This window comes from Paraburkholderia sp. Cpub6 (assembly GCF_014201065.1).
GTDB lineage: Bacteria > Pseudomonadota > Gammaproteobacteria > Burkholderiales > Burkholderiaceae > Paraburkholderia > Paraburkholderia tuberum.
Window position 1 is genome coordinate 230,045 of the sequence record NZ_JACHDM010000003.1, and the last position, 55,449, is coordinate 285,493.

At 61.7% G+C, this 55,449-nt stretch carries 55 protein-coding genes and 4 pseudogenes (2 of these 59 only partly in view); 29 read left to right on the forward strand and 30 right to left on the reverse strand.

Going from position 1 to position 55,449, the window contains the following annotated elements; translation table 11 throughout:
• The 3 genes in view from tssE to HDG33_RS07895 are tightly spaced (each overlapping or abutting the next) and all read right to left on the reverse strand, a layout consistent with a single transcriptional unit that may run on beyond the window.
• A protein-coding gene (gene tssE, locus HDG33_RS07885; RefSeq protein WP_184023703.1) for a type VI secretion system baseplate subunit TssE crosses the window boundary here: on the reverse strand, positions 1–403 show its 5' portion. 116 nt of this gene lie to the left of the window's left edge; 403 of the gene's 519 nt are visible here — the first part of the coding sequence; its start codon is at positions 401–403; its stop codon lies beyond the left edge, outside the window.
• Entirely contained in the window at positions 400–1,236 is an 837-nt protein-coding gene (locus tag HDG33_RS07890) for a type VI secretion system accessory protein TagJ (protein WP_184023705.1), read from the reverse strand. The genes tssE and HDG33_RS07890 overlap by 4 nt, the downstream gene beginning before the upstream one ends.
• Entirely contained in the window at positions 1,220–2,158 is a 939-nt protein-coding gene (locus HDG33_RS07895) for a TagK domain-containing protein (protein WP_260330358.1), read from the reverse strand. Before HDG33_RS07895 ends, HDG33_RS07890 begins: the two co-directional genes overlap by 17 nt.
• A gap of 293 nt (positions 2,159–2,451) precedes the next feature.
• Between HDG33_RS07895 and tssH the strand changes: the two genes are divergently transcribed.
• Entirely contained in the window at positions 2,452–5,145 is a 2,694-nt protein-coding gene (gene tssH / locus HDG33_RS07900) for a type VI secretion system ATPase TssH (RefSeq protein WP_184023707.1), read from the forward strand.
• 82 nt (positions 5,146–5,227) lie between these two features.
• Here the strand turns inward: tssH and HDG33_RS07905 are convergent, their stop codons facing one another.
• On the reverse strand, positions 5,228–5,443 hold the full coding sequence (locus HDG33_RS07905) for a hypothetical protein (protein ID WP_184023709.1): 216 nt from the start codon (positions 5,441–5,443) through the stop codon (positions 5,228–5,230).
• Positions 5,444–5,689: 246 nt separating this feature from the next.
• On the opposite strand from HDG33_RS07905, the gene HDG33_RS07910 reads away from it, so the two are divergent.
• Together HDG33_RS07910 and HDG33_RS07915 are read left to right on the forward strand one after the other, a co-directional pair.
• Positions 5,690–6,073: an SHOCT domain-containing protein gene (locus HDG33_RS07910; RefSeq protein ID WP_184023711.1), complete on the forward strand. Its 384-nt coding sequence runs from the start codon at positions 5,690–5,692 to the stop codon at positions 6,071–6,073.
• A 107-nt stretch (positions 6,074–6,180) separates the two neighbouring features.
• The gene (locus tag HDG33_RS07915) at positions 6,181–6,735 is read left to right on the forward strand and encodes a hypothetical protein (RefSeq protein WP_409258981.1); all 555 of its coding nucleotides are present in this window, start codon (positions 6,181–6,183) and stop codon (positions 6,733–6,735) included.
• Between the two features lie 8 nt (positions 6,736–6,743).
• Here the strand turns inward: HDG33_RS07915 and HDG33_RS07920 are convergent, their stop codons facing one another.
• Positions 6,744–8,330, reverse strand: a complete 1,587-nt coding sequence (locus HDG33_RS07920) for a phospholipase D family protein (protein ID WP_184023713.1) — start codon at positions 8,328–8,330, stop codon at positions 6,744–6,746.
• A gap of 380 nt (positions 8,331–8,710) precedes the next feature.
• On the opposite strand from HDG33_RS07920, the gene HDG33_RS07925 reads away from it, so the two are divergent.
• Complete coding sequence (locus tag HDG33_RS07925; RefSeq protein ID WP_184023715.1) at positions 8,711–9,499, forward strand: hypothetical protein; 789 nt, start codon at positions 8,711–8,713, stop codon at positions 9,497–9,499.
• 39 nt (positions 9,500–9,538) lie between these two features.
• Here the strand turns inward: HDG33_RS07925 and HDG33_RS07930 are convergent, their stop codons facing one another.
• The gene (locus HDG33_RS07930; RefSeq protein WP_184023717.1) at positions 9,539–10,825 is read right to left on the reverse strand and encodes a hypothetical protein; all 1,287 of its coding nucleotides are present in this window, start codon (positions 10,823–10,825) and stop codon (positions 9,539–9,541) included.
• 467 nt (positions 10,826–11,292) lie between these two features.
• Here HDG33_RS07930 and HDG33_RS07935 point away from each other — a divergent pair, with 467 nt between their 5' ends.
• Positions 11,293–12,366 (forward strand): AI-2E family transporter, encoded by a 1,074-nt coding sequence (locus HDG33_RS07935; RefSeq protein ID WP_184023719.1) that lies wholly within the window; start codon positions 11,293–11,295, stop codon positions 12,364–12,366.
• Between the two features lie 59 nt (positions 12,367–12,425).
• Here HDG33_RS07935 and HDG33_RS07940 read toward each other — a convergent pair whose 3' ends face one another.
• Positions 12,426–12,644 carry a hypothetical protein gene (locus tag HDG33_RS07940; RefSeq protein WP_184024349.1) on the reverse strand — a complete coding sequence of 73 codons (219 nt, stop codon included), beginning with the start codon at positions 12,642–12,644 and terminating at the stop codon, positions 12,426–12,428.
• A gap of 246 nt (positions 12,645–12,890) precedes the next feature.
• On the opposite strand from HDG33_RS07940, the gene HDG33_RS07945 reads away from it, so the two are divergent.
• Both HDG33_RS07945 and HDG33_RS07950 read left to right on the forward strand, forming a co-directional pair.
• On the forward strand, positions 12,891–13,424 hold the full coding sequence (locus HDG33_RS07945; RefSeq protein WP_184023721.1) for a helix-turn-helix transcriptional regulator: 534 nt from the start codon (positions 12,891–12,893) through the stop codon (positions 13,422–13,424).
• A gap of 329 nt (positions 13,425–13,753) precedes the next feature.
• Positions 13,754–14,167 carry a VOC family protein gene (locus tag HDG33_RS07950; protein ID WP_184005430.1) on the forward strand — a complete coding sequence of 138 codons (414 nt, stop codon included), beginning with the start codon at positions 13,754–13,756 and terminating at the stop codon, positions 14,165–14,167.
• A gap of 115 nt (positions 14,168–14,282) precedes the next feature.
• Here the strand turns inward: HDG33_RS07950 and HDG33_RS07955 are convergent, their stop codons facing one another.
• Together HDG33_RS07955 and HDG33_RS07960 are read right to left on the reverse strand one after the other, a co-directional pair.
• Positions 14,283–14,681, reverse strand: coding sequence for a 2-oxoglutarate dehydrogenase (locus HDG33_RS07955; protein WP_184023723.1), 399 nt, complete (start codon positions 14,679–14,681; stop codon positions 14,283–14,285).
• A 51-nt stretch (positions 14,682–14,732) separates the two neighbouring features.
• Positions 14,733–16,568 carry a S10 family serine carboxypeptidase-like protein gene (locus HDG33_RS07960; protein WP_184023725.1) on the reverse strand — a complete coding sequence of 612 codons (1,836 nt, stop codon included), beginning with the start codon at positions 16,566–16,568 and terminating at the stop codon, positions 14,733–14,735.
• Positions 16,569–16,851: 283 nt separating this feature from the next.
• On the opposite strand from HDG33_RS07960, the gene HDG33_RS07965 reads away from it, so the two are divergent.
• Entirely contained in the window at positions 16,852–16,998 is a 147-nt protein-coding gene (locus HDG33_RS07965) for a hypothetical protein (RefSeq protein WP_184023727.1), read from the forward strand.
• A 115-nt stretch (positions 16,999–17,113) separates the two neighbouring features.
• Here HDG33_RS07965 and HDG33_RS07970 read toward each other — a convergent pair whose 3' ends face one another.
• From HDG33_RS07970 to HDG33_RS07985, 4 genes are all read right to left on the reverse strand, one after another.
• The gene (locus tag HDG33_RS07970; protein WP_184023729.1) at positions 17,114–17,482 is read right to left on the reverse strand and encodes a DUF2784 domain-containing protein; all 369 of its coding nucleotides are present in this window, start codon (positions 17,480–17,482) and stop codon (positions 17,114–17,116) included.
• Positions 17,483–17,536: 54 nt separating this feature from the next.
• Positions 17,537–19,210 carry an alpha,alpha-trehalase TreA gene (treA, locus tag HDG33_RS07975; protein WP_184023731.1) on the reverse strand — a complete coding sequence of 558 codons (1,674 nt, stop codon included), beginning with the start codon at positions 19,208–19,210 and terminating at the stop codon, positions 17,537–17,539.
• 361 nt (positions 19,211–19,571) lie between these two features.
• On the reverse strand, positions 19,572–20,372 hold the full coding sequence (locus HDG33_RS07980) for a transporter substrate-binding domain-containing protein (protein ID WP_184023733.1): 801 nt from the start codon (positions 20,370–20,372) through the stop codon (positions 19,572–19,574).
• Between the two features lie 434 nt (positions 20,373–20,806).
• Positions 20,807–21,562, reverse strand: a complete 756-nt coding sequence (locus HDG33_RS07985) for a DeoR/GlpR family DNA-binding transcription regulator (RefSeq protein ID WP_184023735.1) — start codon at positions 21,560–21,562, stop codon at positions 20,807–20,809.
• 79 nt (positions 21,563–21,641) lie between these two features.
• Between HDG33_RS07985 and HDG33_RS07990 the strand changes: the two genes are divergently transcribed.
• Entirely contained in the window at positions 21,642–22,241 is a 600-nt protein-coding gene (locus HDG33_RS07990) for an NUDIX domain-containing protein (RefSeq protein ID WP_184023738.1), read from the forward strand.
• On the opposite strand, the gene HDG33_RS07995 is transcribed toward HDG33_RS07990, so the two are convergent.
• Positions 22,224–22,958, reverse strand: coding sequence for a haloacid dehalogenase type II (locus HDG33_RS07995; protein ID WP_184023740.1), 735 nt, complete (start codon positions 22,956–22,958; stop codon positions 22,224–22,226). The two genes, HDG33_RS07990 and HDG33_RS07995, sit on opposite strands and share 18 nt — an antisense overlap.
• 83 nt (positions 22,959–23,041) lie before the next feature.
• Between HDG33_RS07995 and HDG33_RS08000 the strand changes: the two are divergent.
• A pseudogene (locus HDG33_RS08000) lies at positions 23,042–23,161 on the forward strand (IS5/IS1182 family transposase); the annotation flags it as partial.
• A gap of 36 nt (positions 23,162–23,197) precedes the next feature.
• Here HDG33_RS08000 and HDG33_RS08005 read toward each other — a convergent pair.
• Both HDG33_RS08005 and HDG33_RS08010 read right to left on the reverse strand, forming a co-directional pair.
• Positions 23,198–24,352 carry an acyltransferase gene (locus tag HDG33_RS08005; RefSeq protein WP_184023742.1) on the reverse strand — a complete coding sequence of 385 codons (1,155 nt, stop codon included), beginning with the start codon at positions 24,350–24,352 and terminating at the stop codon, positions 23,198–23,200.
• Positions 24,352–25,338 (reverse strand): sterol desaturase family protein, encoded by a 987-nt coding sequence (locus HDG33_RS08010; protein WP_260330359.1) that lies wholly within the window; start codon positions 25,336–25,338, stop codon positions 24,352–24,354. The genes HDG33_RS08005 and HDG33_RS08010 overlap by 1 nt, the downstream gene beginning before the upstream one ends.
• 162 nt (positions 25,339–25,500) lie before the next feature.
• Between HDG33_RS08010 and HDG33_RS08015 the strand changes: the two are divergent.
• The 4 genes and pseudogenes from HDG33_RS08015 to HDG33_RS08030 form a co-directional block, all read left to right on the forward strand.
• Positions 25,501–25,866: pseudogene (locus tag HDG33_RS08015) on the forward strand (transposase); the annotation flags it as partial.
• Positions 25,867–26,159: 293 nt separating this feature from the next.
• Positions 26,160–26,606, forward strand: coding sequence for an SRPBCC family protein (locus HDG33_RS08020; RefSeq protein WP_184023744.1), 447 nt, complete (start codon positions 26,160–26,162; stop codon positions 26,604–26,606).
• Positions 26,607–26,923: 317 nt separating this feature from the next.
• Positions 26,924–27,100, forward strand: coding sequence for a hypothetical protein (locus HDG33_RS08025; RefSeq protein ID WP_184005448.1), 177 nt, complete (start codon positions 26,924–26,926; stop codon positions 27,098–27,100).
• A gap of 10 nt (positions 27,101–27,110) precedes the next feature.
• The gene (locus tag HDG33_RS08030; RefSeq protein WP_184023746.1) at positions 27,111–27,290 is read left to right on the forward strand and encodes a hypothetical protein; all 180 of its coding nucleotides are present in this window, start codon (positions 27,111–27,113) and stop codon (positions 27,288–27,290) included.
• Between the two features lie 251 nt (positions 27,291–27,541).
• Here the strand turns inward: HDG33_RS08030 and HDG33_RS08035 are convergent, their stop codons facing one another.
• Positions 27,542–29,176, reverse strand: coding sequence for an NADP-dependent glyceraldehyde-3-phosphate dehydrogenase (locus HDG33_RS08035; RefSeq protein ID WP_311548228.1), 1,635 nt, complete (start codon positions 29,174–29,176; stop codon positions 27,542–27,544).
• Between the two features lie 1,015 nt (positions 29,177–30,191).
• Here HDG33_RS08035 and HDG33_RS08040 point away from each other — a divergent pair.
• The 3 genes from HDG33_RS08040 to HDG33_RS08050 all read left to right on the forward strand — a co-directional run bounded on the left by HDG33_RS08040 (position 30,192) and on the right by HDG33_RS08050 (position 32,158).
• On the forward strand, positions 30,192–30,632 hold the full coding sequence (locus tag HDG33_RS08040) for a hypothetical protein (protein ID WP_184023748.1): 441 nt from the start codon (positions 30,192–30,194) through the stop codon (positions 30,630–30,632).
• Positions 30,633–30,654: 22 nt separating this feature from the next.
• Complete coding sequence (locus HDG33_RS08045; protein ID WP_184023750.1) at positions 30,655–31,743, forward strand: hypothetical protein; 1,089 nt, start codon at positions 30,655–30,657, stop codon at positions 31,741–31,743.
• A gap of 109 nt (positions 31,744–31,852) precedes the next feature.
• The gene (locus HDG33_RS08050) at positions 31,853–32,158 is read left to right on the forward strand and encodes an acylphosphatase (RefSeq protein WP_184023753.1); all 306 of its coding nucleotides are present in this window, start codon (positions 31,853–31,855) and stop codon (positions 32,156–32,158) included.
• 24 nt (positions 32,159–32,182) lie between these two features.
• Here HDG33_RS08050 and HDG33_RS08055 read toward each other — a convergent pair whose 3' ends face one another.
• The gene (locus HDG33_RS08055; RefSeq protein WP_184023756.1) at positions 32,183–32,998 is read right to left on the reverse strand and encodes a class I SAM-dependent methyltransferase; all 816 of its coding nucleotides are present in this window, start codon (positions 32,996–32,998) and stop codon (positions 32,183–32,185) included.
• A gap of 302 nt (positions 32,999–33,300) precedes the next feature.
• On the opposite strand from HDG33_RS08055, the gene HDG33_RS08060 reads away from it, so the two are divergent.
• Positions 33,301–33,573, forward strand: a complete 273-nt coding sequence (locus HDG33_RS08060; RefSeq protein WP_184023759.1) for a hypothetical protein — start codon at positions 33,301–33,303, stop codon at positions 33,571–33,573.
• A 9-nt stretch (positions 33,574–33,582) separates the two neighbouring features.
• Here HDG33_RS08060 and HDG33_RS08065 read toward each other — a convergent pair whose 3' ends face one another.
• Together HDG33_RS08065 and HDG33_RS08070 are read right to left on the reverse strand one after the other, a co-directional pair.
• Entirely contained in the window at positions 33,583–34,488 is a 906-nt protein-coding gene (locus tag HDG33_RS08065) for a cation diffusion facilitator family transporter (protein ID WP_184023762.1), read from the reverse strand.
• Positions 34,489–34,713: 225 nt separating this feature from the next.
• The gene (locus HDG33_RS08070; protein WP_311548229.1) at positions 34,714–35,088 is read right to left on the reverse strand and encodes a LysR substrate-binding domain-containing protein; all 375 of its coding nucleotides are present in this window, start codon (positions 35,086–35,088) and stop codon (positions 34,714–34,716) included.
• Positions 35,089–35,145: 57 nt separating this feature from the next.
• Between HDG33_RS08070 and HDG33_RS38020 the strand changes: the two are divergent.
• A pseudogene (locus tag HDG33_RS38020) lies at positions 35,146–35,760 on the forward strand (MFS transporter); the annotation flags it as partial.
• Here the strand turns inward: HDG33_RS38020 and HDG33_RS38025 are convergent.
• A pseudogene (locus HDG33_RS38025) lies at positions 35,756–36,139 on the reverse strand (glucosidase); the annotation flags it as partial. The pseudogenes HDG33_RS38020 and HDG33_RS38025 overlap by 5 nt on opposite strands.
• A 405-nt stretch (positions 36,140–36,544) precedes the next feature.
• On the opposite strand from HDG33_RS38025, the gene benC reads away from it, so the two are divergent.
• Positions 36,545–39,334: a benzoate 1,2-dioxygenase electron transfer component BenC gene (gene benC / locus HDG33_RS08080; protein WP_184023776.1), complete on the forward strand. Its 2,790-nt coding sequence runs from the start codon at positions 36,545–36,547 to the stop codon at positions 39,332–39,334.
• A 24-nt stretch (positions 39,335–39,358) separates the two neighbouring features.
• Here benC and HDG33_RS08085 read toward each other — a convergent pair whose 3' ends face one another.
• Positions 39,359–40,291, reverse strand: a complete 933-nt coding sequence (locus HDG33_RS08085; protein ID WP_184024278.1) for a helix-turn-helix domain-containing protein — start codon at positions 40,289–40,291, stop codon at positions 39,359–39,361.
• A gap of 123 nt (positions 40,292–40,414) precedes the next feature.
• Between HDG33_RS08085 and HDG33_RS08090 the strand changes: the two genes are divergently transcribed.
• The 3 genes from HDG33_RS08090 to HDG33_RS08100 are packed head-to-tail and all read left to right on the forward strand — an operon-like array spanning position 40,415 to position 43,360.
• Positions 40,415–41,260, forward strand: a complete 846-nt coding sequence (locus HDG33_RS08090; protein ID WP_184023780.1) for an SDR family NAD(P)-dependent oxidoreductase — start codon at positions 40,415–40,417, stop codon at positions 41,258–41,260.
• Between the two features lie 34 nt (positions 41,261–41,294).
• Positions 41,295–43,010, forward strand: a complete 1,716-nt coding sequence (locus HDG33_RS08095) for an FAD-dependent oxidoreductase (protein WP_184023783.1) — start codon at positions 41,295–41,297, stop codon at positions 43,008–43,010.
• A gap of 2 nt (positions 43,011–43,012) precedes the next feature.
• The gene (locus HDG33_RS08100) at positions 43,013–43,360 is read left to right on the forward strand and encodes an NIPSNAP family protein (protein ID WP_184023786.1); all 348 of its coding nucleotides are present in this window, start codon (positions 43,013–43,015) and stop codon (positions 43,358–43,360) included.
• A gap of 68 nt (positions 43,361–43,428) precedes the next feature.
• On the opposite strand, the gene HDG33_RS08105 is transcribed toward HDG33_RS08100, so the two are convergent.
• Together HDG33_RS08105 and HDG33_RS08110 are read right to left on the reverse strand one after the other, a co-directional pair.
• Positions 43,429–43,875, reverse strand: a complete 447-nt coding sequence (locus HDG33_RS08105) for a type II 3-dehydroquinate dehydratase (protein WP_184023789.1) — start codon at positions 43,873–43,875, stop codon at positions 43,429–43,431.
• Between the two features lie 4 nt (positions 43,876–43,879).
• A complete protein-coding gene (locus tag HDG33_RS08110) occupies positions 43,880–45,223 on the reverse strand; it encodes an MFS transporter (RefSeq protein WP_409258982.1) in 1,344 nt (447 codons plus the stop codon).
• 127 nt (positions 45,224–45,350) lie between these two features.
• On the opposite strand from HDG33_RS08110, the gene HDG33_RS08115 reads away from it, so the two are divergent.
• Positions 45,351–46,136, forward strand: coding sequence for an IclR family transcriptional regulator (locus tag HDG33_RS08115; protein WP_018422624.1), 786 nt, complete (start codon positions 45,351–45,353; stop codon positions 46,134–46,136).
• A 683-nt stretch (positions 46,137–46,819) separates the two neighbouring features.
• On the opposite strand, the gene HDG33_RS08120 is transcribed toward HDG33_RS08115, so the two are convergent.
• Positions 46,820–47,131 (reverse strand): high-potential iron-sulfur protein, encoded by a 312-nt coding sequence (locus HDG33_RS08120; RefSeq protein ID WP_184024284.1) that lies wholly within the window; start codon positions 47,129–47,131, stop codon positions 46,820–46,822.
• Positions 47,132–47,212: 81 nt separating this feature from the next.
• On the opposite strand from HDG33_RS08120, the gene HDG33_RS08125 reads away from it, so the two are divergent.
• The 3 genes from HDG33_RS08125 to HDG33_RS08135 are packed head-to-tail and all read left to right on the forward strand — an operon-like array spanning position 47,213 to position 48,864.
• Positions 47,213–47,620 carry an iron-containing alcohol dehydrogenase gene (locus HDG33_RS08125; RefSeq protein ID WP_260330361.1) on the forward strand — a complete coding sequence of 136 codons (408 nt, stop codon included), beginning with the start codon at positions 47,213–47,215 and terminating at the stop codon, positions 47,618–47,620.
• Positions 47,621–47,665: 45 nt separating this feature from the next.
• Positions 47,666–48,538, forward strand: a complete 873-nt coding sequence (locus tag HDG33_RS08130) for an intradiol ring-cleavage dioxygenase (protein WP_184023792.1) — start codon at positions 47,666–47,668, stop codon at positions 48,536–48,538.
• A 5-nt stretch (positions 48,539–48,543) separates the two neighbouring features.
• A complete protein-coding gene (locus HDG33_RS08135) occupies positions 48,544–48,864 on the forward strand; it encodes a YciI family protein (RefSeq protein WP_184023795.1) in 321 nt (106 codons plus the stop codon).
• A 219-nt stretch (positions 48,865–49,083) separates the two neighbouring features.
• Here the strand turns inward: HDG33_RS08135 and HDG33_RS08140 are convergent, their stop codons facing one another.
• The 5 genes from HDG33_RS08140 to HDG33_RS08160 all read right to left on the reverse strand — a co-directional run bounded on the left by HDG33_RS08140 (position 49,084) and on the right by HDG33_RS08160 (position 53,346).
• Positions 49,084–49,851: an ABC transporter ATP-binding protein gene (locus HDG33_RS08140; RefSeq protein WP_184023798.1), complete on the reverse strand. Its 768-nt coding sequence runs from the start codon at positions 49,849–49,851 to the stop codon at positions 49,084–49,086.
• Between the two features lie 37 nt (positions 49,852–49,888).
• Complete coding sequence (locus HDG33_RS08145; RefSeq protein WP_184023801.1) at positions 49,889–50,602, reverse strand: ABC transporter permease; 714 nt, start codon at positions 50,600–50,602, stop codon at positions 49,889–49,891.
• Positions 50,599–51,288, reverse strand: a complete 690-nt coding sequence (locus HDG33_RS08150) for an ABC transporter permease (RefSeq protein ID WP_184023804.1) — start codon at positions 51,286–51,288, stop codon at positions 50,599–50,601. The genes HDG33_RS08145 and HDG33_RS08150 overlap by 4 nt, the downstream gene beginning before the upstream one ends.
• Before the next feature lie 80 nt (positions 51,289–51,368).
• A complete protein-coding gene (locus HDG33_RS08155) occupies positions 51,369–52,142 on the reverse strand; it encodes an ABC transporter substrate-binding protein (protein WP_184023807.1) in 774 nt (257 codons plus the stop codon).
• Between the two features lie 286 nt (positions 52,143–52,428).
• Positions 52,429–53,346: a LysR family transcriptional regulator gene (locus tag HDG33_RS08160; RefSeq protein WP_184023810.1), complete on the reverse strand. Its 918-nt coding sequence runs from the start codon at positions 53,344–53,346 to the stop codon at positions 52,429–52,431.
• A 458-nt stretch (positions 53,347–53,804) separates the two neighbouring features.
• Between HDG33_RS08160 and benA the strand changes: the two genes are divergently transcribed.
• Together benA and benB are read left to right on the forward strand one after the other, a co-directional pair.
• The gene (gene benA, locus HDG33_RS08165) at positions 53,805–55,172 is read left to right on the forward strand and encodes a benzoate 1,2-dioxygenase large subunit (RefSeq protein ID WP_184023813.1); all 1,368 of its coding nucleotides are present in this window, start codon (positions 53,805–53,807) and stop codon (positions 55,170–55,172) included.
• Positions 55,169–55,449: the 5' portion of a benzoate 1,2-dioxygenase small subunit gene (gene benB, locus HDG33_RS08170; protein WP_184023816.1), read on the forward strand. Its footprint extends 211 nt past the window's final position; 281 of the gene's 492 nt are visible here — the first part of the coding sequence; the start codon lies at positions 55,169–55,171; its stop codon lies beyond the right edge, outside the window. Before benA ends, benB begins: the two co-directional genes overlap by 4 nt.

Sequence of the window (55,449 nt, forward strand, 5' to 3'; positions counted from 1 at the left end):
CGAACTCGAGCTGGTTGTAGCGTACCGGGTTCTTGCTATTGAGCGGCCGGATGCGCAGCGACTCCGGAATCAGCCGCGGCTCGAAGCGAACGATCGCGTTGCGGACCATCTTCTCGACGGTTTCCCAGTTGCGACTGGTGAGGTAGCTACCGGACAACGCGGGAATGCCGTAATTGACGACCGACGCGGCTAGCATGGGGTAGCGCGCGATGTCCATTTCGTCGTCCAGGTTCGTCGTGTTGAGCAGCAGGCCGAGATCACGCTGGATGATGCGGCGCATGCCTTCGCTGTTGGGCGCATAGGCCTCCGGCCGCTCGCTGTGCCGCGCGGGCGCATCGTCGAGCAGGCGGTCGATCAGCGACGGCATGTAGGCTTGCCGGTGTCGCGCGTCGGACGTGGTCATACGTGCTCGTCGTGATTGAACCGGCATTCGCCGATGTCGAGCAGGCCGACGTCGCCCTTGTCGGTGCTCCAGGTTTTCTGGCCGAGCGCGATCACGCCGGTTTCCCCTACGTCTTTCCAGGTTGTTTCGCGCGAGAGCCGGGTGGCGGCGGGACCACTTTCGGAGCCGGGATAGCGCACCGGCAGGTAGCCGCGCAGGATAGTCGCGTCGCGTAGGCCCACGACGGCCGAGCGCCAGACGAGGTCGGTGAGCGCGGTGACCGGACCGAGTGTCAGCGATTTCATCGAGTCGAACGGCACCCAGCGATACCCGCCCGCTACGGTCAGCTCACACACGGGGCCCAGCCGGCTATCGCTATCGGTCAGCCACTCGAATGCGCCGATCTGCGTGCTGTCGCCGCGCGTGGCCGGCGCGGCGTTCAACGCGGCGCCGCGCAGTTCGTCGGCGGCGGCGAGGTTGCCCTCGCCCAGCTTGACGTTGGCTTGCAGCAGCGATTTCACCCACTCGGGCAGCGGATTGATCTCGCCCGGCGCGCGCTGACCCGCGAATACCTCGGCGCGGAACATCTCGCTGCGAATCAGCCCGCGATACATCTGGGCGCGCGATGTGCCTTCCGGCTCTAGCGTGGCCCAGGTGTGCAGCTGTTGTAACGCGCGTTTCCATTCACCGTCGAGGCACAACAGCTCGAACAACAGCCAGCGTTCGCGCACGTTCGACGGATGCTTGCGCACGTTGTCGATGGTTTGCTCCTTGAGTTCGCAGTAAGTCTGCGCGTCGAGCAGGCTGCGAAGTGTTGGCGAGTCCGACTTGGGCAGGTCAGCGGTTATTTTCATCTGAAAATTCAGGCTCTTCGTATTCGATCGATTCAGGCATGGCGATGTGGCTGTCCATACTGATCATGTGATGTTCTTCGCGCGCAAGCTGCGCGGTTCTGCTCGCACGGTGCGCGGGAATTCCGCGCGGCGCGAGCAGCGCGAGGATCTCGTGCGTTTCGTCCGCCTCGAAAATCTGCTCGGCACTGAACGGGTCAAGGCTATCGAGCAGGGTGTCGATGTTCTTCCCCTTCGTCAGCAGGTCGAACACCGACGCTTCAGCACGCGACGGATCGACAAGCTCGGCGAACGGATCGTGAGGTGAGCCGATGATCGACTCGCCGTGATCTTCGGCCGACGCCTTGGGCTCGTGCGCGTTGCCGCTCTCCTGGCTCAACAGCGCGTGACGATATTCCAGCGTGAGCGCGGCGAGCGGGTCCGCTGCGTCGATGTCGGCTGTCAGAAGCTTTGCCATGCCGTCGTGTGCGCCGGGTTCCGCTGGTTGCGGTTCGCGCCGCAACTGCAGCGGATCGTTATCGTCCTCGTCGGCGAGTGCGATCAGGTCGCTGAAGTCGTCTGGCTGCATGAGCACGGGCTCAATCCGGTCCGCGGCAGAATTCACGCTCGACGGTGGTGCCTGGACAAAGTCTCCAGACGCATTCGCTATTTCGAGAGGCGGGTTCCGTAATAAATCGGGCATAGGCTGAAGGTCGGTATGCGCGCTCGGCCCAGCGCGAGGCGAACCATCCACGCCGGCGTGACTGTTCTCGCGTGCGACGGCCCGCTGGCTTGCCTCACTCATTTCCGACAGATCGATTCGCGAAACGGTTGGAGCGAGCCGGAAAGACCGGATCGTTCGTGCGAAGGTCCTGAGCGCGCTTGCCTCGAAGGGCGAATGGTCCCAGCGTGCGTGATATCCAGTCATGGCCTGACCGGTATGCAACGGCGAATGAGATTTGCCTGGAAAGCGCGCATTTGTAAAAACTCTCTCGCCGCAGAAATAAAAGGATCACCAACTGAAAATGTGGGTTGGCGCGTGGAAGATATGAATGCTACTTCGCGCTCCTTGAGCGGAATATGGGCGACGGCCCAAATACACGCAGCGATCGACCGGCTATCCTTTGTCGCTCGATCAGTCTGGCCGGCGCGCTTTTTCGGATACCTGACCGCGGAGCGCGGGATGCCGACGCGAGGCCACGCCTTTCCGCTACAAACATCTTTACCTGCAACGTCATCATGTCCATTTCACGCCACGCGTTGTTCGGCAAGCTCGGCGCAACGCTCTTCAGGAGCATCGAATCCGCAACGGCGTTTTCCAAGCTGCGCGGCAACCCGTATATCGAGCTCGCGCACTGGCTGCACCAGTTGCTCGCGCAGTCCGATAGCGACCTGCACCGCATCGTCAGACACTGCGGCATCAGCCGCGAACTGCTCGAGCGGGACCTGCAGACCGCGCTTGCCGCGCTGCCGTCAGGCGCGAGCGCGCTCACGGATTTTTCGCATCACGTCGAGACGGCAATCGAGCGCGCGTGGGTGGTCGCGACGCTGGCATTCGGCGACGGTCGGATCCGCGGCGCATGGCTGATGGCGGCGCTTGTCGAGACGCCTGAGTTGCGGCGCTTGCTGCTGGCCATTTCGCCGGAGTTCGGCAAGATTGCCGTCGACAGCCTTCACGATGCGTTGCCGGCGTGGATTGCCGGCTCCCCCGAAGCGGAGGACGCCCCGTACGACCAGAGTGACTTCTCGTCGGCGGTGCCGGGCGAGGCGTCCGGTGCGCTCGCTGCATCGGTGAAGGGCGCGGCACTCGCGCAGTTTTGCGCGGATCTGACCGCACGCGCGCGCGCCGGTGAAATCGATCCGGTGGTTGGGCGCGAAGTCGAGATTCGCACGATGATCGACGTGCTGTTGCGCCGGCGTCAGAACAATCCGTTGCTGACCGGCGACGCCGGGGTTGGCAAGACGGCGGTGGTCGAAGGCCTCGCGCGCGCGATCGCGGCCGGCGAAGTCCCGCCGAAACTTGCCGACGTGCGGCTGTTGAGCCTCGACGTCGGTGCGCTGCTTGCCGGCGCGAGCATGAAGGGCGAGTTCGAGGCCAGGCTGAAGTCGGTACTCGAGGAGGCGGCAAAGTCGTCGGCGCCGGTCGTGCTGTTCGTCGATGAGATTCACACGCTGGTCGGCGCCGGCGGCCAGGCCGGCACCGGCGACGCGGCAAACCTGCTGAAACCGGCGCTCGCCCGCGGCACGTTGCGCACGATCGGCGCGACGACGTGGGCCGAGTACAAGCGGCACATCGAGAAGGACCCCGCGCTCACGCGGCGCTTTCAGGTGCTGCAGATCGCCGAGCCCGAGGAGCCGTCCGCGATCGATATGGTCCGCGGACTCGCGCGCACGCTCGCGAGCCATCATGGCGTCGTGGTTCTCGACGAAGCGATTCGCGCAGCCGTGACACTGTCGCATCGCTACATCCCGTCGCGTCAGTTGCCGGACAAGGCGATCAGCCTGCTCGACACCGCCTGCGCGCGCGTCGCGCTATCGCAGCATGCGCCGCCGCGCGAATTGCAGCGGATACGCGAGCGCTTGCAAGCCGCGCGCGTCGAAGCCGAGCTGCTCGGTAACGAGGTGCGCATCGGGCTCGGCAGCGAGGCCGCGCTGGCCGACGTCAAGGCGACCATCGCGACGCTCGAGCTCGAGGAACGTGTTGTCGAAAACGCCTGGCAGGCCCAGTCCGATGTGGCGAAGGCGCTGGCGCACGCGCGCGAGGTCGAAAGCGAGCGCGCCGCCGCGGCCGGACCTGAGGCCGAAGTGCGCGATCGCGCGGCGATCGCGCTGGAGACGTTGCGCGAGCTGGAGCGGACGTTATCGAACCTGCAGGCGGATACGCCATTCGTGTTCCCGGAAGTCGGCGAAACGATCGTCGCCGACATCGTCTCTGACTGGACCGGTATTCCAGTCGGACGCATGATCACCGATGAGGTCAGCGCCGTTCAGGTGCTGCCCGCCACGCTGGCGGCGCGCGTGATCGGCCAGCCCGACGCGTTGCAGCAGATCGGCGAGCGCGTGCAGACGGCGCGCGCCGGGCTCGCGGACCCGCGCAAGCCACTCGGCGTCTTCCTGCTCGCGGGGCCGTCCGGCGTCGGCAAGACGGAAACCGCGCTCGCATTGGCGGAGGCGCTCTATGGCGGCGAGCAGAACCTCATCACGATCAACATGAGCGAGTACCAGGAGGCGCATACGGTCTCGGGACTCAAGGGCGCGCCGCCTGGCTACGTCGGGTACGGCGATGGCGGCGTGCTGACCGAAGCGGTGCGACGACGTCCGTACTCGGTCGTGTTGCTCGACGAGATTGAAAAGGCGCACGGCGACGTGCACGAAATGTTCTACCAGGTGCTGGACAAGGGCTACATGGAAGACGGCGATGGTCGCTATATCGATTTCCGCAATACGACCATCCTGATGACCAGCAATGTCGGCTCCGATCTGACCGCGAGCCTATGCGCGGACGAAATGCTTGCGCCGGACTTTGACGGTCTGCGTTCCGCGCTTTCGACGGAATTGCTGAAGGCGTTTCCGGCCGCCTTCCTCGGACGCGTGACGCTGGTGCCATATCGTCCGCTGGGCTCGGATTCGCTCGCGCGGATCGTGCGTTTGCATCTCGATCGAGTCGTTCGGCGGATGGCGGACAACAACCGTATCACGCTGAGTTATGCGGCGGAGGTGGTCGACTACATCGTCGCGCGCTGCCTCGTGCAGGAGACCGGTGCGCGTCTTTTGATCGGCTTTATCGAACAGCACGTGCTGCCGCGCCTCGCCCGGCAGTGGCTCGATGCGTTTGCAGCGAAAAGCGCGCTCACGCATATGACGATCGAGGTGACCGATCCGGCCGCGGCACCTGTTGAAGCGCTCGTGGTTCGGTCGTCCTGCCATGAGTAGTCGGCTTCGCACTCGGTGACCTGCATCGCGAATGACGAGTCGTTGATCGTGCAGCGGCGTGACGAGGCGGATAGTCGGACGGTCAGGGGCTGCATGGATGCATCGCAAACGCCTCTTTTGGCATTTTTTTGCGGGCCAAAGCGCTGGTTTTTGACATCATTTTCACATATGCATGTTCAATGCCACGCTGCATGATCGCCACACCACCAGAAATCGTCAATCGAACGGAATCCTTAAAAATTGCTCGCGTTACACGATCGGGATAAGCTATAAAGACAAAAAGATCCGCATCATGCATTTGCGGTGCCCGAAGTGAGGAGCACAAATGAAAGACGTGACGAACAGCGGGTTTGTGCCTTTAAACGAGCCATTGAAACTCATGCATGTCTTTCATACAGTATGAATGCGCGTGCGCAATCGACATGCGGTCATGGTAGGTTTTCGGCGCTGCCGTGCTGATCGTATGCGTCATCCATAGCGGGGCAACCATAGGTCGAAATCCGTTAAGCCTTTCAATTGCAACCGGAATGACTGGAGAACAACAATGCTTTTCTTTAATGATGGTTTCACATTCCCGAATTTTCTGGCCGACGTTTTCTCCATCTTCATCTTTATCCTGTGGTTCTGGCTGTTGATCACGGTGTCGAGCGACCTGTTCCGCCGCCATGACGTGTCCGGATGGGGCAAGGTTCTGTGGGTGATTTTTCTCATCATCCTGCCGTATATCGGGATCTTCGCGTATCTGCTCACGCAGCATCGCGGCATGGCGGAGCGCGATCAGGCGCGGGTCAAGCAGGTGCGCGAAGATCTGCGCAATGTGGTGGGCTTCAGTGTCGCCGACGAAATCGAGAAGCTCGACAAGCTGAAAGCGTCCGGTTCGATTTCCGGGGAAGAGCACTCGCGTCTGCGCGCGAAGCTCGTGCAGTAAGCGTCGGTTACCTGACTGCAGCCATGGGGCGAGCGGGCGCGCAGCCCGTGTCGCCTCGGCTTTTGCGCGGTGAGGGATCGTGCGATCGAACGTAACGGGAGGAACCCTTGCTTACCCGCCTCGCCCACGTTCGGAACGCTGCCGCGCGAACCGCGCGCGCGCCGCTGGCATTGCGCCGCGCCGCGCTCACGTGCGCGACAGCGTTGATGCTCGCGGCTTGCGCGCAACCGTGGCAGCAATTCCAGGCGGGTCAGGATCAAGCGGCGATCGTCGCCCGCATGGGTCCGCCGCGCGAAGTCTATGACCTGCCGGGGGGCGGCCGCCGACTGATGTGGCCGACCCAGCCGATGGGCTCGACCACCGTCGCCGCCGATATCGACGCTTCAGGCAAGATCGTGAACGTGCGTCAGGTCTTGCAGTTGAGCGAATTCAATCGCGCGGAAATCGGCAAATGGACGCGCGACGATGTGCTGGTCAATTTCGGCCGCCCCGTGCAAACGCAGTTCTTCCGGCTCTCGCAACGCGAAGTCTGGTCATACCGTTATATCGAAAGCAACATCCACCACATGCTGTTCAATTTCGCGTTCGACACCAACGGCGTGTTGCGCGAGACTCAGCGCACGCCCGATCCACTGCGAGATCGCGATTTGCGACGATTCTGAACTGCGAGCTATAGCAGCGACTCAATTGGCATAATCGACAACATCCAAACACCGAGCCGTGCGTACCACGTCGTATTCGGTTCGGTGTCGTGGCGGGTTTCGACGTCGCCGTTGGTTTCGATCCAGTACAGCTTGCCGTTTTTGTCGAGATGCACCGCGTACGCGACGGTCGGCAGTAGCGCGAGAAACTTGCGATCGACCCGCGTCGCGAGATCGGGGCTGTCGATGACGAGTCCAAGCTCGGTATTCAGATGCGCGGAGCGCGGATCGAAGTTGAACGAACCGACGAAGACCCGCTGGGAGTCCACGATGAAAGTCTTCGCATGCAAGCTCGACCCGGAGCTGCCGAACGGCCCCGGCGACTGTTCTTTCTTGTAGGTGGCGCCCGCCACGCGCCGCAATTCATACAGGTGCACGCCGTTTTGCAGCAACTCGACGCGCCGCCTCATATAGCCCGAGTGCACGGCGACGACATCGGTCGCTTCGAGCGCGTTCGTCAACACCCGCACGTCGACGCCCTGGGCGGCGAGCCCGCTCAGATACTGCGTGCCCGTGTTTGCCGGCACGAAGTACGGGGAGACGAGGTCGAGCGACTTCGTCGGCTGGCCCATCACTTCGCGGAGCTGGTGGGAAATCAGCGCTTCCGGCGGCGCGTCGTTCAGGCCTTTCGCGGGGTCGTCGCTGATCATCTTCGTTTTGGCCCAGTCGAGCGGCAGCTTGTCGTCGAGCAGGTTCTGCACGACGCGCGGGCCGCGCAGCGCTTGCTTATACTCAGCGGCGGCAGGATCCTGCTCGATCGCCTGCGCATTACGCTCCAGCGTGGCCAGCTCATCGACGCTCTCGTGCGGCAGGATCTTCCCGACCGGATACGCCGACGCGCTTGCCCAGTAGCGGTCGAAATCGCGCGAGACGTCGGTCGCGGCCGGTCCGACCGCGAGTACGTCGAGGTCGGCGAAGACGACGCCGTCGGTGGCATCGAAGTACTCGTCGCCGATGTTGCGGCCGCCGAGGATCGTCGCGGTGGCGTCGGCGGTCAGGGACTTGTTGTGCATGCGTCGATTGGCGCGCGAAAAGTCGGTCACGAAGCCGAGGATTTTCGGGCTGCGCACGACGAACGGGTTGAACAGGCGCACCTCGATGTTCGGATGCGCGTCGAGCGCCGCCAGTGTCGGGTCGAGCGCGGAGGCGATGCCGAGATCGTCGAGCAGCAGGCGCACCCGCACACCCCGGTCCGCCGCTTCGTGGATCTGTTCTAGCAGCAGCGTGCCGGTCAGATCGTCGCGCCAGATGTAGTACTGAATGTCGAGCGTGCGTTGCGCGCAACGGATCAGGTCCATGCGCGCGGCAAACGCGACATGCGCATCCGCCAGCGGATAAATGCCCGCCAGCCCCGCGTGCGCGGCCAGCTCGGGCGCGACCGCGCGACCGATATCCGTGGTGGCCGCCACCGCGGGCGACAACGCATGCGACTCCTGGCGACCCTCGAGCGACGGTAACGGCGCGCAGCCGGCCAGCAGGCTTGCGCACAGCAGCGCGCACAGCGCGCTTCTCCATCGGCGATGGGGGAACGACGGGTGGTGTATCTGCGCTTGCATGGAGTCCAGGTCTTCCTTTGGGCCGCGCGAGCCGGCCGGTTCCAGAATCGGAACATCGCGTGGCGTTGCTCGACAAAGCTTCGCTCGACCGCCTGTCCTGACGGTGTCGCGCGCATGCTTGCACGCAACTTGCATTGGTTGAGAAGAATACTATGAGCGCATGCCCATCGGTGCGCCGCCCGACGCTCTTGTTGCGCAAAGCGCTTTGTCCGATGATACGAGCAGGCTGCGCGAATTCGAACGGGGGCCAACCCGGCCGCGCGTCGACCGCATGGTTTCCATGCAATCGAGCGTGATCCGCTCCGTGTCAGCGTAAAGGGTCATAAAGGGTCCGGTTCACGGCGCCTTCGAGCGTTTCGCCCACTGTGGAGTCGAGCAACGTGAAGATCTCCCGCTTGCTGCTTGCTAGCGTGCTGCTGTTCGTGGTGGGCACCGCGCTGCAGATGATATGGCCGCTCGCGCAACCGGCCTCGTATCACCACTTCGCCGATCAACGCTCGCTGGGGCCGCTGCACCATGCGGCGGACGTGCTGTCGAACGTCGTCATTCTGATCGCCGGCATGCTTAGTCTCGGCTGGGTCAGGCGCCATGCGTCCGACCAGCCGGCGCAATTTCCCGGCATGGTCGTCGCCGCGCTCGGGCTGCTCTTCACCGCGTTCGGCTCGGCTTACTACCACATGGCGCCGAACGATGCGACGCTCGTCTGGGACCGCCTGCCGATGACCATCGTGTTCGCCGGCATCCTCGCCATGCTATGGACGTCGTGGAGCGGACAGCGCGTCGGCTGGGCGCAGATGCTGATCATGGTGGTCGTGTCGCCCGCCACCGTCGGCTACTGGCTCGTGTTCAACAGCCTGTGGCCTTACGCGATTCTTCAGTTCGGCGGGCTCATGCTGATCGTCGGCCTGACGCTCACGCGCAAGGTGGACGGCGTGATCGCATGGACGCTCGTGATCGTCTTCTACGGGGTCGCGAAGATTTTCGAAAGCCTCGATTGGCAGATATGGGAGCTGACGCATCACGTGATCGCCGGCCATGCGTTGAAGCACGTGGCGAGCGGTCTCGCCGGCGCGGCGATGATTCTGGTCGCGAACGCGGCGCCGCGCTCCGTCGCGGGCATCGTGCCGCGCGGGCCGGGCGGTATCGGGCATTCGGGTACGTCGCGTTGAAGCCGCGCCATGGCGAAGTGACGCGGCCTCCGGCCGACGTCATTGCGGCTCGTACCACGAATACGTCGCCAACGTGCTTACCGGCGGCGTACCGATTTGCAGCGTGATGTCGCGCAACGACGTCAGCTCGATACTGCGCAAGTCGCCCATATAGCGGCGCGAATCGCCGTTGTCGTTGATATACGCGACCACGTCGCCCATGATGCCCGCGACGTTCGTGTTCGTCAGCGGCTCGCCCCAGATATCGAAGAACTCGCCGAGCGTATAGGTCTTGAGGTTCGGCGCTTCGATATGGATGATGCCGGTGTTGTCGTGCGTATGCATCTCATACGTGCATTGCGACAGGATGCCGACGTTCAACGGCAACGCGAGCCACTGCCCGTCCTTGATGATCGCGAGGTGCGCGTGCACGTGGTACAGCACGCTCATGTCCGGCGCGCAGGTCAGGCCGTCGACCGGCGTGCCGGTGCCGCCCGTCGAGGTCGTGCCGTTCGGCCAGAACGACGAGCCGACCACGCCTCCGAAGACGAGCGCGATCGGGTTCGGGTCGAACGGTGGCGGATCGGTCCAGGTGTAGGTGGGCACCTGGGTGACAGGCGTGCCGACCATGACCGTGATTTCGGTGTGCGGCTTCAGCACGAGGCTCGCGGGGTCGCCCGTATATTGCGTGAGCGTGCCGCCGTCGTTCACGTAGATCGCGATTGGCGAGGCGGTCAAACCCGCCACGTTCGACGCACTCAGCGTCTCGCCCCAGATCGAGAAGAACTGGCCGAGCGTATAGGTCGCGCCGGTTGTCGCGTCCATATGAATCTTGCCGCTCGAATCGACCGTGTGCACCGGATACGCGCAGCCAGTCGGCGTGGTCAGGGTCGGCTCGACCATGCCGATGTTGGGTGGCAGCGTCAGGAGTTGCCCGTTCTGGTAGATCGAGACATGCGCGTACGTGTACGCGGTGCTACGCAACCCGCAGTTCAGTCCGCTGACGGGCTGACCGGTTCCTCCCGAAGCCGTGACGCCCGCGGGCCAGATCGCGGCGCCGAGTGTCGTGCCGTCGATGATCGGCGTCGCGGCGGCGAGCTTCGGTGTCGTGGCGCTCGCGTCGGATGCGCTCGACGCGGGGGCCGGACTCGATGCCGGTGTCGGGCTAGATGCCGGTGTCGGACTCGACGCGGGCGCGGGACTCGATGCTGGCGTGGTCGCGCCAGCCGCGCCGTTCGAGCCGGTGCTGCCCGGGTCGGCGCCGCTGCCGCCCCCACTACCGCCACAGGCGGACAATGTCCACATCAGACCCACCGCGACGAATCGCGACCCCAGCCGTTGCAGCATCTCGTACTCCCATGTCGTGAGGTGAGAGGATGCGTGCAATCGGACATCACGCACGGATATAGCGCGGACATCGCACGGGCACGCGCGGCGCGGCTTCACTGCATGGATTCCGCCGTGCGCTGCCACCGCGTGACGCAGGCGCTCGCTTCGGATCACGTGAGGTGATTGAAACCGATTAGGGCAGCGTAGCAGATGGGTTTCACGAGCGAATCCGGCGCATCACAACGTTTCGCGACATTCTGCTGGCGCATTTCGAGGTGTCGGCCCGGAGTTTGCCGGCGGAGCGATCTGGCGCGCTTTTTATGTGAGCTGTCATCGTTCTGTGCGAAGATCAGTGCTGTCCATCGCGCGACCCTCTGGTAAGGGGATCGCACGGCGGGCGCGTGCCCGGCCATCGCCTTCGTCCTCGGGTGACCTTGGGGTGACTCTCTGGCGCACCTGTTTGCGGATTCATGGAGCACTGACCAATGACCGACAGATTGCAAGCGTCCGTATATGTAGTGGTGCTGCTGCTGATTGTGGGCTGGGTGCTGTATATCGGGCGCGCGGTTTTCGTGCCGATCGTGTTCGGCGCGATCGCGGTATACGTGGTGGTCGACTTCACGCGGCTGCTGCAACGCATTCCGGTGATCGGCCCGCGGCTGCCGGTCCAGTTGCGCTACGGACTCTCGATGTTCCTGATCGGCGCCGCGATCTTCTTCGCGGTCGACATGCTCGTCGAGAACTACGACGCGCTCGTCGCGCTCGCGCCGCGCTACCAGGACTCGGTCCTGCTGATGATCCACAAGATTTCGACGCTGCTGCACCTCGAAAGCGAGCCGACGTGGGAATCGCTGCGGCGGAACATGCTCACACAGTTGAATATTCAGGCGATGGTGACCGGCATGCTGGCGTCGTTGTCGTCGGTGATCATCGACCTGTTCGTGATCGTGCTGTATGCGAGTTTTCTGCTGATCGAGCGCCGGACGTTCGGCGACAAGCTGACGAACATGACCGCCAATTCGACCAACGCGGCGCGCATCCGGGGCGTGGTCACCGACATCAACCGGCGCATTGGCGCCTATCTCGCGCTGAAGACGTTTCTCGGCGTGCTGCTAGGCGGGATCTGCTGGCTCGCGATGCGCAGCGTCGGCCTCGAGTTCGCCGGGCTGTGGGCGATACTGACCGCGCTGCTGAACTACGTGCCCTATATCGGCTCGGTGCTCGCGATCGTGTTCCCGGTGCTGATGTCGGTGCTGCAGTTCGGCGACCTGAATTCGATCCTGGTCGTGCTGGTGTCGCTGACCGCGATTCACTTCGTGATCGGCAATATTCTCGATCCGTATCTGACGGGCAACTCCCTGAACCTGAGCCCGTTCGCGATTCTCGCGAGCATGGCCGTGTGGTCGGCTTTGTGGGGCGTGCCGGGCGCCTTTCTCGCGGTGCCGATCACCGCCAGCATGACGATCATTTTCTCCGAGTTCGAAATGACGCGGCCGGTTGCGGTGCTGCTGTCGAAAAACGGCCGGCTCACTTACGGCAAGACCGAACAGACCGCGTGAAGCGCCCACCATGGCGACGCGTGCGGCTTGCCGCCGCCGCACGCTGTTGCCATCAGCGTTTAGCGCTTGCTGCTTACTGCGAAGAACCCGACCACGCCTGGCCGGTCGTCGCCGGTGCTGATGTAGTTGTAGGCGAACACGTCGTCCTTCAGGTAGCCGTCGAACGCGATCTTGCCGGCCGACGAAGTCGTGGTGCTGCCGGTCGCCAGCGCCTGCGTGACCGCCTTCGAGGCCGAACCCGGGTCGAACGCGTCGGTGTTCTTCGCGGTATCGTCCACAGCACCGTTGCCATCGCTTTAAATAAATCGAAAATTTTTCGAGCGGCCTTTGACGCGAAGTTCACGCAAAGCCGTGCAACAATGGCCTCGGGTTGCGGTCAGGGCCAGGGGCCGCAGCTTGTGCGTCGTTCCATCAACACGAGGCCTGCCGCTCGATGACAAAGCCTGCCTGGACGCTCCTCATGGCCGCGATCGTTCCTGGCGCGGCGGCCGCCGCGCATCGGCTATCGGTTCTAACGCGAACATATGCCCGGCTCACACGACCCTGCAGTCCAACCGACCCCCGTCTCGGGCGGCACCGAAGCACTGGAAGACCCGGCTCTGCTGCGTCGCCTGCTGCGTGCGAAAGACCGCATCGATGCCGCCTCGCACGAAGCCTGGCCCGTGCGGCGGCTGGCCGAAGTCAGCGGCGTGTCGGAGGCGCACTTCGCGCGTTCGTTCAAGCGGGCCTTCGGCGTGCCGCCACACCGCTATCTGTTGACGCGGCGTATCGAACAGGCCACCACGCTTCTGCGTGACACCAACCTCGGCATTACCGACATCGCGTTCGCGACCGGCTGGGAAAGCCTCGGCACGTTCGGCCGCGTCTTTCGCGACATTACCGGCCTGAGCCCGAGCGAGATGCGCGTGCAGGCACGCGCCAATCCCGCTGAACTCGATCGCGTGCCCGCCTGCGTGCTGAAGGCCGCACAACGCCCCGATCTGACGACCGCAGTTCTGGAAAAGCGCCGCCGCGTGGTCGGCGACATCGTCGAGCCTCCTGCCAGCGAGACGTCGTGAATGAGGGTATCGATGTGGTCGGTGCGCACGTCGACGATCAGAAGGGACGCAGCGCTCGCGTTCGACGCGCGAGCGCCGCGATACCGATGCCCCGCTGCCGTTGCGAAGCGCTTTAGCGTCTCGCGGCCTCCGGCGGCGTCGCGTCGCCGACCGATCCGATCGGCGCGCTTGGTTACTCGGAGGACGAGATTCGCGCGGTCGTCGCCGAAGCCGGCGCGCCAACGTGCCGAAGGCCGGGCAAACGCCCGAACCTGCCGATCGCAGTTTTGGAGAAGCGCCGCCGCGTGGCCGGCGATACAGTCGAACCCTCAACCAGCGAGGGAGGAGTCATGAATCAGGGTATCAATGTGGTCGGTTTGTACGTCGACGATCAGGATGCGGCGCTTTCGTTCTACGTCGACAAACTCGGCTTTCGCGTCCACACCGACGTGCGCAACGGTGCTTACCGCTGGCTCACGGTCCAGCACCCGGAACAGCCGTCTTTCCAGTTGGGACTGTTCGCGCCGGGGCCGCCGGTCCACGATGAAGCGACCGCGCAAACGCTGCGCGCGATGGTCGCGAAGGGGGCGATGCCGCCATTGGTGCTGTCCGTTGCCGACTGTCGCGCGAGCTACGAGCAGTTGAAGGCGCGCGGCGTGGAATTCACGCAGGAGCCGGTGGATCGTTTCGGCAGCGTCGATGCGGGCTTTCGCGATCCGGCGGGCAATGGATGGAAGATGATCCAGGCGGCAACGGGCAAGTGAGCGTGAGCGATCCGCCGCGCGCGGGCGCGGCGCGCAGCCGCATACGGCCGGCGGTGCGTCGCACGATCGCGACGCACCGCCGGCCGTCATGCCGGACCACTGGACTACCGGACTCTCACTGCTGATGCTGCTGCAGATACTGCCGAACGTCGTTCAACGTCACGCGGCCCGAATGCGCGGTATCGATCTCGTCAAAATGCCTGGCGATATAGCCGAGCCCATCGCTTTGCGCCTGGGCCTTGGTGATCGACGTGCCGTTGCTGAGCACCGATTTCGCGCCCAGTCTGTTCTCCACTCGCTGCTGAGCCTGCTGCTGCAGCGTCGAGCCGGTGGTCGGCGCGACCGCGTTGGCACGATTATGAGGAAAGAACGGACCGTCCACGCCGTGTCCGCCGTTGGGCAGCGTCACGGGCGCCACCGGCTGGGGCGGCAACGCATGCGCACTGCCGACGATCACACCGAGGACGATCAACGCCAGAGTACGTCGCAAGATATCGATTGAAGACATGATCATTCGCCATAAAAAGTAGTCAGAGGGTTTCGCGCGAAGCGAAACCACCATCGATCAGGGCGCGGCCGCGGCGAGCGCCTCGCTCGTCGGCGTAGCGGCTGACGCTTCGTCGGCCCACGGCTGAGGCAGCGTCGCGAGCGTCAGCGCGCCCGCTATCGGCGTGCCGCCATAGAAGGCCGCGAGATCCGCCTTCATCTGCGGGCGCGCCACGTCATCCAGATAAATCATATGTCCGCCCTGGAAGAAGTTGACCTGCAGATTCGGGTTGAGACCCGGGACCGTCTTGAGCCGCGCGAGCTGCTTCTCGGTATTGAAGAACGGCGTGGCGAGATCGTGGAAGCCGTTTTCCGCCAGCACCTTCAGTTGCGGATTCAGCTTTAGCGCGCCGAGCAGATCGGGGATCGTGTCGGGCAGCGGCTGGCCGCCGTGCGAGAAATCCCACACCTGGATGATCGCGTCGTTCAGCGGCATGTACGCCGCGTTCGGCGCCGTATAGCCGAGGTAATCCGGCATCTGTGTCGCCAATGCATTGGTGAATGGCAGCGAGATCAGGATGTCCGACGGGTCGCCGTCGCTCTGCAGACGCGAGTCCGAGTTGGGCAACGACACGCGACCATCGTAGCGGCCTATCGTCGAGCCTGGCACCAGCGTGAGGTTGAACGGATTGATGTTGAAGTAGCCCTGCATCGCCTGCAACGTGAGACCGGATTCGGCGTCCCAGACCTTCTCCAGCCACGTCGGCGGGAAGTTCGGCGGTCCCGCGTAGGTGGGCGCGCCGAGCTGGCTCAAGGTCCAGTACAGCGAATAATTCTTGAACAGGTTGTAGTTGGCGGTCACGAACGCCTCGCTGCGAAGCGCGTAGGTCGCCTGACTCACTGGCGCTGGCGATACCTGGTTGTAGTACGCCGCGACCTCGGCATAGCCCGGCATGTAGCCGCTCAATGTATCGGTTTCGAGCGCGAGCTGGTCGGGCGAACCCGTGATTGCCACCGCCTCGATCGCATCCGCGAAGTAGTTCAGGATCGAAGACTGCAGCGTGATCCCCGTCAGGTGCACGCCGGCCGATTCGAGCGCGAGCGCGAGGATGTCGGTGCGAGGCGTGCCGTACGATTCGCCGTACAGATAGATCGGCGAGCTGCTGCGTGAATTGACCGTCAGGTAGCGGATGATGAAGTCGCGCATGATGTTCGCGTCGGCATCGGTGCTCCAGTAGGTCTGGTTCGTGTTCGGCAGGATCGCTTCGGAGAGGCCCGTGCCCGGCGGATCGATGAACACGAGATCGGTCGTGTCGATCAGGCTCTCGGTGTTGTTCACAAGCGGATAGTTCGGCCAGCTGGTGCCGTTCAGCAGCGGATCGGTGGTCGCGACGCGCGTCGGCGCGAACGATCCGAGACGCAGCCAGATCGACGAAGAACCCGGCCCGCCGTTATAGACGAACGTAACGGGGCGCGGTTTGCCATTCGTGCTCGGCGCCGTGTAGGCCACGTAGGACATCGTCGCTTCGGGTGCGCCGCTCGTCAGATCCATTGCGCTCAGGTGGCCGGTGGTCGTCGTGTAATTGACGGTGGTGCTGCCGGACGTCCATTGGTAATGCATGATCGCCGCTTTCTCCGCGACCAGCGACGCGGCTATCCCGGACGTCGCACTCGTCGAATAGGTGGTGAGATCGGTGTAGGGCTGATTGGCGGATGGCGTCTGCGGCGCCGACGCCGCTTGCGCCTGATTGGCGACCTGCGCCATGCCGCTTGGTACCGCCGGCGCCGACGAACCTCCGTCGCTGCCGCCGCATCCGGCGAGGATAACGATTCCGAGTGTCAGCGCGCTTAGCGCGGTGAGCCGGCCATGACGACGGACGCGACCATCGTCGGTATTCCTTCTGTCTGGTTTCATCTCGTTCCCTGGTGAGTGATACCGCTACACAAAGGCCGCTTTTCGCAATGCATTAATTCAAAATGCTTTCATTAATATTTCCATCCGTTTTCTGTAATTGCTAATTGAATGGATAAAGGAATTCCCTGTCGATTTATCTCGACATTTCAAGAGAAATTTAAAATTGAATCTTTCCGCTGCTTACAGCAAGAGTGAAAATAGGATGCGAAATGCGGTCTTGTCAAGGATCGAGCGGCAATTATGCGATCCAGAATAAAGTCCGATCTTGTGGAGGAGTAGCGCTTTGAGATCGAGCGCTGGCGCGGTCGCCGCCGCATGGGGGCAGAAAAACGCTGGCGGATTTATCCGGATTGCATTGAATGGCGACGACGAACTGCGGATTTTCGTGGCTATGTTGTTGGAATTAATTGCGCTTGATAAATATAACTGAATGGTAAATTTAACCGGTAAAAATGCGTCCTCAATGGAATTAAAAAAAAGCAGGCTGGGGAATTTCCGTCCGGGCGGCGTCGATCGCTTCGGCGAGCGGGGCGGCGGTACGCCCGTCACGCTCGTGGCCGAATTCGGTACCACGTAACAATCACCGCCAGCAAGAACGCGACATAGGCGACTACGAACACCCAGCCCGGAAAGTCGTAATACAGCCAGGCGCTGACCCAGCGCTGTATGAAGCCTTGCGGACCGACCGTTCCCGTGCGCAGACGATCCTCCAGAACGGTTAACGGGCACGGCACATTGACCACCGCAAGGGTCGCCACGATACCGATGGCGAGAACATGTACCGTCCGGAATGTGCGATTGCGTGCCCACGGGAGTCGCAAACCGTGGGCGATCCAGATGGCGAATAGTCCGCCGACGATAAACACCACGATCAGCGCGTGCAGCACGAGAACAATATTGGCGAGCCAGATCATTCTGCTTCCATTGGGACTAGCCGCACGACACTCGCCTGACGATGCCGCGGGGACTCACTGCCCATTGCCATACAGATCGAGCAGCATCAACGTTACGCCATTGGTCCACCCGAAGCCGTCCTGAAGCGGATACTCGCCACCCCCGCCGCCGCCTTCGCCCGCGCCTTCCACGACGTACTTCTCGACGAGCTTGTGCTGCGTGTTGTAGACGTTCTCGACGTCCGCGAGAAAGCGCGTGCCGATCGGCTGCGCGAGGTCGGCGCGTCCGTAGCGCTTGAGGCCTTGAATCGCGATCCAGTGCAACGGCGCCCAACCATTCGGCGCGTCCCATTGCTGCGTGGTGTTATAGGTCGACGTCGTGAGGCCGCCCTGCTTGAGCAGCACATTCTCCACGGTCCGGGCGGTCTTCCACGCGCGATCGGGCCACGCCACGCCGGCCATCAGCGGATACAGCATCGCCGGTGTCTGGTTGTCGCGCGACTTGCCGAGCTGCCAGTCGTAGTCGCCGTAGTAGCCGTTGCGATTCCACAGATAGCGGTTGATGCCTTCCGCGCGCCGCGCCGCGTAGCCGATGAACTGCGCGACGCAACGGAAGTCGCGTGTCTCCGAGCAGCCGCGCGCGATCGTCGTCTCCAGATGGAACAACAGGCTGTTCAGATCGACCGGGATGATCGATGTCGTGCGCACCGTTGCGAGCGTCTGGTTGTCGCCGAACCAGCGTGAGCTGAAATCCCAGCCGCTTTCGGCGGTCGCGCGCAGATCGCGGTAGACCTGGTTGGCCGGCCGGCCGCTCGCCTGCGCGGTCTGCACGTCCTCGAGGTACGACTCGTCGCGCGGCGTGTCCAGATCGTCCCAGTAGCGATTCAGCACGGTGCCATCGTTGAGCACGACCACATTGCGCGTAGCGCCGCCGCGCGGCGTGCTGGACGAGCCTTGCATCCAGTACGCGTACTCCTTGCGCAGCACAGGCAGGTACTTCTGATAAACCTTGTTGCCTTCCTTTTGCGCCGCGAGCTCCACCATATACGAGTAGAACGGCGGCTGCGAGCGGCTCAGATAGTACGTGCGATTGCCGTTCGGTATGTGGCCGAACGTGTCGATCATGTACGCGAAGTTGTCGAGCATATCGTCGACGAGATCTTCACGCCCGGACTCCTGCAGCCCCAGCATCGTGAAATAGGTATCCCAGTAGTAGCCTTCGCGAAAGCGGCCGCCCGGCACGACGTATGGTTTGGGCAGCGGGATCAGCGAGCTGTAGTCGGGCGCGCTCGTCGTCGTGCGCGTGAGGCCGTTCCACAGCCAGTCGATGTGCTCGCGCAGACTCTGGTTCGGCGGCGGCGTGATGCTCTGATCGGGCGGCGGCGTGAAGTACTGGCTGACGAATTTCTGCAGCGAAAAGTCGGGCTGGTTCTTCTGCGTTTCGTATAGCTGGACGATCGCCGCGGGATTGCCATTCGGCGTTGCGTCGACGAACGTCTTCTGGTCGGCGAAGATCTGCGCGGTTTGCACGGCGACGAACAGATCGCCGTACAGAATGTCGGGCGCCGGCGGCAGCGTGGCGCCCACCTGGGTATCGGCCAGACAGCTCGCGGATGCGAAGACGAGCGAGGCGATGCAGCCGACGCCGAGCGTGATCGGCGAACGCCGTGGCACGAAGTACTTATTTGGGCTGGGGAAGAGATGCGCGGTTGATGCGGTGCTGCTGCGAGACAGTGATTGAATGCTCATGATGCCTCCAAGGTTGTTGGCATTTCACTGGTCTCATCGCGTGCCATTCGAGGTCGTCTCCCGGCGACATGCGAGTCCGACACGAGGTGGCCGGATCAATGGCTCCGAAAGCATCGCACGCTTTCGAAGCATCAGGCAACTGCGGTGCAGCAGAGCGTGCATGCATTCAGCATGAAGAATGAAACGTGATGAACGAGGGAGAAGGTGCGCGTAATGGCGTATCCGCGCTTGCTTCGTGATTCGAAGCAATGGAAGCGTTGATCGCGAGCGATTCCGCGGCAGAAACCGCTCAGCGAGCAAGCGGCGTACCCGCGTCGACCATTCGGCAGGTCGGCGCGGGTACGCGAGAACAACGAGAAAATTACTGCGCGACAGGCTGAGTCACGTCCGTGCCGAACCAGTGCATCGAGATCTTCTTGAGCGTGCCGTCCTGCTTCATTTGGGTCAGCGCGTCGTCGAGTGCTTTCGCGAACTTCGGATTGTCCTTGCGGAACGGGATGCCCATTTCCTGCTCGGCGCCTTTCAGCACCGCGCCCGTACGCAACGGCAACTGCGAGTTCTTGATGATGTACGGCAGCATCAGCCGGTCGTCGATCGTCGCATCGATACGCCTGGCGGCGAGATCGCGCAGTTTCTCGGGCGCACCCGGATAAGTTTGCACGTTGATGCCAGGTACCGCGCGCGCCATCTGGTCGTAGTTGGTGCCGAGCGTCACGCCGATCTTCTTGTCGCCCTTGAATTCGTCGAGCGATTTGAACTCACGCTTGTCGTCCGCCCGTTGGATCAGCTGCGCGGCCGAGTACGTGTACGGCTGGCTGAAATCAAGAACCTGTTTGCGTTGCGGGGTAATGGTGACCTGATTGATGATCACGTCGAATTTGCCGCTCTGCAGCGCCGCGATAATGCCGCTCCACTCGGTCGGAATGAATACCGGCTTTACGCCGAGTTTCGCCGCCACGGCTTTCGCGACATCGACGTCGAAGCCTTCGAGCTCGCCGTCCTTGTTGCGCGAGTCGAACGGCGGATAGGTGCCTTCGAGACCGATCTTCAGGACTCCGGCCTGTTTGACCGAGTCGAGCAGATCTTCGGCATGAGCCGCGACCGCGGTAAAGCTGAGAGCCGAGAGCGCCAACGCGTTTATAAGCAGCTTCGAAAGTTTCATTGAGTGTCTCCTCTGTACTTGAGTATCAGGCTGCGTAACGCAACGATTTCACCATCGTGTCGGCAACCCGGCAGTGTCGCTTCGTGGAACAAGCCGGGTTGCGCGCGTCATCCTAGCACTCCAGAAGTCGCCTGTTTTATCTTTGTTCGGAAGCGGCCGCGCGCGGATGAAACTCCGGCTTCGAAAAATCGCAGAACTCCCGCGTGAGGCTTGCGACGTGCGAATAGCGCCGCTGCGGCCCGTCGTTGCGATGACTGAATGCGATCGATGGACTCTATTGTCCTCGTCCGACCGGCGCCTTCTATGTCTTTCCGTCATGCGCGGGTGTGATCGGGCGGCGTACGCCCGACGGACGTGTGATCGCCAACGACAGCGATTTCGTCATGTACCTGCTCGAAACCCAGGACATCGGCGTGATCCAGGGCGCGGCACCTCTACGCTCTCACCACAGTCACCCCAGCCGCTTCGATCGGCTTCGTCAATTCCGCGCTGGTCTTCTTCTCGACCACGATGGTCTGCGCGAGTTTGATCTCGCCGATCACGAACCGCGATGCGGCGTTCAGTTTCGACGACGACGCGAGTACGACCGTTTCCGCCGCCCGCGCGGCGAGCGCGCGCTTGATCGCGGCTTCCTCGAAGTCACCGGTGCTCAGCCCAGCGCTGGGATGCACGCCGGTCACCCCCATGAAGTACAGGTCAGCATGGATGCGCGAAATGCCTTCCATCGCCGCGGCGCCGACGGCCACGATCGAATGTTTGTAAAGCCGGCCGCCAATCAGGATCACCTCGACACAAGGATGCGCGGCAAGCGCCGTGGCGACGCTCGGACTATGCGTGACGATGGTCGCGTGCAAATCGGACGGCAGCGCCTGGACCAATAGCGCCGACGTGGTGCCGCCGTCGACGATCACGGTTTGCCCCGGCGCGATCAGTTCGACCGCTCGCCGAGCGATGCGCCGCTTGGCGAGCGTCTCGATGTCCTGACGCTGCTCGAATGACGCGAGCGCCGCCGACGCGGGCAACGCGCCGCCGTGGACCCGCTGCAAGCGCCCTTGCGCGGCCAGTTCGCGTAGATCGCGGCGGATCGTGTCTTCCGACACGCCAAACGCCGCGCTCAGCTCGCCTGCCAGGACCTGCCCGTTGCGCGCGAGTTCGTCGAGGATCGCTTTCTTGCGTTGGGTCGTCAACATTACATTGCACGAAATATCTTGAAATTGCACGAAGTTGCACGATACCATGAATCATTGTCCATGGTCGACAGGAGGCGTCATGACCGCAACGAAAGACCGGGTTCGCATCGTCGGAACGACCTTGCTATCCGACGACTGGTACACGCTGAAGAAGGTGACGTTCGACTTCCTGCGTCGCGATGGCACATGGCAGCGGCAGAACCGCGAGACCTACGATCGCGGCAACGGCGCGACGATCCTGCTGCACAGTCCGCGCACCGGCAACGTGATACTCACGCGACAATTCCGCATGCCCGCGTTCGTGAACGGTCACGACGGCATGATGATCGAAGCGCCGGGCGGGTTGCTCGACAACGCTTCGCCGGAAGAACGCATCCGGCTCGAAGTCGAGGAGGAAACGGGGTATCGCGTGGGTCAGGTCCACAAGATTTTCGAGGCCTACATGAGCCCGGGATCCGTAACCGAAAAGCTCTACTTCTATGTCGGCGAGTACGACGCGTCGATGCGGGTCAACGACGGCGGCGGCGTCGAGGATGAAGGGGAAGATCTCGAGGTGATCGAAATGCCGTTGCAAGCCGCGTTGCGAGCGGTCGACGCAGGGGAAATCGTCGACGGCAAGACGATCATGCTGTTGCAGTACGTCGCCTTGCGTGGGTTTGCGTCAGCGCGCGCAGCCTAGTTGCGTCGCGAGTTCGTGCAGATCGTCGACGATGAAGTCCCACGCCTCGTCCGCCTTCAGATCGCTCGTCTGTTGAGGGCCATGCTCGGTGGGCCGCACGACGAACGCGGTGCTCAAGCCGACGCGCCGGGCAGCGGCGAGATCGTTGTTATGCGCGGCCACGAGGCATAATTCGCGTGGCGCAATGCCGAGAATTTCCGCCGTTTCGCTATAGACCAGCGGCGAGGGTTTATAAGCGCGGACGACTTCGGCACCGAGAATGGCATCCCAAGGCAGACCGGCACGCTTTGCCATGTCCACCATCAGGCGAATGTTGCCGTTGGATAGCGGTGCGATGATGAAGCGCGCCTTCAGGCGCCGCAATGCGTCGACGGCATCGGGCCAGGGGTCCAGCCGATGCCAGGCCAGGTTCAACTCATCGATCTCCGGTTCGGGAACGTTGGCGATGCCGAAACGCGCCAGCACTTTGACGAGGTTTTCCCGGTGCAGCACGTCGAGACGCACGTACGGTCTGCGTCCGCTACGCACTTCTTCCATCGCGGGCGAATACTCGCGTCGCCATGCGTCCGCGAAGTCGGATGCGTCGAGATTCGGCGCTTGCCGCTGCAGAAACGGTTGCGCTTCGCGCGCGACGCCGCTTCGCCAGTCAACCACGGTTCCGAAGACATCGAACACGAAAGCTTTGATGGCAGTTTGATGCGTCGAGTCGATGCCCATGACCTTCCTTTGTGGCTCTGACGGGAACCACCCATCTTAGATGCGTGTCAGGAACTTCGCGCCAGACCTGGTATCCTGGCGGCATGAAAAAACGCGGGCCCTACCCAACGGATGTATTGGATGAAGAGTGGTATTTTGCTGCTCCGCATCTGACCTTGATGAGCAAAGACGCACCGCAGCGCCGCTACGAATTGCGCGAGATTGAATCTCTGCGGCTGCCTTTCCCCGCCTTCTGACGATCATTCGAGGGTCGGCGACTTCGTGATTCGGACCGCGGGCGCCGGTACGAGATATCGCCCCCCCGGCACGGCGGCGGCGATATGCAACGCACCGGTTTCGATACGGTCTAGCAAGCCACGCAGTTTCAGGGCACGCTTTTCGACGCCGTGCCACGACATCATTGCAAAGAGAAGTGTGAGGGCGAGGGAAATCGGAAAATGAACGTACCAGGTGAGGGCGGCCGGGGCAAGCATCGCGGCCACAGTTTGCTGTATCGGGAAACCGTAAAGAAAGATGCCGTATGAGTAGTCACCGCTTGCGACAAAGCGGTGGCGTCTTGGTTGCGTGAGTCCGAGAAAGACGGTCAGATAGGCGGCGGGCAGCGCCGCGAAGTAATCCGCGCCGCGAACGGATAGGCAAATCACTGCGACGAGGCCAGATAGCACACAGAGCCATGAACTCCAGACGATCCGGTTGCGGAACTGGTACGCGCAAACGCCATAGAAGAAACAGAGAACGAGCATCGGTCCGTGTACGGTCGTATCAGCCGAACCGGAACGGTGCGCAAGCGCAACGAGTAAGACGTTCGCACCAATCGATGCGGCGAGTAACAGATGCGGTCGTTGTGCCATGCCGGCATACGACGCAATAGTCAATGCGACGTAACAGGCTAGTTCGAACGGTAACGTCCACAATTGCTGATTGATTGCATCCGGCCAAGGATTGTTGGCGAACATACCTGGCAGCGCGAAATGGACGTCTCCGAGAATGTTCAGGAAGTACGCCCGGAACTCGGGATCAGTGAAATATTGATGAAGTGGAAGCGTGGTAAAGAACGGCCCGATCAGCAATGCGGCGATCAGCGTGTCGACCGCCAATGCGGGTAACAGCCGCAGTACCCGCAGCCCGCAGAAGGAAACGATCGTGCGGCAACGTTCGAAGCTGCCAGCAACCAGGAAACCGCTCAGAGCGAAGAACATTGGCAAAATTAGCGCGAGCGGTGCTCGTGCAGGCCCGGACCATACCGCTTGAGTGAACTTGTGACCATAACAGACGTTAATGGTGTGGCTCGCGACCACGAGGACGGCGAGCACGAGACGCATGTAGTCGAAACCCGATGGCCTGTTTTTCGCATCGGCAAGCCGCGATCCGAGTGTCGTTGCGAGTGGGGACATCACTCCGTCCTCCGTTGGGATGGGTCTTGTACAGCGGTGGCGGGTAGCGTGACGGTGAATGGCATCAGCAGATAATCAACCAGACCGTCAGGTTCATCAGTGTAGTCAAGACCGACCTCGGGCCATTCGCCTTTCTTCGGGAAGTGTGCGGTCCCAAACAATACGTCCCATAAGGTCACGACTGCAGCGAAATTTCGGTTGTAATGGCGCAACTCGACTGAATGATGAATTCGATGAAATCGATTGTCTGGGAACAGATAGGAAATCGGGCCAAAGCTGATGCGTGTATCGGCGTGCTCGAAGGTGCCCTGAATGAGTATCACCATGCCAATCAACGACCATAGGAATGGAGGATGGAAGTCGATCAGTAGTGCCATTGGAAGCGTGACAACGAGGGGACGGAGCAACTCCTCCGATACATGCATATTGCAGTTCCACACATTCATCTCGCGAATCGAATGGTGGACCTGGTGGAACCGCCATAAGAAACCGAACGTATGCTGCGCGCGATGGAACCAGTAGTACAGCAAATCACCAATCAGTATCGCCCCAGCGATAGCGAGGGCGATGCCGGTGGCGCGCCAGACTGGCCGCGGCGAATCCAATACGCCGTCAAGCGATATCGAGAAAAGCGGTTGGATATGCAGTGCGACGATCACAGAATGATAAAGTTCGAAGAAAAGCCCACCTATAAACAGATAACAAATGTGAAACAGAATGCCGCGCGCGCGTGATGCAAACGACACCTTGCCATACGGCAGCATTATCTCGACGGCGACGCAGAGAATAGAGGCAACAGCTACGCGCTCTCCCGCACGCAAGGTATGAGCAACATAAGTCAACACATCGAACGTTTGCATCTTTTTCCCCGATTCGAGATGTGGAGGTTCTTCGAATGCTGGGCTGCACAACGCTGCCATGACGATGAGGATAGTGGGACATAAATGCTCTCGGGGGCGCATCACACCGTCAGTTTCGGCCATCATGCAGTGGGTATTGCCTAAACGTAATACGAATTATGTTTTATGGCCGTACGTAAACGGCGGTTTCAAGGTCGAAGCGCAACGGCGGATTTAATGTTTAGAGCCTTGAGGTTGAGCTGCTGAAGCAAGTGTTGCGGCAAAGACCTCGAATGGCGAATGGAAGGCGCGTTTGATCGTTTCGTGACGGTCTACGCGGCGAAATATCCGAAGGCAACGGAAACGTTGAAGAAGGACCGGGAAAGCCTGCTGGCGTTTTACGACTTCCCGGCTGAGCACTGGCAGCATTTGCAAACCACGAATGCGATTGAGTCGACGTTCGCGACGGTGCGACACCGTACGACCCGCACGCGCAACTGTGTGTCGCGACCAACCTTCCTTGGTCTGGCATTCAAGCTGATCGAGGAAGCCGAGAAAACCTGGCGCCGCGTCAACGGGCCCGAAAAGATCAAGCTGTTGCTGGAAGGCATTGCCTTCAGGGATGGCGAACCGGTGAAAGACGATCAACCGGTTCAGCAGAAACTCGCCGCCTGAAGTCCCTGCTGTAACGGATTGAAGGTAACGATTGCAGCCATGCATCCGGACTTCAATGGCCGGCGTAGGCCGGCGGTCCCTGATGCGTTGCAATCATCGATCCTCTAAAAAGGACGGGGACGCTATGGCGACCGGGGACGCTTCGACCGCAACGCAGTCCGTATGGGGCGATATACCTGTTAAACGAGTGTCAACCGTCTACGGGTTTTGCCTGGTCTCGTGCGTGTCGATTCCCGCAACGCGGGCGCGTCGTGACAGTATGTCCAACCCCTCCAGTTAAAGGCACACTCATCATGGCTACCGGAACCGTCAAATTCCACCGTGTTTTGCGCACGACGCCCGAGCGTATCTATCGCGCATTCCTCGAACCCGCCGCGATGGCGAAATGGCTACCGCCGTATGGCTTCACCTGCGACGTGCATCAGATGGATGCGCGCGTCGGCGGCACCTACAGGATGTCGTTTCATAACTTCGGCTCAGGCAAGGGGCACTCGTTCGGCGGCGAGTACGTCGAACTGGTGCCGTTCGAAAAGATCCGCTATTCGGACCATTTCGACGACCCGAATCTGCCCGGTCAGATGCACACGACCGTTTCGTTGCGGCAGGTGTCGTGCGGGACCGAACTGAACATCGTGCAGGAAGGCATCCCCGAGATGATTCCGGTCGAGATGTGTTACCTCGGCTGGCAGGAGTCGCTCGCGCAACTGGCGAAGCTGGTCGAGCCGGAGATTGCGGACTGACATCCAATAACAGCCGCTTGCTCCGCCATCGAGCAAGTGACCCGATGGCACTTCATTCTCCCCGCCAAACGACCGTCCAGTGTTCAACCGCTTCGCGACGGATTGAATGCTATTCCGCGAGGTTTTCCGATTGGGCGCCGCCGAATCTCCGTTGCGGCGAGGCGTTCTCATCGTTGGCATTGTTTAAGCTTGAATTAAGCCACGCTACGTACTCTTCGGACCGAAGCATGAGACGACAACGGCCCGACGGGGCGCATTCTTTCCGTCGAGGTATGAGCGCGACAACTCGGGGCATTCCCAGACAGAAAGAGGTTGAGATGATGTACTTGATTACCGACCTGAAAATGGTCGAAAGCTACGGTCGCATCAAAGCTGACAGCGGCGATGATGCGCTGCATGAGTTTGCGGTCAGCGAGGGCTTCCTCGACCTGATGGAGTTCGCCTCCGCCCGACCCGCGTTCGCCAACGACTTGCTCGCTGTTCAACTGCAATAAGGCGACTGACGTGGCCATGACTTTGGGGCAGGCGCTGGTGCACGCCGAGCAGCTGGAAGTCTACGGTGTGATTTCCAGGGCGTCGCAGGCGCTCATCCGGCTGATGCAGGAGTACCGAGCCGTAGTCGGTGTGGAACAATACGAGCAGATTATCGAGCAAGCGGGCTTGGCTAATCCGGACCCGCAGTGACCCGCTCCGCGCATCCTGCACCAGGGAAAAGCGTTGGGTCGATGCATGAAGCAGCGCCATAGGACGTCGCAAATATTCGTCGCTTTTAAACCTATGCTTTTCTACGGGCATCGACTGGCCGGACGTCGTGCGAAATCGCCCCAACTGACGAATGGACCCTTTCACTCAACCATGCGCACGATGCGCTGACCTTTACGGCATCGCGCGCTGAATCTCCGCACCGGGACTCGAGCTCGATACCCATCGAGCCGCTAAAAGATAAAACCGGTGTTCACGAACTTCGAGTGATGATTCGTGACCATCGTATCGAGCAGCGTCTTGTTCAGGTCGGTCTCCCTGGCCGCGACCATGGAGCGAATCGAGAACGCGCGCAACGCATCGGTGACCGATAGCGTACCTTCCGCAGAATCCTTGCGGCCGGCAAACGGAAAGACGTCTGGGCCTCGCTGGCACTGGCTGTTGAGATTGACGCGGCACACCTGATTGACGAGCGGGTCGACCAGCGAGCCAATTTGGGCAGCGTCGGTGCCGAAAATGCTGACCTGCTGACCGTGGTCCGAAGTGATGACATACTCGAGTGGTGTATCGATGTCATCGAACGGCACGACTGGGATGATCGGTCCGAACTGCTCCTCACGATAGAGCATCATCCCTTCCTTCACGGGGTACACCACGGCCGGATAGAAAAGAGTTTTGCAGAACACGCCACCACCTTCGTTCACGACCGCCGCGCCTTTCGCTTTCGCATCGTCAATTGCCTGAGTCATGTAGGCCGTGCGATGCATCCCCGGCAGCGGTGTAATGGACACACCCTGTTCCCACGGCATGCCGACCTTGAGATTTTTGAGCGCTGCGTTAAAGCGCTGAAGAAACGTATCGGCGATCGAGCGGTGCACCATCAATATCTTGAGCGCTGTGCACCGTTGACCATTGAACGACAACGTACCGAGCAGACATTCCTTCACGGCGAGGTCTATGTCGGCGTCAGCCAACACAATCGCGGCGTTTTTGGCGTCAAGGCCGAGAACGGCGCGTAGCCGATGCGACTTTGGGTGCTGTTTTTTCAGGTGGTCTGCAACCTTGCTTGAGCCGATGAGGGCAAGCACGTCGATCTTTCCTGAGGCGAGCATGTGTGGCACCACCACCGCACCCGGTGCATAAATCGTGTTGACGACGCCTTTCGGGAAAGCAGAGCGGAAAGCCTCGAGCAGTGGAAAGAACAGCAGCGTGCCATATTGGGGCGGCTTGAACACGACGGTGTTGCCCATCAGCAATGCGGGAATGAGCGTCGCGAACGTTTCGTTCAGCGGATAGTTGTAAGGCCCCATGCACAGCACGACGCCCAGCGGGGTGCGGCGAATCTGGCCGATGGTGCCCTCGGCGATGACAAAGCGCGAGTTGCTATTGTCTAGCTCCTTGAGCGCCGAGATAGTGTCTTGCATATAGCTGATGGTGCGGTCGAACTCCTTCTGCGAATCGGCAAGGCTCTTGCCGATTTCCCACATGATCAGATTCACAATCTCATGGCGCCTGGCCGCCATGAGACGAATGAAGTCTTGCATGCAGCCGATGCGCTGCGCGACTGTCATCGTTGGCCACTCACCGCGGCCGTGATCGTAGGCTCGCACGGCCGCGTTCAGCGCGGCATCGCTCTCGACCTCGCCCATGACCGGATAACTGCCAATTACGACCTGTTCAGCGTCGCCGGAGGCTTGTCGCACGCAGACTGGCGACTGCACGCTCTTGCAGGCGCCATCCCATGCCTTCAGTTCTCCATCGACGAGCGAGACGCGCTGATGAATCGGCTCCGCGAGGCGGGCGGTCTCGGGAATATCGTCGGTGACTGGAAACAACTGCCGGAGGTTCTCGAAGTCAATACTTGCCACGTTTCGCTCCTATGTTCGTGCAGTACGCGGTGGCCCGCCAGGTGTTGGGGATTGCTCGAACGCAATCAATGCGACCGTGCCTGCCCGCTGGTGACGTAACGGTACCTGTCGGACCGATCATTGGGTCGTGCGCAAGCGACTGTGCCGGTGTTTGGTGGCCGTGCTTCGCGGCGGGCGCAAGACACAGAGAGAAGCATACCTAATGGCAGAGAACAGAGTTGAAGACGAACCGTGTTCATCACCTGATGAACGGTGAAGTCGGTTCCGACAGTGATATCACGTGGCGCGGCGCGCCACCGCCGAGCTTGCGGGCGAGCTTAGTCAGCAACTGCGGAAATGTCCTCGTAACCGGATTCGATTAGATTCGTCATCGTGGTCTGCAGTTCGACCAACGGCGTAGCGGTCACTGCGGTCGCTACCCCGTCGGATTTCGGAAGCAGTCCGGCGAATGCCGCCATTCCCGTCCCGCATGCTGTTAGGAGTAAGGTGGCAGCAAGTACGGCTGCACTGCCGCGCAGCGCTTGCCTGGGAGCGAAGTCCGCAAAACATCGCATCATGGCTATCTCCGGTTGACGCAGTTTCTGGATGCAAAGACCGTGCCGACGGAGGGGCTGTCAGGCAAGCATGCCGCTAACGGGCTGCGTAGGCGTTGAATGCTCGCGTGACAGTGGCGACGTGGACTCGGTGGTGGGACTCGCCCTACACTTTGACCGCGCAGCGACGGTCCGAAACCAACATTTCGCTGCGGAGAATTGCGCCCGCATGTTCCTGAACATTGTCCGGCAAGCGTTCAGGGATTGTCCTGTGCCGCTCGCTTGGCCAACCGTATGTGCGAGGCAGCGAGGAACCCGCGATAGTTCACTTGTTGCGAAGTCCACGTGACACTTCTGCGGCGTGCGCACCGATATACTGTTTCCTCCTACCGAACAGCTGTACTAACATCGAGTAACGGTTCGAGCATTGACGACCGGGCGGGGCCGGGGAGGCGAGTGTGTTTTCCCCTTGGAGAGCCAGGATGAAAGAAAACTCATCTCGTGAAATCGTCGAATTGCTGACAAAAGTGGTCGGGCGCAGCGCCACGCATGTACCCAGGGGGCAGAGCCGCCGCAGTGCCTCAATAGCGATCGACCGGCTTGAAGAGATCAAACGGAACGCCGCGTTTGCTCGCCAATACGAATCAGCACCGGAACCACTACGCGAATTGGTGATGAGGCGGGCCGTAGAAGTCCACGACCTGGCAATTGCACGAGATTACGCGAGCGCCCTCAATGCCCTCAGTGCGGTTGTCGATTTCCTCTATCAACATCTTGTAGACGACTCCGGCTCAGCAACGCCTCCGAGCAAACTGGCAAGCATCGATTTGAATGCCGTTCACCGGGCTCTTCAATTCGGAGGTCTTCCGGGACAGTCGCAGCAGGACCCAGATGACGACAACCCACCGCCAGTGCGTCGCTGAACTTGCCAAGGGATAATCTCCGATGCTCTCGGGCCTATCGAAACTGCTGGACAAAGCATTTATCCTCGGCTTCTTTTTGCCGGCCCTGCTTGGCTTTACAGGCTTTCTCGCGGCAAACGCCGATATCCCGGCATTTTGCGATTTGCTACAGAAAGCGACCTCGGACAGCGACAAGGTTGGAAGCCTGTTCTCTTTCCTCATCATCGTATGGGTCCTATCGCTGATCCTGTTGGTATTGAACAACTGGTTTTATCAGGTCCTCGAAGGATACAAATGGCCATTCAATCGCGAGGCATGGAAGCGCGATGAGCGAAATCGCCGCAATCGTCAGCTGGACCTCATAGAACGCCTCCGTACGGAACTCGCTACAGAGAACAGTACAGTCGAGCGGCTTAAAGCCTCAAAGGAATCATTGGAATACAGAAAGGCTGAATCGAACCGAGCCACCGTAAGGGCGAGGCTGTACCGCAACCAGGAGCGGAACGCCCGTGATTTCCCCCGGTATGAAAATCTCGTTCTTCCTACGGCCTTTGGGAACACGTTGCGTGCATTCGAGGGTTACTCGAGCGAAGTCTATAAGGTTGACAGCATATTCGTATGGCCGCGTCTTCTTGGAGTCATCCCAAAGGACTATCAAGCAATCATTGCTGATGCGAGAGCTCCAGTTGACTTTCTGGTCGGGCTCGTCGCTCTGGGTACCTTTACGTCCATCTTTACCGTTGTGCGAGCGATTGACATCTGGCTTGCGGACGGACTGGCCGGTAATTACCTGTTGGCGGAACTTTTTCAGAACGCTGCGATTGCGGCCGCCATTGCGGCAATTGCGTATCGGCTTGCGATTCTTGAGGCAAGAAGCTGGGGCGACGTTGTCAAATCAGCGTTTGACCTTTATCTGCCGGCACTCGCTGAGCAGTTAGGTTTTGTTCTCCCGACGTCCCAGGCCGCACAGCGGGAGTTCTGGGCGGCATGGAGCACGCAGTTCCGCTTCCATGCACCGGCAAATACCGCGTGGTGGACACGTATCAAGCCGGTGACGCCAGCAGCAACGGCTACGGCGGATTGGGAGGCGACAGACTCGGCAGGCGAAAGCGACGAGGTGCGCGGAGGTTGACTGTCGAATTCGCGATTCGTATCGAGCAGAGCTTTTGTTTGCGGACTGACAGCGACAGCGGCCAGAGGCAACTGCGCTGCGTCTTATCCGGCCTGGAGTTACGTGCATCATGACGCCACAGTTCGATACCGATTTACGGACCAGACTGGTCAGGGTATATGGTCACGTGCAGGGTGTAGGTTACCGGCAGGCTTGCATCAACGAGGCCACGGCTCGAGGCATCACGGGTTGGGTGCGCAACCGGATGGACGGTTCGGTCGAGGCCGTGTTGCAAGGACACGCCGAAGAACTCGAGCGAATCTGCGATTGGCTGATCGACGGTGCGCATGCAGCTCTGGTGGACCGTCTGGAAGTCCAGGAACTATCGCCACCAGTAGCCAGGTTCGATGAATTCAGGCTCGCCGCGACGGTCTAGTTGAGTTGAGTCAACCCGCGCACCCTAAGGCTTGAGTGCGGAAGCCAGGACACAGCTCATCGGCAGCCGCAGGTCCCCGGTATCGCTACGATACGCCTCCGCGTCGTGTGCGACGGCCCGTTCAATCGACGCTAGCGCGGCAGGCGTCTGCGCGTGCAGCAACGCGGACATCCGCACGCCACCACGTAACAGGGCATGAAAAGGGGTATTGGGAGCACGAAGCACGAGCGTGAGGTCCAACTCCCGCACCTCCGGTTGGACGAACCCGGCATCGAGCAACATGCGCTTCGATTCCTCCCAATCGCTGAATCGGAAGAAGGGTGGTCCCGGCGGGACGGGTACGTCGGTCGTCCCGTGCTCCTCGATCGCCTTCAGCACCATGCCGAAGCCAACCGCCTTGTTCGGTGTCGCCCATACCGTGAAGGCGATTCTGCCGTCAGGTTGCAGTACACGAAACGCCTCCGCGAGTGCGCGCTCGGGGTGCGGAAAGTGCAAGATTCCGAAGCTGATCCCCACCGCCGAGAAGCTTGCGTCGGGAAATGGCAAATCCTCCGCGTCGCCGACGCGGAACTCAAGTGCCGGAAAGACGCGTCTCGCCTTGTCGACCATCGCGAGCGAGAAATCCACGCCGGCGACATCCGCGCCGCTGCGCGCGGCGGCCGCCGCGAGGTAGCCCGGGCCGCAGGCGACGTCGAGAAAACGGGCTCCCCGCCGAACGCAGAGGGTCTCGAGCATGGCCTGGTTCGACTGGGCGGTCAAATCACCGAAATACTCATGATAGGCCTGCGCGACCCGCTCCCAACCTTCGTGCTCGAAGGTACTGAAGTCGAGTTGTCCCATGCTTACCCCCACCGGTTTTACACGTTGGCAACTTTTGGCGCATGCCTATGTTCCTCGTAATCCGTATGTCTGGCTATCGGGGAAACAATCCAGGCCGGCGACAGAGAAAGCGAACGAATGTGTGCTGCGACGCACAACCATCGTCGTCTGAAGCCGCCAGACTTTCGCGCGCGTCGGCGCTGGCTGACACCCCCCAACGAACCAATACGCCTGCTTTCTCGCTGGCACTTCGCATTTCAGCGCCAGGTCGCGAATCGCCTCACTTGCGTTAGACTGGCTCGAGCAACCGGGAGGAGACCTGGATGATACGCAAGACGCTTAATGCCTCGCAGCTTCAGCAGGAGGTCAATCGGCGAATCCATCGACTGCAGGAAATCGTCGAGGATGGCGTGAAGATTCGCGTGCCGCGGCCGCAATTGCAAGAGGCCGACAAGACAGGCTGCAACTGGAACATGACCCACTTCGGTAACGCGATTGGCTTCGAGCGCGACATCGAGGGCGTACTCAAGGCGATGCGTGCGGAATACAACCTCAGTACCGAAGTGAAGGACACCGGCAACCCGTTCGAGGACTAGCCGCGAAAGTTACAACCAGCGCGGGTCGCGCGTGAACGCCACGGTCAGCCAGCGGTCCGGGCCCGATTCGCCGATTGCGCGCGAGATCCTGTCGCGGATCTGATCGAGTTGGCGGACGCCGGCGTGCTCCATCGCCTCGGGCAACACGACATGCACCTCGACGAACAGGCCGCGGCCGACGCGCGTCGCGTAGTGCGAGTGCTTGACGAAGCCGTAGTCGGCGGTCAGTTGTTGCATCAGGTCGCGCAGCTCGCGCTCCAGATCCGGCGGCGTGATCAGCAACACTTCCTTGACCGCGCCGATCACGGTTCCGATCGGCATCGGGATCAGAACGAGCGTCAGTAGTGCGAGCACGCCGGGGTCGATGTACGGTGTCAGGTGGCCGTGCCCGATTCGTTCGAGCAGCCATGCAATCGAAAACGCCAGCAACAGCGCCGCGCTGACGCACGCCGACATCAGCCAGTTCTTGATGTCGAGCCCTATCAGTTCGGAGTCGATCGCGCGATTCACGCGCCGCTCGCGCAAGAACATGACGAAGGCGAACGTGGCAACCACCACTGCGTAGAAGACACCCCAGCCGAACTCGAGCTCGTGGCCGCCGTCGAGCAGGCCTTTGACCGCGTTGATGAAAGCGTAAAAGCACAGCACCGACAGCAGACTGCCGTTGAACACGAGCACGAGCGGCTCGATGTGCCAGAAGCCGTGCTGGAAGCGCCGACTGCTCTCCTGCCGAAGCAGGCGGGTGACGAGCAGCGACAGGCTGCACATCGCGGCGTCGAGAGCCGAGAACATGCCGTCGAAGATGATCGCCAGCGAGCCGCTCAGAATCCCGGCCGCGATGCCGAGTCCAGCGATCATCACCGTGCAAAGCAGCGATTGTTTGAGGATCCGCTGTTCGAGGTCCGTTGCTTTCATGGTCCGAGTGGTCGCCCGTGGCCGAAAGACGTTCAGGGGTGAACGGAGTATATCGGGCGCGAATGGCAGCAACTATCCCGGCTCGGCTGACAGCTGTAAAACGCTACTAACTGTCAAGCCGGCCGGGAGCCTGCGCGGTTAGTTATCCCCGGTTTCCGATGCGGCTCGGCGTCGCAACGCAGATCTGGCGAGGGGCAAGAGCAGTTGCTCGAGGGTTTGACGTGTTCAGACCACTTCCTTCAACTGCCGAACGATCGACGCCGTCACGCTCATCTTTCCATGCTGCGCGCGCTCCAGCATCCCCACGTTGCGCCGCACGCCAGCGTCGGGCAGCGGCACGACGCGCAATGCGTCATCGCGAGTCCATGAGCAGCGGCGCAGCAGCGGTACCACCGCAATACCGATCCCTTGGCGCACGAGTTCGGCGATCCCTTCCAGCGAATTCAGTTCGAGAAACTCGTTGACCTTCACGCGTTGCTTGCGCAACGCACGGTCGATGATCACGCCGGTGCGCTGCGTCCGATTGAAACGCAGAAAGCGCCGCGCGCGAAATAGCTCGACCACAGGCGCTTCAGCGACGTTCGCATTGACGAGCAGCACGAGCGGCTCCGAATGGACCGGCGTCCACTGGACGCTGGCCGGGCGGCGGCCCGGCGCTTGTCGTGGGGCATTTTCGCGGCGCTGATGGGCGGCCTCTCCGACAAGATCGGGCGCCGCAAGGTGCTGATTCCGGCCATTCTGGCGTTCTCGCTGCTGTCCGGTTTCTCCGGGCTCGCTGGCTGCCTGATGAGCCTGCTCGCAGTGCGCGCGCTGATGGGCGTCGCCGAAGGCTCGTTCTGCCCGACCAGTTTCGCCGCGACCGCCGATGCACCGCATCCGAAACGCCGCGGCTTCAATCTCGGCCTGCAGCAAAGCGGCTTCGCGCTGTTTGGCCTCGCGCTGTCGCCGATCATCGCGACGCAGCTGCTGAGCGTGGTCACGTGGCGCTGCGTATTCGCGCTGGTGTCGGTGCCGGGGCTGATTCTCGGCGTGCTGATGTTCTTCGTGATTCGCGAACCGAAAGCCTCGCCGCAAGCGACGCCGAAGCGGCCCAGGTGCCTGGCCGAACGCGGCAACTGGCGCGACGTGCTGAAGAGCCGCAACATCCCGATCGCGATGGCCGCGCTGTTCTGCGCGATGACCGGCGTGTTCGTGCTCGGCGCGATGCTGCCGCTGTACCTGACCGAGTATCTGTCGCTCGACACGCAGCGCATGGGCGTCGTCGTCTCGAGTGCGTCGGCGTGCCATCGACATAAAAGTAAAGCTCGCTCACGTCCTCGCCGTGATTGCCTTGCGCATTGGTCAAGCCGAACAGCCGCTCCTTCAGGATGGGGTCGTGCCCGTTCCAGAGCGCGAGCGACACGCACCAGTCGAGTGGATCGTTGCCGAATCCGGCAATGCCGTCCTCGCCCCAGCGGTACATGCGGCTGCGCGCATGCTCGTGGGGGAAATGCTCCCATGCGGTTCCGTAGTCGCTGCAGTCTTCGCGAACCGTGCCCCACTGCCGGTCGCTCGGATAAGGCCCCCAGCGGCGCCAGCAGTCCAGGTCCGGGCCGTGCAGGCGGAACCCTTCCTTCGAATGGAGCAGATCGTTTGCGCGTAGCGATGACATGTGACCTCCCGGTCCGGGATCGACTGTCGAACACGTTCAGTACGGGAGTCCCCGCCCATCCTGTTGCGCGTGCGCCGCTGGGCGGTATCTGGATGATAGGCGTCGTTTAGCCTGAATGAGTTCGGCTCCGCAGCGCAACGGATTTAATGTGGTCGACGCGTATTTTCTGGCCGCGGAAAGCAGGTGAGGTCCGGGTTACTACGGGCATCCGGCATCCATCACAATGCACGTTTTGTCCGGGTGAACGTCGTCTCTGTCCATTGAGGGGAACGCGGCTCAGGCTCTAAATTGGCGCCATTAAGCCCACCTGGCGCTTGCGAGAAACAAAACTACCTCGCGCGCCACCCCGCCCGAACATACCGCCAGCGGAGCGGAGTTTCGGGCGGCTCTAGAGGAGACACCGCCATGGCCCATCAGATAACCCTCCGTTTTGAGGACGGAGTGACCCGCTTCATCGAGTGCGAGGAGGGCGAGCGCGTCACCGACGCCGCCATTCGCGCGAAGATCAATATTCCACTCGATTGCCGTGATGGCGTGTGTGGCACCTGCAAGGCGGACTGCAAGTCCGGCGAGTACGTTCTGGGCGACTGCGTGGAAGATGCGCTTAGCCCGGAGGAGGCGAGCGCCCGCAAGGTTCTCACCTGCCAGATGAGCCCACGTTCCGACTGCATGATCCAGATCGCCACGAACTCCGATGTCTCGTGTACCGGCCCCTCCTCCCACAAGGGACGGATCGTCGCCTGCCAACGAGCGTCGGACACCACGATCGCCTTTTCGGTCGAGCTCGAGAACCGCGCGGATCTCCGCTTTCTGCCTGGGCAGTATGTCAACGTCCAGGTGCCCGGCACCGACCAGACACGGTCCTACTCCTTCAGCTCGGGGCCGTCCGAGCCGCACGTGTCCTTTCTTGTGCGCAATGTGCGTCAAGGGGTGATGTCGACCTGGCTCTGCGAAACCGCCAAAGTAGGCGACCCAATCGAGTTTCGCGGCCCGATGGGAAGCTTCTACCTGCGCGCCATTGAACGGCCGGTGCTGTTTCTGGCGGGTGGCACGGGCCTCGCGCCGTTCCTCTCGATGCTGGACAAGATCGTCGAGGACGGCGGCAGCCCGTATCCGATCCACATGATCCTTGGTGTGAACACCGATGAGGATCTGGTTGGCATCGACCGGCTCGAAACCTATGCGCAGCGCCTGCCGAACTTCACCTATGCCTGCACCGTCTCCAGCCCCGACAGTGCCTATTCCAACAAGGGCTATGTGACCCACCACATCAGCGCTTCCCAGCTCAACGGTGGCGATGCGGATGTCTACCTCTGCGGCCCGCCGCCGATGGTCGATGCGGTACGCGATTTTCTGTCGTCCGAAGGGCTGACGCCGCGCAATTTCTATTATGAGAAGTTCGCCGGTACAGGCCTGGTGGTCCAGACCGGCGAGGAGCGCATCGCTCCTGTCGATGTCGATGAAGCCTTCGACCTGCGCATGGCTCTCGAACTGGGGGCGGCTCAGCTGACCATGGGCCGGCTGTCGAGCGAGCAATTGATCACCTTCCGCCAGCTCGCCGAGGCGACGGCGCCGTTCGTGCGCGGGCGGCACTTTACGGACGTTCCACGCTACATCGAGGCGAACCACGCCTTCCACATGTTCACGATCGAAGCTTCCGGGAACGCACAGTTGATCGCGCTCTACCGGCAACTGGCCGTGCAGGACTACATCGCTCGCGCGCTGACCGACCAGATCGAGATCGTCGGCGATATCGTCCAGCAGCACCGGGACATTGTCGCCGCCTTCGAACTGGGCGACCTGAACGCGGCGCGGGACGTGATTGCGCTGCATGCGCTCCATTCCAAGGCCACGATGAGCCGGGCGCTGGAGCGCATGGCGACGGGCAAGAAGGCACCCGTGGCCGCGGCGGCCCCCGCTCTGCCGTCTGCCGTGCCGCAGAGCGCGCCGCAAGTCTGCCCATTCGCGGGCAGCACGCTTCCGTCATATTCACACGAACTGGACTGGCCCGAGGGGTTGGAGCCATTCAAGGTGGTCGATGACGGCTCGCAAGGCGATCCTTACGAGCACTACCGCTGGATGCGGGAGCGTGCGCCAGTGCTGCGTTGCCAGTCGTCGACTTCGGACGTGTGGTTCCTGTCGCGCTATGACGATGTCTACCAGGCGATCCGCAACCCGAAGCTGTTTTCTTCCGAGGTCGTCAGCCCGCCGCCGCTGACGTTCCTGACGCTGTTCGATGCACCCGACCATTCGCGGTTACGCAAGGTCGTCCAGCCGTCCTTCCTGCCCTTGGCGCTCGATCCCTTTATCGATCAGATCGCGCAAAGGGCGGAGGACCTCCTCGACGCGATGATTGCCAAAGGCGGCGGTGATGTCGTCAACGATTTCGCCATCCCGCTCAGCATCTCGACCATCTCCACGATGATCGACGTGCCGAACGAGGATGAGGAAAAGATGAAGTTCTGGTCGGACGAGACCTTTAGCTATTTCGGGCGCCTCGCCCGCAATGCGCCTAAGACCGGCACCGACGAGCAGAGCGCGCAGGCTTTCTTCGCCTACCTGAAGCAAGCGCTGGAGCGGCTCGCTCTCACCGACAGCCAGTCGATCGGCGGACATATCGCGCGCATGTGGAAGGACGGGCTGCTTTCGGAAAAGGAAGCGAAGGAGCTGTGCGCGTTCGTCTTCATCGCCGGGCACGACACGACGACTATCCTTGTCGCCAACGCTTTTCGCATGTTTGCCGAGCAACCGGATCTGCTCGGACGTATCCGCGAAAACCCCGCCGACGCTGACCGGTTCGTCGAGGAGGTGGCGCGCTATCGCGGTACCGTCCAGCGCGTGAGCCGTATCACCACCGAGGCGACCACTATCGCGGGCGTCGATCTCCCCAAGGGCGCGGTGGTGCGATTGCTGCTGTCGGCTGCGAACCGCGACAGCCGCAAGTTCGCCGAAGGGGAGACGTTCGACATCGACCGCGATTCCAGCGGCCATCTGGGTTTCGGCAACGGCATGCACAAATGCCTTGGCGCGCCGCTCGCCAAGCTGGAGACGCTGATCGCGACGAAGGCTCTGGCCCGCAAGATTGGCGCTATTGCGCTCGACCCGGCAAGGCCGATCCAGTATGTGCGGGGCAACAATCTGACCAACTCCGGGCCGGAGCACCTGTTCGTGAGGCTAGGTGGGTTGTCGGCCTGAAGCGGATCAGGGCGCGAGGGCGAGTCAGCCCGCTCTCGCCTTTTCTGGCGGCAAGGATCGATCGTGGGCCGCGGAGCGATATTCGGTTGGCCGGAGTCCCGTCTGTTTGCGGAAGAAACGACCGAAATAGGCCTCGTCCTGAAAGCCCAGTTCACTGGCGATCTGCTTCACGCTGAGCGTCGAATAGCCGAGCAGCCGCTTGGCCTCGTGGATCGAGCGTGCATCGATCGCCTCGATTGCCGAGACCCCGAACGTAGCGCGGCAGATGCGGGAGAGCTGGCCGGTGGTCACGCCCATCGCGTCGGCATAGCTGGCGACCGGCCGCCGCTCACGGCAATGTCGGTCGAGCAGGGCGCGGAACCGCTCGATCCGCGCGGCCATTGTCCGCTGCTCGGAACTGGCTGAAAGCCGCGCGCTCTCGCTGAGGCGCCCGATCTTGACGAACAGGGCGATCGTCAGTGCTGCGCCTGCGGTGAACTGCCAGCGCTCGTGGCTCTCCGCCTCGTGCCCGATCGACTGAAACAGGGTCTCCAGAGGTGTGCCGCGCTCGACGTCGGGATCGATCGACAGCACGGTCGGCGTGCGGATGAATTCCAGCAGCTCGGGCGCGGCCGTCATCGCCAGCGATTCCAGCGCGGACTGCGCTGCGGTGATGACGTGACCGTCGATGTCGCTGCGGAAGTGAAAGCCGTGGACCGAGCGCGCTGGCACGACGATCAGGCATGGCGCAACGACCGCCCAGGTCTTGCCGTCGATGAAGGTCTCGCCGCCCCCGGCGGTGACGTAGAGCACCTGGATCAGCGCATCGTGGACGTGCGGCTCGATGTCGAAGTCGAAACGGCCGGCACGCAGGGGAATGCGTTCGTAATGGACCATGTCGACCCAGGGCTGGTCCGCTTCCGCGCCATAGAGCGCGAAATGCAGCACGGTCCGGCGGCGCTGCTGGTCAGAGGCCATGATGCACGTTATGTCCTGCTCTATGTAGTCTCTGTCCATTGTTCCATATGCGCTCGAGGCGTTCAATGGCGATACGAATTTCAGAGAAGCTTAATCGCATACAAATTTCAGGAAGGTAATTCCATGAGACAGGAACTTGAAAATCGCGCAGCTGCGTCGACCCCGTACGCGCTGAACCTGCACGGAAAGGTCTGCGTGGTCACGGGTGCGGGCAGCGGCATTGGTGCCGGCATCGCACGCGCCTTCGCCGATGTCGGAGCACATGTGGCGCTTGTGGATCGGAATCTTGCCGGCGCTGAAGCGGTCGCCGCCGAACTTCGGAAGGCCGGTGCGGTGGCGCAGGCGATCGGCTGCGACGTGTCGGACGAAGCCTCGGTTGCCGCAGCTGCTGACAAGGTTCGCGCAGAGCTAGGGCCGGCCAGCGCGCTCGTCAACAATGCAGGGCTTCTGCGCGCCGGACCCCTCGAGACGGTCTCGATCGCGGACTGGAACCAGGCCATCGCCGTTAACCTGACCGGCTATCTCCTGTGTGCTCGAGCTTTCGGGCGCGACATGCTGGCGGCGGGCAAGGGCAGTATCGTCCACGTTGCCTCGATTGCGGGGCTCAATCCGCAGACCAATAGTGGTTCCTATAGCCCGAGCAAGGCGGGCGTGTTGCTGCTTTCGCGGCAGTTGGCGGCGGAGTGGGGCCCACGCGGGGTGCGCAGCAACTGCGTGCTGCCCGGCATGATCCGCACCGCGCTGTCCGCGAAGTTCTATGAGGAACCCGGCTTCGAGGCTCGCCGCGCCGCCGCCACCGCGAGCCGCCGCATCGGCGAGCCAGAGGACCTCGCCGGCCCGGCTATGTTCCTCGCCTCTGATCTGGCTGCCTACGTCAATGGCGCGGAGGTGCTCGTCGACGGCGGGCTCGATTGCATGCTGATGGACATGGTCCCGCGCCCCGGTTTCAACGCGACCCCGGCCGCGTGAGCTGGATCACACCATAACGACAAGGAGATTGGATATGACCAAGGAGATCACTTGCGATCTGGTCGTGGTCGGATCGGGTGCCGCGGGCCTCGCCACTGCGATTACTGCACGCAAGCGCGGCCTCGATGTGATCGTGCTCGAAAAGGAGCCCGTGTTCGGTGGTACGACCGCGCTGTCGGGCGGGGTCTTATGGATTCCGCTGAGCAAATGCGGCCGACAGCAGAACCCGGCTGACACCGTCGAGCGCGTGCGCGAATACATGATGAGCGAGACGGGCAACAACGTCGATGCCGCCGCGGTCCAGTGCTTCATCGAGAACGGGCCGGCTATGGTCGAGTTCTTCGAGCGCGAGACCGAGATGAAGTTCGTGCCCACGCTCTATCCGGACTATCACCCGGATGCGCCCGGCGGCGTCGACATCGGCCGCTCGATCCTTGCCGCGCCCTATGACATTCGCGGGCTGGGCAAGGACATGCGCCGCCTCAAGCCGCCGCTCGAGACGATCACGTTCATGGGAATGATGTTCAATTCCTCGAATGCGGACCTCAAGCACTTCTTTCGCGCGACCAAGTCCCTTGTTTCGTTCCTCTATGTGGCCCGCCGTCTGGCAACGCACGTCAAGGAGTTGGCGCTCTACCGGCGGGGGATCAACGTCACGAGCGGCAACGCGCTCGCCGCGAGGCTCGCGAAGTCGGCACTGGCGATTGACATTCCGATCCTCACGTCGACGCGTGTGAAGGAACTGCTGAGCGAGGACGGCAACGTGATCGGTGTGCGCGCGACCGCAGCGGACGGCGACCTTCGGATCACCGCACGGCACGGTGTCGTGCTGGCTTGTGGTGGCTTCCCGCACGATCTCAAGCGTATCGCGCAGGTCTATCCGCATGTGAAGCGTGGGGGTGAGCATCTGTCGCCCACGCCCGTCGGCAATACCGGCGACGGGCTGACCATGGCGGAGAAGGTGGGTGGTGCCGTGAAGCTCGGCTTCGCCGATGCGTCGGCCTGGATGCCTGTCTCAAAGGTGCCCTTCGGCAATGGCCGCACTGGCGTATTCCCGCATCTGCTCGACCGCTATAAGCCCGGCGTGATCGGCGTGTTGCGGAGCGGTCGGCGCTTCACCAATGAATCGAACTCCTATCACGATGTCGGCGCGGCGTTGATGCGCGCCTGCGAGGGTGAGCGGGAGACGGCGATGTGGCTGATCTGCGACAAGGTGGCGCTGGGCAAGTATGGACTGGGATATGCCAAGCCCGCGCCGATGCCAGTGGGGCCGTTGCTGCGTAAAGGCTACCTGATCAAAGGCGAGACGATCGGCGAGTTGGCGCGCAATTGCGGGATCGTTCCCGATGCGCTTGAGATGACGGTCCATGCCTACAATCTCGATGCGGAGCGCGGAGAAGACCCGTCGTTTCATCGCGGTCGCACATCGTTCAACCGTTATCTCGCCGATCCGGACAACAAGCCCAATCCTTGCGTTGCGCCTATTGCGACCGGCCCCTTCTATGCTGTGAAGGTCGTGATGGGCGATCTGGGCACGTTCGACGGCCTCGGGACTAGCGTCACTGGCGAGGTGCTGCGGGCCGACGGCAGCGAGATCGAGGGCCTTTACGCGGTCGGCAATGACCGGCGCAGCGTGATGGGCGGCAACTATCCGGGCGCCGGTATCACCCATGGGCCGAACATGACGTTCGGCTATGTCACCGGTAACGCGATCGCCACCAAAGCCATGACCTCCAAAGAGAAGGTGTAAGCATGAGCACCCGCCCCATGTATCTGGCAAAGCCCCTGTTGGATTTCCGGGTCTACACGATCGCGCTGCGCAAGATGCCCGAGTTTCTCGACGTGTTTGACAGGCTCGCCATGCCAATCCTGCTCGAGACGCTTGGACATCCGCTCGGTTTTTGGACCAGTCTGGTCGGGCCGCAGAACCAGTTTACCCACCTGTGGGGGTATGACGATCTGGCAGACTACGAACGACGGTGCCTTGCACGCGATACGCATCCGGATTTCCCCGCCTATCTCAAGGCATCGGGCCATCTGATCACGGCACAGGAGACACGGCTCATTCGTGCCGCCGCGTTGGATAGCGTCGCAGAGTAAGCCGGTGCTGCGGCCGAAGCGGGCTCCATCGAGGAGAGCCCGCTTGCTGCATGAATGGAGGAGCCGGCTCAGGTCTGGTTGCCCCACAGATCGTCAATCGCGCGGATTGCTAGCAAGTATCCGTTTGCGCCAGCCCCGCAAATTACCGCGGTAGCCGCCACCGAAATCGTCGAGTGACGATACTCCTCCGAGCGTCGGTGGATGTTGGTGATATGCAATTCCACTACTGGTCGGCGGATGAGCTTGACTGCGTCGAGCACCGGAATCCGACCGAATGAAAAGCCGGCTGGATTGATGATCAGCGCGGCGTCCTGCAAGAACGCTTCCTGGATCCAGTCGATCAACTCGCTTTCGCTGTTCGTTTGTCGGAATACGCAGTCGAACTCGAGGGCGCCGGCCAGCGCGAGGCAGTTCTGTTCGATGTCCTTCAGCGTAGTGCTGCCATAAAGATGAGGCTCCCGCGCGCCCAGCATGTTCAGGTTGGAGCCATTGAGGATGTAGAGTTTGCGAGTCATGGTGTCAGTGTGTAGAAGAGCGTTCCAGGGCCGTGTCTTTGGTTTCCCGGGATATTGCGATCATCAGGAAGGAGATCAGGTTCAGCGAGCCGCAGACCGCTACGATGGCCCAAGGGGAACCGTTAAAGGCATTGAGCAGCGCCACGGCGACGATTGGCATCGGGCCGCCGGTGAGCAGGTTGGCTCCCGAGTACGACAGTGCGGACCCCGTGTAGCGCGCATCGGTCGGAAATGACTCGGCGAACCACACCGGCTGGATGCCGCTCTGGAACTGTGTGAAGCCGAGGAAGGCGCCCATCACGGCCATCGTCATGGCGATCGAGTTCTGGTTGAGAATCGGAAAGTAGATCAGGCAGCAGATCAGCGTGCAGAACGAGCCGATCATCAGCGCACGTTTGCGTCCGATCCGATCGCTCAGATAACCGCCCGCCAGCGCTCCCGCGATGGCACAGACATTCGCAACCATCAGCAGCATGAAACCGGTCTGCTTTGGTACGCCGAGGTGTTTCGTCAGATAGCTGAGCGAGAAAACCACGATCAGATAAAACAGTGCGGCCGGGCCACAGAAGAACAGCGTCAGGCGAAGCGCGGTGCGCCAGTGATATTTGAAAACGGTGCCTAGCGGATTGGCAGCGCGTGTGGGAGCGGCAGTCCTCTTGAGCGCCTCGAAGGCGGGTGTCTCGCTAACCTTCCTGCGGATGTAGATGCCCAGCAGCACCAGCACAAAGCTTGCGAGGAACGGGACTCGCCATCCCCAGGAGTCGAAGTCGTCCGATGAAAGCAACGCGGCCAGTGTAAAGAGCGAGAAGTTGGCGAGAATCTGGCTGAGTGGCGAGCAGATGCCAAGCAGGCCCGAATACAAACCGCGTCGGTTAGCAGACGCATGCTCGACCGCCATCAGTTGCGCGCCCGTCGACTCGCCGCCAAGCGCGAATCCCTGGATGATGCGCAGTGTCACCAGCAACGTCGGCGCGAGGATGCCAACCTGGTGGTAAGTGGGCAACAGCCCCATCAGGAACGATGAAGCTCCCATTACCGACACGGTGATAAGCATCAGTTTGCGGCGTCCCCAACGGTCCCCGAGCATCCCGCAGATCACCGCGCCTAGCGGGCGTGCGGCCAGCCCTGCCCAGAAACTAGCCAGCGACGCGAGCAACGAGGCGGTCGGGTCCAGCGATGGGAAAAACAGCTTTGGAAAGATCGTGGCCGCGACCACACCATACAGCGCGAAGTCGAACCATTCGAGCGCCGTTCCGACGGTTGCGCCTGCCACCGCCCGATGCGCCATCAAGTGAGCCTGCGCGGACTGTTGTTCCGCGGCAAGGCCTGAATCAGCAAAAAATGACATGTTGTCTCCTGAATTCCTCATATGTCGAACCGTTCGTATCTGGCGACGAACAAGTGCTATTGTTTGCGCTCAGAAAGTGAGGCGTTCCGCATCGGAACTGCATTGCACATAATGAAAATCACGCGAAATGTCGCTCAAAAACGGCCTGAGAATTCTTGATTTCCTGGCGACGCAAGCCGAAGGCGCGGGTCTTCTGGCGATTGCCGACGCTTTATCCCTGCCCCGCAGCACGTGCCACCGCGTGCTCGCCGAGCTCATCGAAGGCGGCTATGTCAGGCAACTGGTCGATCACAGCCGCTACATTCTGACAATGCGTATGACGTCGAACGGGCTGGAATTCCTGAGCCTGACGGGCATCGCGGATATCGCCCAGCCGATCATCGAACGCGTCGCTGCGCAGACAGGTGAACTGGCGCGGCTGTCGTTGGTGGACGGCGAAGCAATCATCTGGGTGGGGAAGGCGGACGGACAGCGCATCGGCTTTCGCTACGATCCTGACATGGGCCAGGCGGCACGACTTTCATGCACGTCGACCGGACACGCATGGCTGATGACAATGACTGACGAACAGGCGGCGGCACTGGTTTTGAAGCAGGGTTTTGGACAGCCCAATGAGTTTGGACCCAATGCGCCGACGACGCTCAAGGCGCTGCTGGGCTTCCTGCACGCTGCGCGCGTGCGTGGCTACGCGATGATCGACGAGGTGTTTGCCCCGCGCATGTCAGCGGTGGCGGTGCCCGTGGTGAGCGGCTCGCGTTGCGTCGGCGTCATCAGTTTGGCCGGTCCGCGGGTGCGGCTGACGACCGAGAAGATTCACGAGTACTCGATGCTGCTGCGCGAGGCGGCGAATGAACTGGCCCAGCTAAGCAATATGGCGGGATTCCCGAGTCGGCCGCCGCTCGGCAAGGGATGACGAGACACAAGTGTAAAGCCATCCGACCGGCGAACTTCGTCCGCTTCGCGCCGAACTGCGGCCTCCGATACGTTGGCGCAGATGACCGAACGTCTTCCTGTCGGATGCGCAACTAACGGTCGGGCGCCATGCTGCCATCACGCTCGGGCTTCGCCCCAAAACCACCTGACAAAGGCGGCCACGACGACTTGCCGTCGCTGCGTTATGTCTGGTTGGCACCGGGATAGCACGCTTCCATCGAAGCGACTTCGCTTTCGTACAGCAAACACGTCGCTCATCTGCCGTGCGCACGACATGGCGCGCGCGCAAAGCGAAGTGGCCGCCGCGACCGTGATCGACGATGCCGACATTCACGCGTGGCCGCCGCGACTCCCGCCCAGTGTTTCGAGGCGTGTAACGCCCATTGGTATCGCGGCTCAATCTCGCAAGTGGCCGGACAAGACCGTCGATCCTGTTGGATATGACCAGGTGAGATGGTGCTGAACGGAGGCTAGCTTGTCATTCCTTGTCATAACGGCGCACTGGATCGCGGCTATCGGCGCGAGCTACGATGAAGCGAACGGTGACGTGACGACAGCTAGAAGAGCAGTTAAGGGGCGCGACGTCCATCCGACGGCGCTCCACACCCGTAGGTTGACGCTGTACACACAGCGGTATGCCCAATGACAACGACGGCGTGTAAATTACGCCTTTTTCACGTAGGCGTTACACCACCCTTTTGCGTCGACCAGCTTGCCCCCGTAGGTCGGACACGGCCCATTCGTGGAACCGGGTTTGCCTTGATACAGTTGGCAATTGGCGCAGGTCTGCCCTGTCTGGTACCGAGGGAATTTCGTCTTGTCGACCTTCGATGCGTCCATCTTGTATCCGAGGGCCAGTGCGGTCGGATCGTTTTCGGACAGCACAGGCGCGTCCGCGTTTGACTTTGTCGAGAGAACCGTCGTTGAGGCAACGGATGCGGCAAGTATCATGAAATGACGGCGAGAGAGCGACACGATCGAAACTCCTTTCGAGACACGATCAGACGATGGCAAAGTGACGGTGAACCGGTCAATCGCAAACCGCCTCGTCATAACATGAGCAATCAGCATACCTGCACGATCCAGCGTGACGGATTGACAGATTCAGCGATTAGCAGCGAAACAGCATTCACTTCCCATCACAAGCTGTGTCATACGTTGGGCGGTACGTTTAACCTGCCGCATACGGCACACTACAACCACGGCGCCGCGCCCGATGCGCTTGCGCGCGTCGCACGCGCGCTCGGCGGCAAGCGCGCGGCCGACGCGGGTCCGCTGCTGTTCGAACTGAACCGCGCGCTCGGCATTCCGATGGCGCTCGCGCAGATCGGCATGGCCGAGCAGGGACGCGACGAAGCGGCCGATCTCGCGTGCAAGAATCCGTATGCGAACCCGCGTCCCGTGGCGCGCGACGCGATCCGCGCGCTGCTGCAACGTGCGTGGCAGGGCGCCGAACCCGCCTGAGCATTGGCCAACGCAGCGCCGCCAGAACAATCGATGGAGGAAGACATGTCGACAGACAGCAAAGAGGCCGAGCAGGCCCTGACCGAGCAGGTGGTAGCAAGCTTCGCGGGCACGCCCGACGAACGGCTGCGCACGCTGATGCAAAGCCTCGTGCGGCACATGCATGCGTTCGCGCGTGAAGTCGAGCCGACCGAGGCCGAATGGATGTCGGCCATTCGCTTTCTGACCGACACCGGCAAGATGTGCGATGACCTCGTGCGTCAGGAATTCATCCTGTTGTCGGATACGCTCGGCGTATCGATGCTCGTCGACGCGATCAATCACCGTCTCGCGACGGGCGCGACCGACACCACCGTATTCGGTCCGTTCTATATTCGCGGCATGCCCGAGCGCGCGTACGGCGAGAACATCGCGTTCACGCCGGGCACGCCCGCACTCGTGCATGGGCGCGTGCTGTCGACGGACGGTGAGCCGCTTGCCAACGCGGTGCTCGACGTCTGGCAGACCGCCGATAACGGCATGTACTCGGGGCAGGACACCGAGCAGCCGCACGGCAATCTGCGTGGACGTTTTCGCACCGACGCCGAAGGCCGCTACGCGATTTCGACGATCGTGCCAGTCAGTTATCCGATTCCGACCGACGGCCCGGTCGGCCGCATGCTCGAAGCGACTGGACGGCATCCGTGGCGACCCGCGCATCTGCACTTCATGATAGATGCGCCGGGGCATCGGACACTGGTTACGCATGTGTTCGATCGCGAGGATCCGTATCTGGATTCGGACGCGGTGTTCGGCGTGAAGCCCTCGCTGATGGTCGACTATCGCGAGTGCTCCGCGGATCACGAACTCGCGCGCCGCTTCGGTTTCGATGGACCGTTCCGCGAAGCGCGCTACGACTTCATCCTCGATCGGAGTTGACGACGATGGCACGTTTTTTCGCGGTATTCGCGACCGACAAGCCCGGCATGCGCGAAGTGCGCGAAGTGCGCGAACGGGTGCGTCCGGTGCATCGGACGTGGTTGCGCGGCAATACGCATCGTGGCGTGTTCGTGCGCCTCGGCGGTCCGACGCTCGCGCCGCAATGCGATGCGATGAATGGCGCGTTGCCGGTCGTCGAAGCGGAGCGTATCGACGATGTGATGGAGTTCGTCAGCAACGATCCGTATATGCAGGCGGGGCTGTTCGATTGCGTCGAGATCCGTCTGTGGGACTGGAGCCTCGGCAATCCGGAACGGAGAGTCTGAGCGATGAACGCTTTTCGCCGCAAAGCGGCGATGCGGGCAGCCTCGCGGCGCGGTCACACGAGTCAGGCGTGATCCTCGTGCTGCCGGAGGGCGAGAGCGAACACACGGTGTATCTGTGAACCGCGCACAGACCAGTGCAATCGGGTGAGTGGCGCAGTCGTTCTGGAAATGATTCGAGGTAAGGCGCGAGGCTGAACGACGCGCCATACCCCGCCGCCGCTACTTCAACCGCCCCGCCAAAAACTGCTGCAACCGCTCACTGCGCGGATTCGTCAGCACCTGATGCGGATGCCCTTGCTCCTCGATCTTGCCCTTGTGCAGGAATACGACATGATTCGACACGTTGCGCGCAAAGCCCATTTCGTGCGTGACGACGATCATCGTGCGGCCTTCTTCGGCGAGCGCCTGCATCACACGCAGCACTTCGCCGACGAGTTCGGGATCGAGCGCCGAAGTCGGTTCGTCGAACAGCATCACTTCCGGCTCCATCGCAAGCGCGCGAGCAATCGCGACGCGCTGCTGCTGACCACCGGACAGATGCGACGGATATTTTTTCTCCGTGCTGGCCGGCAAACCGACCTTGGTCAGATACTTCCGAGCGCGTTCCTCGGCTTGCGCGCGGCTCAATCCCAGCACGCTGATCGGCGCCTCGATGATGTTCTCGAGCACCGTCATATGCGCCCACAGATTGAAATGCTGGAACACCATCGACAGACACGTGCGCATCGTTTGCAACTGCTTCGGATGGGTCACGCGTAGCGAGCCGTTGCGATCCCTGCTCGTGTTGATTTCCTCTCCGTTCAGCGTGATGCGCCCGGAGCACGGCGATTCGAGAAAGTTGATGCACCGCAGGAAGGTGCTTTTCCCGGAGCCGCTCGACCCGATGAGGCTAATCACGTCGCCCGCCTTCGCCTTCAGCGAGACGCCCTTCAATACCTCGTTGTCGCCGAACTTCTTGTGCAGGTCGTCGACCGTCAGCTTGTACATGCTCGTATGCTCCATCATGACGCGAATGCGTCCGGGTTTAATGCGCTTGCGGTTTCAGATAAGCCAGCAATCGGATTTCCATCTTGCGGAAGCCCCAGATCAGCGCGAACACGATCGCCGCATACAGGATCGCCGCGATGCCGTACGCCTGGAACGTCGCGTAGGTCGCGGAGTTGACGTCGCGCGCCACCTTCAGAATGTCGGGGACGGTCGCTGTGAACGCGAGTGTCGTCGCGTGCAGCATCAGGATCACCTCGTTGCTGTACGAGGGCAGTGCCCGGCGCAGCGCCGAAGGCAGGATGATGCGCGTGTACAGCTTGAACTTCGACATGCCGTAAGCCTGGGCCGCCTCGATTTCACCGTGCGAGGTCTCCCGGATCGAGCCCGCGAAGATCTCGGTGGCATACGCGCATTCGTTCAGCGCGAACGCGAGCAGCGTGCAGTTCATCGCACTGCGAAAGAAGCTGTCGAGCATCTGGTGCGAATGGACGAAATGCAGACTGTAGAGGCCCGTGTAGATCAACAGCAATTGAACGTATAACGGCGTGCCCCGGAAGATGTAGGTGTAAAGCCAGACGGGTCCGGAGATGTAGCGGTTGCGCGACGCGCGCGCGATCGCGAGCGGCACGGCCAACACGAAACCCAGCACGATCGACGCAACCAGCAACCACAGCGTGATGACGAGGCCGGTGTAGTTGAAGCCGTCCGTGAACAGGTAGTTCTGCCAGTATTGACGAGTCAGTTCGATCACAGCGCGGCCCTCTGTACGCCGATCGAGTAGCGCTTCTCAAGGCGGTTCAATACCAGATTCGAAATGGTGGTGATGGCGAGGTAGATGGCCCCGGTCGCCAGCGTGAAGAAGAAGAACGACTGCGTGCTTTTGCCGGCGTCCTGCGATGCCTTGACCACGTCCGCGAGACCGATGATCGACACGAGCGCGGTGGCCTTCACGAGCACCTGCCAGTTGTTGCCGATGCCGGGCAGCGCGAAGCGCATCATCTGCGGGAACAGGATGCGCGTGAACACGCGCCGCGCGCTCATGCCGTACGCGAAGCCCGCTTCGATCTGCCCGCGCGGCACGGAGAGAAACGCGCCGCGGAAGGTTTCGGTGAAGTACGCGCCGTAAATGAAGCCCAGCGTGATCACACCGGCGAGAAACGGATCGATGTCGATCTGCTCCATGCTGAACATGTCGGTCAGATCATTGAGCCAGATCTGGATGCTGTAGAACAGCAACAGCATCAGCACGAGATCGGGCACGGCGCGGATCAGCGTCGTGTACATCGTGCCGATGCGCGAGATCGCACGGTTGGTCGACAGCTTCGCGGCGGCGCCGAGAAGTCCCAGCGCAAACGATGCCGCGAGCGACAGCACCGCGAGCTTGATGGTTACCCACGTGCCCGCGAGGAGCAGCGGACCGAAGCCTTGAAACAGCATGGGAGTGTCCTTGATGGAGCGAGCCGCGCGCATGCGCGCGGGGCCTGGCGATCGGGTGGGGCGGGCTCGTGGGGGCGGACTCAACTGCCGTACACGTCGAAGTTGAAGTACTTCTGCTCGATCTTCCTGTAGGTGCCGTCCTTGATCATGTCGGCGATCGCCTTGTCGACCTTCGTCTTCAGATCGGCGTCTTCCTTGCGCATGCCGATGCCCGCGCCGTTGCCGAGGATCTTCGGATCGTCGATGGTCTTGCCGACGAAGTCGAAGCCCGCGCCGCGCGGCGTCTTCAGGAAACCCTGGTCAGCCTGCACGGCGTCCTGCAGCGCTGCGTCCAGACGGCCCGACTGCAGGTCGGTATAGACCGCGTCCTGGTTCTGATACGGCACGACCTTCACGCCCTTCGCCTCCCAATAGGTCTTCGCGTAGGTTTCCTGGATCGTGCCCTGTTCGACGCCCACCGTCTTGCCCTTCAGCGAGTCGGCGCTCGGCAGGATGCCCGAACCCTGCTTCGCGACGAGACGTGTCGGCGTGTTGAACAGCTTCGACGAGAAGGCGATCTGTTCGGCGCGTTGCGGCGTCATCGACATCGACGACAGCACGCCGTCGAACTTCTTTGCCTTCAGTGCCGGAATCATGCTGTCGAAGTCCTGCTCGACCCACACGCACTTAGCGTTCAAACGGCGGCAGATTTCGGTGCCGAGGTCGACGTCGAAGCCGACCAGCTTGCCATCGGTCGCTTTCGATTCGAACGGCGCGTAGCTCGCATCCACGCCGAAGCGAACCGTGGACCAATCTTTGGCGAAGGCGCCGGTGGCAGCGAGCGCGAGGGCGAGGGACAAGGCGAGTTTCTTCATAAAGTCTCCGGGAGGGATACTGCGAGGTGCGATGTTGTATAGACAAATTATCCCGTACGAGCGATGAGCGGCAATCGGGGTTAGTGCTTACGGGCACCCGGGAAGGAGACAGGGAGTAGGCTTGAAAGCCTTTCTGGGCAAGCTTTGAAGGCTAATTGAAGGGCTACGGGCGCAGCCGGAATTTTCGCGTATACCCGCGGTCTATACCGCGGCGGATATCTTGTCCATACAACTTCGTTACGGCGACGCCCGCCTGGGCGTCGGGCCGCGAACCGCGCAATCCGCTCTACGAATGCGAAGGCGGCAGATAGGTCATGTGCTCTTCGTCGTACAGCGCGTAGATCAGTTCGAGCATGCGCTGGATGTCGGCCGATTCATCGAGCATGCGCATGCTCATGATGATCGGCGACACGAGGTTCTGATCGTCGAGGTCCTTGTAGGCGACGTCGCCGCGCTGCAAGCCGTACACGCTCGCCGGCACGATCGAGATGCCTTCGCCCGCGCCGACGAGGCCGAGCGCGATCTGCAATTCGCGCGTCTCGTAGAGCCGCTGCGGCTTCAGACCGCGATCGTGAAACGCGGCGAGCACCTGGTCCGCGTAACTGGGCCGTGGCGCCTTCGGGAAGATGATCAGCGTTTCGCCGGTCAGGTCGTGCAGCGACAGCACCGGCTTCGCGGCGATCAGCGGATGGCCGAGCGGCAGCGCGACGATCATCCGTTCTTCGCGCAGCACGACGCGCCGGATGCTCGGGTCTTCGTAACGGATGCGGCCGAAGCCGACGTCGATGCGGCCTTCCTTGAGCGCCTTGATCTGATCCATCGTCGACATCTCGTGCAGGCTCAGCTCGACGGTGCCGTTCTCGGTACGAAAGCGCCGGATGATTTTCGGCAGCATGCCGTACAGCGTCGAGCCGACGAAGCCCACCGACAAACTGCGCTCGATCTTGCCGACGCGCCGCGTCATCGCCTCGATTTCCGTCGTTTGCGCGAGCAGTTGCACGGCGTGCGAATAGAAGAAGCGGCCAGCCTCGGTCAGCTTCAGCGGCCGCGAGTTGCGCTCGAACAGCTGCACGCCAAGGATGTCTTCGAGCTGCTGGATCTGCCGGCTCAGCGGCGGCTGCGCAATATGCAGACGTTTGGCGGCCTTGGTGACATTGCATTCCTCGGCGACGGCCACGAAGTAGCGCAGATGGCGCAGTTCCATAGAAATACCTTTTAAGTATCGTCGCGATACCAAATCAGTGTTGGACGATGCAAATGGCGTAGAACTATGCTTCAGTTACCGTAGACGCCCCACAAAATTATACCTCCCGAGCATCGATAACTCGGCCCGGTCTGAAGCGTCGGTCGGCCCATGGAGACGGCGCAGGCAAATCCTCGCGCATGGGATCCAAGACCTAGAAAGAGTTCAGGAGCAGCAATGAGACATGCTGATATCGCAACCCCGATGCAAGGGTTGTCCACCGATTCCCTCAGGCACCAGGTCCCGCCTCCCGTGCCGAAGGTCGAGCGCTTGCGCGCCACGGCCTGACGCCATACGGAGGCGCACCGCCTCCGCTCCCCGACGTGAAAGACCAACCGGCCACCGGCCTCCCGGCAGGCAGGCCGCTCCCTATACGCGTGCGTCGCACGCATACCAACAGTCCGAATCAGGAGACACGCATGATTCCGATCTACCCGGATCACACTCCGCAACTGAAGAACATCGACGACTTTCTCGTCGAAGATAGCGAGCGCGGCGATTACCGCCTGCATCGCAGCGCGTTTACCGACGAGCGTCTGTTCGAGCTCGAAATGCAGCACATTTTCGAGGGCAACTGGATTTACCTGGCCCACGAAAGCCAGATTCCGAACAACAACGATTACTTCACGACCTACATGGGCCGTCAGCCGGTCGTGATCGCACGCAATCGTCAGGGCGAGCTGAACGCGTTCATCAACTCGTGCACGCATCGCGGCGCGATGCTGTGCCGCCACAAGCGTGGCAACAAGGCGACCTATACGTGCCCGTTCCACGGCTGGACCTTCAACAACAGCGGCAAGCTGCTGAAGGTCAAGGACCCCGCGGACGCCGGCTATCCCGACTGCTTCAACAAGGAAGGCTCGCACGACCTGAAGAAGCTCGCGCGCTTCGGCAACTATCGCGGCTTCCTGTTCGGCAGCCTGAGCGATGACGTGCCGCCGCTCGAAACGTTCCTCGGCGAGGCCGCGCGCATCATCGACATGATCGTCGACCAGTCGGAAGACGGTCTCGAAGTGCTGCGCGGCTCGTCGACCTATACGTACGAAGGCAACTGGAAGCTGACCGCCGAAAACGGCGCGGACGGTTATCACGTGTCGGCCGTGCACTGGAACTATGCGGCAACGACCAATCATCGCAAGGAAGAGAACGCGCGCGAAGACAAGATCCGCGCGATGGATGCCGGCAGCTGGGGCCGTCAGGGCGGCGGCTTCTACGCGTTCGAGCACGGTCACATGCTGCTGTGGACGCGCTGGGCGAATCCCGAAGACCGTCCGAACTTCAGCCGCCGCGAGGAATTTGCCGCGCGCTGCGGCGCCGAGCGCGCGGACTGGATGATCCAGAACTCGCGCAACCTGTGCCTCTACCCGAACGTGTATCTGATGGACCAGTTCGGCTCGCAGATTCGCGTGCTGCGGCCGCTGTCGGTCAACAAGACCGAGGTGACGATCTACTGCATCGCGCCGAAGGGCGAGTCCGGCGAAGCGCGCTCGCGCCGCATCCGTCAATACGAGGACTTTTTCAACGTGAGCGGCATGGCCACGCCCGACGACCTCGAGGAATTCCGCGCCTGCCAGCTGGGCTACGCGGGCCGAGCGGTCGAATGGAACGACATGTGCCGCGGTTCGAAGCACTGGATCGACGGCGCGGACGAAGCCGCGCAAAAGATCGGCCTCAACCCGGTGATGAGCGGTGTGAAGACCGAGGACGAGGGCCTCTACACGGTGCAGCACCGCTACTGGATCGACACGATGAAAAAGGCGCTGAATGCGCCGGGGAGCCGCGCATGAGCAACATCGCCATCACCGATATTCAGGCTTTCCTGTTCCGCGAAAGCCGCCTGCTCGACGACGAGCAATGGGACGAGTGGCTCGCCTGCTATCACCCGGACGCGTCGTTCTGGATGCCGTCGTGGGACGACGAGGACAAGCTCGTCACCGATCCGCAGCGCGAGATTTCGCTGATCTACTACCCGAACCGCCAGGGCCTCGAAGACCGCGTGTTCCGCATCAAGACCGAGCGTTCGAGCGCGACGATGCCCGACACGCGCACGAGCCACAACGTCGC

Excerpts from the sequence above, each read along its gene's own strand:
- HDG33_RS08050 (WP_184023753.1), top strand. The coding sequence starts at position 31,853 with ATGACGCCACAGTTCGATACCGATTTACGGACCAGACTGGTCAGGGTA.
- HDG33_RS08155 (WP_184023807.1), bottom strand. The coding sequence starts at position 52,142 with ATGAAGAAACTCGCCTTGTCCCTCGCCCTCGCGCTCGCTGCCACCGGC.
- HDG33_RS07970 (WP_184023729.1), bottom strand. The coding sequence starts at position 17,482 with ATGATCTGGCTCGCCAATATTGTTCTCGTGCTGCACGCGCTGATCGTG.
- HDG33_RS07945 (WP_184023721.1), top strand. The coding sequence starts at position 12,891 with ATGCCCGGCTCACACGACCCTGCAGTCCAACCGACCCCCGTCTCGGGC.
- HDG33_RS08135 (WP_184023795.1), top strand. The coding sequence starts at position 48,544 with ATGGCACGTTTTTTCGCGGTATTCGCGACCGACAAGCCCGGCATGCGC.
- HDG33_RS08140 (WP_184023798.1), bottom strand. The coding sequence starts at position 49,851 with ATGTACAAGCTGACGGTCGACGACCTGCACAAGAAGTTCGGCGACAAC.
- HDG33_RS07905 (WP_184023709.1), bottom strand. The coding sequence starts at position 5,443 with ATGCATGATGCGGATCTTTTTGTCTTTATAGCTTATCCCGATCGTGTA.
- HDG33_RS08025 (WP_184005448.1), top strand. The coding sequence starts at position 26,924 with ATGATGTACTTGATTACCGACCTGAAAATGGTCGAAAGCTACGGTCGC.
- HDG33_RS08085 (WP_184024278.1), bottom strand. The coding sequence starts at position 40,291 with ATGGCCTCTGACCAGCAGCGCCGCCGGACCGTGCTGCATTTCGCGCTC.
- HDG33_RS07950 (WP_184005430.1), top strand. The coding sequence starts at position 13,754 with ATGAATCAGGGTATCAATGTGGTCGGTTTGTACGTCGACGATCAGGAT.
- HDG33_RS08010 (WP_260330359.1), bottom strand. The coding sequence starts at position 25,338 with ATGATGGCCGAAACTGACGGTGTGATGCGCCCCCGAGAGCATTTATGT.
- HDG33_RS08060 (WP_184023759.1), top strand. The coding sequence starts at position 33,301 with ATGATACGCAAGACGCTTAATGCCTCGCAGCTTCAGCAGGAGGTCAAT.
- HDG33_RS08130 (WP_184023792.1), top strand. The coding sequence starts at position 47,666 with ATGTCGACAGACAGCAAAGAGGCCGAGCAGGCCCTGACCGAGCAGGTG.
- HDG33_RS07920 (WP_184023713.1), bottom strand. The coding sequence starts at position 8,330 with ATGCAAGCGCAGATACACCACCCGTCGTTCCCCCATCGCCGATGGAGA.
- HDG33_RS08125 (WP_260330361.1), top strand. The coding sequence starts at position 47,213 with ATGAGCAATCAGCATACCTGCACGATCCAGCGTGACGGATTGACAGAT.
- HDG33_RS07995 (WP_184023740.1), bottom strand. The coding sequence starts at position 22,958 with ATGGGCATCGACTCGACGCATCAAACTGCCATCAAAGCTTTCGTGTTC.
- HDG33_RS07910 (WP_184023711.1), top strand. The coding sequence starts at position 5,690 with ATGCTTTTCTTTAATGATGGTTTCACATTCCCGAATTTTCTGGCCGAC.
- HDG33_RS08045 (WP_184023750.1), top strand. The coding sequence starts at position 30,655 with ATGCTCTCGGGCCTATCGAAACTGCTGGACAAAGCATTTATCCTCGGC.
- HDG33_RS07930 (WP_184023717.1), bottom strand. The coding sequence starts at position 10,825 with ATGCTGCAACGGCTGGGGTCGCGATTCGTCGCGGTGGGTCTGATGTGG.
- HDG33_RS08110 (WP_409258982.1), bottom strand. The coding sequence starts at position 45,223 with ATGTCATTTTTTGCTGATTCAGGCCTTGCCGCGGAACAACAGTCCGCG.
- tssH (WP_184023707.1), top strand. The coding sequence starts at position 2,452 with ATGTCCATTTCACGCCACGCGTTGTTCGGCAAGCTCGGCGCAACGCTC.
- HDG33_RS08095 (WP_184023783.1), top strand. The coding sequence starts at position 41,295 with ATGACCAAGGAGATCACTTGCGATCTGGTCGTGGTCGGATCGGGTGCC.
- HDG33_RS07955 (WP_184023723.1), bottom strand. The coding sequence starts at position 14,681 with ATGATCATGTCTTCAATCGATATCTTGCGACGTACTCTGGCGTTGATC.
- HDG33_RS08040 (WP_184023748.1), top strand. The coding sequence starts at position 30,192 with ATGAAAGAAAACTCATCTCGTGAAATCGTCGAATTGCTGACAAAAGTG.
- HDG33_RS07990 (WP_184023738.1), top strand. The coding sequence starts at position 21,642 with ATGACCGCAACGAAAGACCGGGTTCGCATCGTCGGAACGACCTTGCTA.
- HDG33_RS07985 (WP_184023735.1), bottom strand. The coding sequence starts at position 21,562 with ATGTTGACGACCCAACGCAAGAAAGCGATCCTCGACGAACTCGCGCGC.
- HDG33_RS08020 (WP_184023744.1), top strand. The coding sequence starts at position 26,160 with ATGGCTACCGGAACCGTCAAATTCCACCGTGTTTTGCGCACGACGCCC.
- HDG33_RS07960 (WP_184023725.1), bottom strand. The coding sequence starts at position 16,568 with ATGAAACCAGACAGAAGGAATACCGACGATGGTCGCGTCCGTCGTCAT.
- HDG33_RS08100 (WP_184023786.1), top strand. The coding sequence starts at position 43,013 with ATGAGCACCCGCCCCATGTATCTGGCAAAGCCCCTGTTGGATTTCCGG.
- HDG33_RS08055 (WP_184023756.1), bottom strand. The coding sequence starts at position 32,998 with ATGGGACAACTCGACTTCAGTACCTTCGAGCACGAAGGTTGGGAGCGG.
- HDG33_RS08090 (WP_184023780.1), top strand. The coding sequence starts at position 40,415 with ATGAGACAGGAACTTGAAAATCGCGCAGCTGCGTCGACCCCGTACGCG.
- HDG33_RS08105 (WP_184023789.1), bottom strand. The coding sequence starts at position 43,875 with ATGACTCGCAAACTCTACATCCTCAATGGCTCCAACCTGAACATGCTG.
- HDG33_RS08160 (WP_184023810.1), bottom strand. The coding sequence starts at position 53,346 with ATGGAACTGCGCCATCTGCGCTACTTCGTGGCCGTCGCCGAGGAATGC.
- HDG33_RS08150 (WP_184023804.1), bottom strand. The coding sequence starts at position 51,288 with ATGCTGTTTCAAGGCTTCGGTCCGCTGCTCCTCGCGGGCACGTGGGTA.
- benC (WP_184023776.1), top strand. The coding sequence starts at position 36,545 with ATGGCCCATCAGATAACCCTCCGTTTTGAGGACGGAGTGACCCGCTTC.
- benA (WP_184023813.1), top strand. The coding sequence starts at position 53,805 with ATGATTCCGATCTACCCGGATCACACTCCGCAACTGAAGAACATCGAC.
- treA (WP_184023731.1), bottom strand. The coding sequence starts at position 19,210 with ATGAGCATTCAATCACTGTCTCGCAGCAGCACCGCATCAACCGCGCAT.
- HDG33_RS07935 (WP_184023719.1), top strand. The coding sequence starts at position 11,293 with ATGACCGACAGATTGCAAGCGTCCGTATATGTAGTGGTGCTGCTGCTG.
- HDG33_RS07980 (WP_184023733.1), bottom strand. The coding sequence starts at position 20,372 with ATGAAACTTTCGAAGCTGCTTATAAACGCGTTGGCGCTCTCGGCTCTC.
- HDG33_RS07890 (WP_184023705.1), bottom strand. The coding sequence starts at position 1,236 with ATGAAAATAACCGCTGACCTGCCCAAGTCGGACTCGCCAACACTTCGC.
- HDG33_RS08065 (WP_184023762.1), bottom strand. The coding sequence starts at position 34,488 with ATGAAAGCAACGGACCTCGAACAGCGGATCCTCAAACAATCGCTGCTT.
- HDG33_RS08005 (WP_184023742.1), bottom strand. The coding sequence starts at position 24,352 with ATGTCCCCACTCGCAACGACACTCGGATCGCGGCTTGCCGATGCGAAA.
- HDG33_RS08115 (WP_018422624.1), top strand. The coding sequence starts at position 45,351 with ATGTCGCTCAAAAACGGCCTGAGAATTCTTGATTTCCTGGCGACGCAA.